This is a genomic window from Neptunicoccus sediminis (assembly GCF_001719615.1).
In the GTDB taxonomy this organism is placed as follows: Bacteria; Pseudomonadota; Alphaproteobacteria; order Rhodobacterales; family Rhodobacteraceae; genus Amylibacter; species Amylibacter sediminis.
This window is the reverse complement of the sequence record NZ_MDVX01000020.1, coordinates 1-44,692: the sequence shown is the minus strand read 5'-3', so window position 1 is coordinate 44,692 and position 44,692 is coordinate 1. Positions and strand designations below refer to the sequence as shown.

The window sequence follows — 44,692 nt, the reverse complement described above, 5'->3', positions numbered from 1 at the left end:
AGTCCGTCCGTCGAAACGAAACCTGACCGCCCACATATCTCTTCAGATACTATCAATTTCAAAGAGCCAGAGACAATAAACAACCGATGCGCCCATAACTTTAGGCGCGCCCGCCACTCGATGCCTCTATTTTGGAACCTTAGCTTCTAGCAAACCCTGCCGTCCGCGTCCAGTCCTTGTTACCGTCAGTTCCGAGTGTTTGTCCCTCGTTGCCTCCGGTGAAGCGGTGTTTAGGCCGACTGCCCGAGACCCGCAACCCCTTTTTACAGAAATGTTGGTTTTTTTTGACAAAACCGTAAAATTCCCGGATTCCGCAGATGTCGGGGTTATAAAATTTGCCAAATCCGGAAAATTCGTGCCAAAAATTACCGGGATATTAACCTCTACTCTGCTGTTTTCGCTAAAAAACCTTTCAGCGGGGGGTGAATCACCTGATTAACCTTGGGGCAAGCGCTGCGACTCGTCCCAATGGGCGGAATCACCGGCTCTGAGTCGGGAATCGCGCACTTTAGGTGCGTCTGAGGGCTTTCCAGCCGCGATAGCCCACCAGCACACAGAATATCGCGAGATAGGTGAGCGGTTCGACCTGCCACGTCTTCTTCATCAGAACGAAATGCACCGCCCCGAGGATCACCGCCGGATACACACCCCAGTGCAGCCTGCGCCAGACTAAAGGGCCGAGTTTGCGGATGGATGCGTTGTTAGAGGTGAGCGCCAGAGGGATGAGGATCAGAAAGGAGAGAACGCCGACGATGATGTAGGGGCGTTTGGTGATGTCCCTAAAGATCGCGCCCCAGTTTAACTGCTGGTCCAGAAACAGATAGACCACCAGATGGGCCGCTACATAGAAGAAGGCCATCAAACCGATCGCGCGGCGGTATTTGACGAGGTTGATGCGAAGCAGATCCCGCAGCGGGGTGATCAGCAGGCCAAGGATCAGCGCTTTGAGCGCATATTCCCCGAGTCCGTGTTCCAGTGTCTCCACCGGATTGGGGCCGGGGTTTTGCAGAACCGACCAGAACAACCATAGCCCCGGCAGCAGCAAGAGCGGATAAAGCGGCCATGCAGGAATCCCCCGCACCGCCGCGTTTACTGATTGGGCAACAGACATGCGCTGCCCTGTATTGGATGTGTCCGACATAAGATCAAAAGTGCTTTGACAGATCCATGCCGTCATAAAGTCCGGCAACCGCGTCGCCGTACCCGTTGAACATCTCGGTCGGTTCCTTGCCGGCAAACAGCCCTGCCCCGATCACGCGATGAGAGGCTTGGGACCAGCGCGGATGATCCACATTAGGGTTCACGTTGCTGTAAAAGCCGTACTCCTGTGCGCTGATCAGGTTCCACGTGGTGGGCGGTTGCTTTTCGGTCAGGGTGATCTTCACAATAGATTTGATGGATTTGAATCCGTATTTCCAAGGCACCACCAAACGCAGCGGTGCGCCGTTCTGGTTTGGCAGCGGCTCGTCATAGAGGCCCGTGGCCATCAGGGTCAGCGGGTGCATGGCTTCGTCCAGCCGAAGACCCTCTACGTAGGGCCAAGGGAAAGAGCCGTTTTTCTGACCATGCATTTCCTCGGGGCGCATCAGGGTTTCAAAAGCAACGTACTTCGCATTGCCTTGCGGGTCGGCTTTGGCGAGGAGATCGGACAGTTGGAAACCAACCCAAGGGATCACCATCGACCACGCCTCGACACAGCGGAGGCGGTAGATCCGTTCCTCCAGTGTCATATCCTTGAGAATATCCTCAAGTGCGTAATTGCCCGGATTGTTCACCAGCCCGCCGATTTCAACCGACCACGGGTCCGTAGTCAGCGCGTGGGCGTATTGGGCGGGATCGCCCTTGCCGGTGCCAAATTCGTAAAAGTTGTTATAGCTGGTGATGTCTTCGTAAGAGGTCGGCTCTTGCGTTGTGGACCATTTGCTTTTAGCCACATCCAGCGCCGCGGCTGGCGTTGTCAGCCCGCCTGCAATTCCGCCCGCAAGGGTCAAGCCTGCAGCCCCTGTCATCAATTGGCGGCGGTTGAGAAAATCAGCCTTTGGCGTCACGTCGGAATATTTCAGCGCGGTCTTAAAGCGGCCCATAAAGACCCTCCCTCTACAATGTCTGTATTCAGATTGGTTTAGACCTAGCGCAAATCCAAATCAAAACACGCGGGTTCACGACCTTGTTGGAAAGGTTACAGAAAAGGGTACAGAATTGCGGGCTTACAACGTTGTAAGCCGCCTATCGGGACAGACCCTGCATCGGCACCGGACGGGGCCAGATTTGCGACATGGGAACCGAGTTTCCGTTGTCCTGCACGATCCGCACATGATGTCGCCGGATCGCGCGGGGTTCGGTAACGCCCACGGAATGGGCGATGATCTCGACTTCCTTAGTGATCATCTTTGCATAAGCCGCGACTTTTTCGAATTTATCCTCCGGCACCAGCCCTTTCTGGAAACGCGGGTCATGGGTGGTGATCCCTGTCGGGCAGGTGTTGCGGTTGCATTTCAGCGCCTGAATACAGCCCAGACTGAACATAAAGCCCCGCGCCGACGTGACGAAATCCGCACCCGCCGCAATCGCCCAGGCCACATCGCCCGGATTCGTCAGCTTGCCGCTGGCAATCAGGCGAATCCGCTCGCGCAGGCCGGTTTCCACCAACAGGTCCGACACCAGCGGCAGGCTTTCGCGGATGGTGATCCCCACCAGATCCATCAGCGGCATAGGGCTGGCACCCGTGCCCCCGTCGCCGCTGTCCACCGTGATAAAGTCCGGCGCAGTTTCGACACCGCGCCTGTGGACTTCGGCAAACAGTTCCCGCAGGGCAGACTCGTCGCTCACCACGGTTTTGATACCCACCGGCTTACCGGTCACCTCGCGGATGTGGTGGATCGCGTCGAGCAGCTCTGACATGCTGCCGATCTCGGGGTGGCGGTTCGGCGAAATAGAGGGCTTACCCACCGGAATGCCACGGATCTCTGCGATTTCCGGTGTCACCTTGGCCGCGGGAAGAATTCCGCCTTTGCCGGGCTTTGCCCCCTGCGCCAGTTTGATTTCAAACATGCGCACCTGTTCATGGGCGGCAATGGCGCGCAGGCGATCATCCGACAGGCTGCCGTCGGCATCCCGCACGCCGTATTTTGCCGTGCCGATCTGAAACACCAAATCACAGCCGCCTTCCAGATGGAACGGCGACAGACCGCCCTCCCCCGTGTTCAGCCAGATCCCCGCCTTTTTCGCCCCACGGGACAAGGCCCGCACCGCAGGACGGGACAGGGCACCAAAGCTCATGCCGGAAATGTTGAACAGGGACGGTGCGTCATAGGGCTGGCGGGCGTATGGACCGATTTGCAACGGTTCGGTCCGCGCCGCTTGTGATTCCAGCGGCGGAAAGGCGGCGTTTACGAAAATCGGCGTGCCCGGCAGCGTGAGGTTGCGGGTAGAGCCGAACGCCACCGTATTGCCCTTACCGGATGCAGCCCGTTTCACCCAATTGCGTTGGGCGCGGTTGAACGGCAGTTCCTCGCGGTCCATTGCAAAGAAATACTGGCGAAAGAATTCACCCAACTCGGTGAACAGGCTGCGAAACCGTCCCACCACCGGATAGTTCCGCCGCACCGCATCGCTGGTCTGGCTGCGGTCGATGATGAACATCACCACCACGGCGGCAAAACCGATGCCGACCGCACAGATAAAGGCGATCGCAAAGTAAAAGAAGATGGTGGAGACAAGGTTCATCAGGAACATGGGACGGGAAACTCCGTAGGGTTATGCGTGCAAGCGGGCGCTTTTATCTGTGCTGACAGAAATGTAGCGGCCGCAGGGCAAAAGACCAAGCGGGGTCCGGGGGCTCAAAAATACTTGAGATAGACAAAAACCGCCACGGCCAGCGTAAAGGGCCAGACGACAAAAGCCAGCCGCACCGACAGGAACAGGATGATCCGTATAAATCTGGCCAACATAACGCGCCCCTTGCTGTTTGTGCCTGATTGCAAACCGCCCCGCAGATGCGAAACCTGCGGGGCGGTAGAGTGGGTTTACACCTGAACCAAGGTGCTTAATGGACCGGTGCATCGGCAGGCGGCTTGGCCGCCTGCGCGACGCCGTTGATCACCAGCCCATTGTCATCGGCACTAACTGTAACGGTGGACCCGTCCAGCACTTCGCCCGACAACAGCAGTTCTGCCAGCGGGTCCTGAACCGCTTTCTGGATCACCCGTTTCAACGGACGTGCACCATAGACCGGATCATAGCCCTGATTGGCCAGCCAGGTCCGCGCAGCTTCGTCCATTTCCAGCGCAATTTTGCGCCCCGAAAGACGGCGTTCCAGAATATCCAGTTGGATGTCCACAATCCCGTCCATGTTTTCACGGCTCAGCCGGTCAAACAGCACGATTTCGTCCAGACGGTTGATAAACTCGGGCCGGAAATGGGCCTGAACCGCCTGCATCACATCTGCCTTGGCTTTGTTGCTGTCTGCCCCTTCGGGCAACTGGCTAAGCGCCTGCGACCCGAGGTTACTGGTCAGGATGATCAGCGTCTGTTTGAAATCCACAGTCCGCCCCTGCCCGTCGGTCAGAACACCATCGTCCAGCACCTGCAACAGCACGTTGAACACATCAGGATGCGCCTTTTCAACTTCGTCGAACAACACAACCTGATAGGGCCGGCGCCGCACGGCTTCGGTCAGCACACCGCCTTCGTCATAGCCGACATAGCCCGGAGGCGCACCGATCAGACGGGACACAGCGTGTTTTTCCATGAACTCGGACATATCAATGCGCACCATCGCCTGATCGTCGTCAAACAGGAACTCTGCCAATGCCTTGGTCAGCTCGGTTTTACCGACACCTGTCGGGCCGAGAAACAGGAAAGACCCCTGCGGACGGTTCTCATCGGACAGGCCCGCACGGGACCGGCGCACCGCATTCGATACAGCCGTAACCGCCTCGCGCTGGCCGATCACCCGTTTGCCAAGCTCGTCTTCCATGCGCAGCAGTTTCTCGCGGGTGCCTTCCAGCATCTTGTCCACGGGAATACCGGTCCAGCGCTCAACCACGCTTGCGATATGTTCGGGGCGCACGGCCTCGTCCACCATCACATCGTCCTCACGGCCTTCGGCTTCCGACAGCTTTTTCTCCAGATCGGGGATCACGCCGTATTGCAGCTCGCCCATCTTAGCGAGATCACCGGCACGCCGCGCAGTTTCAAATTGCACCCGCGCGTGGTCCAGTTCTTCCTTGATGTCACGCGCACTCGCCAACTTGTCCCGCTCCGCCTGCCAGTGGGCCGTCATCTCGGATGATTTCTCCTGCAGTTCGGACACCTCTTTCTGCAAAGTCTCCAGACGGTCCTTAGAGGCCGCATCGCTCTCGGTTTTCAGCGCCTCGACCTCGATCTGCTTTTGCAACAACTCGCGGTCAATCGCATCAAGCGCTTCGGGCTTGCTGTCCACTTCCATGCGCAACCGGCTGGCCGCTTCGTCCATCAGGTCAATCGCCTTATCCGGCAGGAACCGGTCGGTGATATAGCGGTTGGACAGGTTGGCCGCAGCCACCAGCGCACTGTCGGAAATACGAATACCGTGGTGCAGTTCGTATTTCTCCTTGATGCCGCGCAGAATAGAGATCGTGTCCGTGACCGTCGGCTCCTGTACCATGACAGGCTGGAACCGCCGTGCAAGGGCTGCGTCTTTTTCCACATGCTTGCGGTATTCATCAAGCGTGGTCGCGCCAACACAGTGCAATTCCCCCCGCGCCAGCGCAGGTTTCAGCAGGTTGGACGCATCCATCGCGCCTTCGGATTTACCGGCCCCGACCAGCGTGTGCATCTCGTCGATGAACAGGATAATCTCGCCAGCAGCCTCGGTGACTTCGGTCAGAATAGACTTCAGACGTTCCTCAAACTCGCCGCGATATTTCGCGCCAGCAATCAAAGCGCCCATATCCAACGCCATCAGCGTTTTATTCTGAAGGCTTTCAGGCACGTCGCCGTTCACGATGCGCAGGGCAAGCCCTTCGGCAATCGCGGTTTTACCCACACCCGGTTCCCCGATCAGCACAGGGTTGTTCTTGGTGCGGCGGGACAGAACCTGCATGGCACGACGGATTTCTTCGTCACGGCCAATAATCGGGTCAATCTTGCCGTCCCGTGCCGCTTCGGTCAGGTCGCGGGCGTATTTCTTCAGCGCGTCATAACCGTCCTCGGCACTGGCGCTATCGGCTGTCCGCCCCTTGCGCACATCATTAATAGCTGCGTTCAGCCCCTGAGCCGTCACACCGCCGTCTTTCAGAATGGTCGCCGCATCGGATTTCACGATCGCCAGCGCAGTCAGCATCCGCTCTACCGGCACGAAAGAATCGCCGGCTTTTTGCGCCAGCTTCTCGGCCTCGGCAAAAATCTTGGCGGTTTGCCCGTCCATGTAAATCTGACCGTTGTCGCCGGACACTTTGGGCATTTTCGCAAGGTTCACGTCCAGATCCTGCAGGACACGGGACGGATTGCCCCCCGCTGCCTTGATCAGATTGGCCGCAAGCCCCTGTTCGTCGTCCAGAAGGGCCTTCAACAGGTGTTGTGGTGTAAAGCGCTGGTGATCCTCGCGCATTGCAATGGTCTGGGCCGATTGAATCATCCCCCGAGACCGTTCTGTGAACTTCTCTAAGTTCATGGGTCGTCTCCTTTTTCAAGCGCCTGCAAAAAATTATGACGCCCGAAATCGGCACGTCAGGGTGCAAGCCTTGACAACAAGATAGGAACCCGCCGCGCAGCCGACAAGAGCCACAGCGAAAAACCCGTTGTGTTTCAGAACCGCTTCAATGTTCCGGAAATACTCGTCCTACGCCCGCACATTCCGACCATCGCGGCTGAAGGCATAGGCGATACACCCCGCCAGCAGACACAGGGCGAAAAACCCGAACAGCCATTGATAGGCGACGATTGCCGTATTGTCCGGCGCGACCGTGCCGTAAAGTCGCCCCGACAAGGATTGCAACAGCCCCGTCCCGCCCATGCCAAACAGGTTCAGCAGGGTCACACCCCGCCCTGTCAGATGCTCCGGAAAGAAGGTTTTCGCATGGGCAATAATCACCACAAAGGTCGCCCCCGTCAGACCGATCATTGCCAGCAGCACAGTTGCAACCACAACAGAGTGTCCCGCAAACAGGATCAGCAGTACCACGCAGCAAAGATTGATCAGGTTGCCGCCCAAAACAATCGTCTTACGGGACGGGATAAGACGGTCCATCGGCCCGTAGACAAAATTCCCCGCCACCATCGCAAAGCTCATCACAAGGGTCACAACCCCGATGACCTCGGGCGTGGCGGCAAAGACCTCATCCAGATAAGGACCAACCCAAAGCCCCCGCAACCCGGCAACAGAGATATAGTTCACCCCCATCATCGCAAGGATCGGCCAGAGCACGGGCATCCGCAGCAAATCCAGCACAGAGCCCTTCTGCTGCACCTCCACACGCGCAGGATCACGCACGAAAATCCCCGCCATCAGCGCGATGGCCAAGGTTACAGCCGCCAGCACCCACATGGTTCCCCGCCATCCGAACCACTCTACCGCCAGCGTCAGCGGCAGGGCGCTGCCGATATTGCCGAACGTCCCGATTCCAAGCGTCACCCCCGCAAGGGTGGCAAAAACGGCCGGCGCATAGGAGCGGGCGAAGATGTAATAAGACGCCATAAGCACTGGCGAACACCCGACACCGATCAGCATCATGGCAATCGTGATGTGCAGCGGACTGGTTGCCAGTGCAAAAACCGCCGCCCCGCCCCCGCCGCCAAGGGCAAAGAGAATACTGGCGGTCCGTCTCGGTCCGATCCGGTCCAGCGCCTCGCCCACGGGTATCTGCATCGCTGCAAAAACCAGAAACCACATGCCGCTCGCAAAGGCGAGATCCTCGGGCCCTGCCCCTATATCCGCCCCGAGCGCAGGTGCCATAACCGCAAGAAAAGCCCTGTAAAACTGGCTCATGACATAGGCCAGTACAAGAAAGACGATGCCAGCATTCATGGCAGTATTCCACTTCTTAAAAATTGCTGACCCAACTGGTAGGGGAATTTTCAGCCCTTGCCAATTCGCAAATCCGGCAACCCTGCGTTGGTATAACCGCCTGCGTCAGCGTCGTGTGGTGGTGCGCACATCATAGGCCGCCACCAGCCCGAGGATCGTCACCCCGAACAGGATCGACATCAGCACAAAAACGCCAGAGGTTTCGTTCAGGACCGCGCCGGTCACAGAGGTCAGGATGGCACCGCTCCCCACCACCACCGCGCCAGACAGTCCAGATGCACTGCCCGCCAGATCGGGACGCACTGACAACGCACCCGAATTGCTCGCCGGTAGAGTAAGCCCGTTGCCAAGACCGACAAACACCACCGACCCGAATAACACCAGCGGATGCATAATCCCCGCCACCAAAAGAACGAAACCGCCGCCCAATCCTGTCAGCGCCACAATCCGTCCCGCTATCATCAGCGTAGAAAGCGCATAGCGTTTGGCGTAGCGGCCCGACAGGTAATTGCCAAAAACAAACCCCATCGTAATCGCCCCCATACCAAGCCCGAGCTTGGCCGGTGTCAGGCCGAACTGGGCCTCCCCGACCAGCGGCGCTCCGGCGAGAAAGACATAAAACGCCCCCACCGAGCAGGCCTGACAGGCCACATGCCCCCAGAACTCCCGCGCGCGCAGCAGCGCCGGATAGGTTTTGAACTGGGCCAGTAATGTATCCGATCTCTTGGTGTTGGTTTCCCCGAGATCCCGCCAGCACAAGGCAAAAATACCCGCACCAAGCACTGCAAACAACAGGAATGTCACCCGCCAGCCGAACATCTGGTCCAGCAGCCCGCCAACAACCGGCCCCACCATCGGTGCCAGCGCCATGACCATCGCCACATAGCCCATCATGCTCGCCGCTTCCTGTGGCGGGGCCATATCGCGGATCACCGCGCGGCTTAGGGCCATCCCTGCAATCACCGCCCCTTGAAGCAGACGAAACCCCAGAAACACCCAGACATTCGGCGCCAGCCAGCACCCGATCGACGCCACCGTAAAGATCGCCATAGCCGCCAGCAGCACCGGTCTGCGGCCCCAGCGGTCCGACAACGGCCCCATAACGATCTGCAAAACCGCGCTCACCCCGAGGTATCCTGCAATCGACAGGTTGATCACCGCGTAATCCACCTCAAAGTCCCGCGCCATATTCGACAGGGATGGCAGAAACATATTCAGCGAGAGCACCGAAATCGCAGTCAGCAGTACAAGCGTCACGAAACGCGGCGGAGAGGTAGGAGTGAACACGGGGAAAGCTCTTTGTTCGGATAGCCTGCAAATACCACGCCCCCCGATCAGGCGCAAACACCCCCTGTTGCCTTGACTTTCACGCGCCACCGTCCCAAACCCCGAAAAACCAGCCAACGGAGCCCTGATATGCCTGCTGATGACCGTCTGATCGTTGCCCTTGATGTTCCCAATGTTCTGGATGGCCTCGCCATCACCGAACAGCTCGGGGATACTGTATCGTTTTACAAGATCGGCTTGGGGATGCTGACAGGGGGCGGACTCGCGCTCGCGAATGAGCTGAAAGAACAGGGCAAACGCATCTTTCTGGATATGAAATTCTTTGACATCGGGGCCACTGTGGAACGGGCCGTGGGCGGGATTGCGCAGTATGATCTCGACTTTCTGACCGTCCACGGCGACCCCCATGTGGTGCGTGCAGCGGTGGCCGGACGGGGCGACAGCGGCCTCAAGATCCTTGCCGTTACAATCCTGACTTCCCTCGACCGGAGCGATCTGGACGATTGCCTGATCCAGTCCGGCGATCTGCAAGACCTTGTGTTAGAGCGGGCCCGCGCCGCGTTTCTGGCCGGTGCCGACGGGGTCATCGCCTCCCCGCAGGAGGCCGCTTTGATCCGCGCCCTGCCCGAAGCCGCTGGCAGATTGATCGTGACACCGGGTGTGCGCCCGTCCGGGGCGGCCTCGGGCGATCAGAAACGCATTGCAACACCGGCCAGCGCGATTGGGGACGGGGCGGATCACATCGTGGTGGGGCGTCCGATCATTCAGGCCGACGATCCCGCAGCCGCAGCGCAAGCGATCCTTACGGAACTGACCGCGCTGTGATGGCAAACGCCTAAAATACCAGAAACTTCAATTTTATCTTTAACGCACTGTTAAGGTTTGGGCGCGATCCAGAAGACCGAACCTTAACGGAGCCTCTTATGGATATCTTCTCGAAAATCGGACTCACCGCATTGATCGCTACCGGCCTGCTGGCCACCCACGTCAAAGCGCTGCCCCTTGACGCAACCCTGATGGCCGCCCCTGCCATCCATGCCGGAAATTCCCAAGCTGACATCACGTCCTGACTGGTATTGGCAGGAGAACTGCGGGATAAGACCCTATGCCAAAACCCGCCTTCTGCCGAGATTGCCTGAAACGCTGCGCGCTCAAACCGCGCTGCGAACATTGTGCCTCACCGCGCGTGCTGGCCCATGAGGAATTGTTCTCGCTTTCTATCGCCCATATGGATTGCGACGCATTTTATGCATCCGTGGAGAAACGGGACAATCCGGAAATCCGCGACAAGCCGGTAATTATCGGCGGTGGCAAACGGGGCGTGGTTTCCACCGCCTGCTATATCGCGCGGATCAACGGGGTGCATTCCGCCATGCCCATGTTCAAGGCGCTGAAACTCTGTCCCGAAGCGGTGGTGGTGAAACCCCGTATGGACGCCTACGTAGAGGTCTCCCGCGCCATCCGCACAATGATGCAAGACCTGACCCCCGTGGTGGAACCGCTGTCACTGGATGAGGCGTTCATCGACCTAAGCGGAACAGAAAAACTGCACGGCGCCCCGCCTGCGGTCATGCTTGCACGGCTGGTGAAACGGATGGAGGACGAGTTGGGGATTTCCGGTTCCATCGGCCTGTCCCACAACAAGTTCCTTGCCAAACTTGCCTCTGATCTGGACAAACCGCGGGGGTTTTCCGTGGTTGGAAAGGCGGAAACACTGGACCTTCTCGCGCCGCTCCCCATCAAAAAAATCTGGGGCGCCGGACCCGTGTTGCAACGCAAATTGCAAAGTGACGGCATCCAGACCTTCGCAGACCTGCGCCGCCGCGACCGCAAGGCGCTGGGTGAACGCTACGGCTCTATGGGCGACCGGCTCTGGCATCTGGCGCAGGGTCTCGATCACCGCCGGATTTCGGGGCGCGATCCGGTGAAAAGCATCTCCAAGGAAACCACTTTTTTTGAAGACACTGGCGATGCCGACCTGCTGGACGGACATCTCTGGCGGCTGGCCGAACAGGTGTCAGATCGCGCCAAAGCCAAGGAATACGCCGGAAAAACCGTGACGCTGAAAGTCAAGAAAGCGGATTTCAAAACCCTGAACCGCTCTGTTACCCTGCCCGAGCCGACCCAGATGGCGGACCGGATTTATTCCCACGGACGCCAGATGCTTGACGGGGTGATCGACAAGGCCCCCTTCCGCCTGATCGGTATCGGCATCAGCCAGTTGACCCGCCCCGAAGAGGCCGATCACTATATGGACTTGCTGGAACAGGACGCCGCAAAACGGGCCAAGGCAGAACGGGCCACAGACGCAATCCGCCAAAGATTCGGCAAGGACGCCATCCTAAAGGGACGTGCCCTGCGCTAACCGGCTTCAATGTTCCGCAAATACTCCCCGCGCGGAGCGCAAAAACCTATTTCTCGGTAAACTTTAATTCAATCCGACGGTTCTGCGCCAGCGCCGCAGGACTGTCCCCTTCGGCAATCGGCTGGTACTCCCCGAACCCGTTGGCCGCCAACCGGTTTGCCGGCACCCCGAGTTCCGTGTTGAGATACCGCACCACCGATAGCGCCCGCGCCTGACTCAGTTCCCAGTTGTCGCGGAACTCTCCGAAACCGGACAGGGGGGTTTTATCGGTATGCCCGTCCACCCGCAAAATCCAGTCGATTTCGGCAGGGATCTGGTCCGCAACATCCAGAATGATGCTGGCCACATTTGCGATCTCTGCCTTGCCCTGCTCCCCGAGCGTGGCGGAACCGGCGCCAAACAGGATTTCAGAGGAAAACACGAACCGGTCCCCGACAATCCGCACGCCTTCCTGTGTCCCGAGCACATCGCGCAGGCGGCCAAAAAACTCGGAGCGGAATTTCTTCAGATCGTTGGCTTCCTCCTCCAGCCGTTTGCGCTCTGCCTCTTCCAGTTCCATGCGCTTCTCGGTCTCTGCCAGACGCTTTTTCTGCTCGGCAGCGACACGGGCCAGCGCGGTATTCAGGTTTGCGCCCAGTGCTTCGATCTGGACCTGACTGGCCGCATCCGCCGCCTTAGAGGCATCAAGAAGGCCCTGCAAACGGTCCAATTGCTTGCGCAGTTCCACCGTCTGTTCATTCAGCAGGGCCAGTTTGCGCGTGGCTTCGCGGCTGGCGGTTTTCTCTGCGGCCAGTTCCTGCCGTGCCACGGACAAAAGTGCTGCCTGCCGGTCGCCTTCGCTCATGTTTTGTGCCGCTTCGCGCTCTGCCTCGGTCAGTTCGGCGCGGGTCGCGGCCAGCAGGGTCAACGTGTCTTCGGCTTCCTTGCGCTTGGCCTCCAGCAACAGGGTCATGGCGGTCAGCTCGTCCTCGGCCCCTTTCAGCTTCTCCCGAAGCGCAGCGGCGGCGGCGGCTTCGGCCAGTTTCGCCTTTTCCTCTTCGGACAGGCTGTTGACCAGCGCATCAATCCGCGCGCGCAATTCTTCTTCGGTCAGGCCACGGGCGGTCAGTTCGGACTGCGCCTCTTCCAATGCCTGCGCCTGATCGCTTGCATCCTGTTCTGCTTGCGCCAACGCTGCGCGCTCCCGCTCCAGTGCGGTGCGGGTCTGTCCCAGTGCACTGCGGCTTTCGGCCAGTTCTGCACGGGTGGTGCTGACCTGCGCCAAGGCATCGCTGAGCGAGCCACGGGTGTCGGACAGGTCGTCCTGCGTTGCCGCCAAGAGGGCCAGCGCCTCTGCAAGGGAGCCTTCCTTGTTGCTGACATCTGCCCGCAAATCGGCAATCAACCCTTCCAATGCCTCCCGTTTCGCCGCGGCCAGACGGGCCGCCTCGGTGCTTTCGTCGATTTCGTCCCGCGCCTGTGCCAGTGCCAGTTGCAGCGCCTCTTTTTCGGAAATGACTGTCAGATTGGCCCGTTCCAGCGCCTCTTTATCCGCCAGCAGCAGGCGTTTTTCGTCCTCTAGTGCAGCTTCGCGGCTTTCCGCATCGGCCACATCGCCCTGAAGGTCTTCGACCTGCCCGCTTAACACGGACACGCGAGACTGGCTGTCAGACAGGCGGGAATCCAGATCGGTATTGCGTGCCAGCAGCGACGCCACCTGTTCTTCAAATCCCGCAATCTGTGCCGCCTGATCGGAGGTTTGCGCATTCAGAGCCGCAATCAGAGAGTCCTGCCGGTTTGCACGGGCCTGCGCCTCGGCCAGAGATTCGTTCAACCGACCGACATCCTGTTCCAGCCCGCTGGCACGGTTCCGCGCCAGACCCAGCGCATCGGACAGGCCGATGATCTCGTCCGAGAGCGCATCCAATTCCTTGTCCTGACCGGAAATCCGTTCGTTCAGGGTGAATTGCACCACCATGAAAATGGTCAGCACGAACATAAGGATCAGCAAAAGCGCGGTCATGGCATCCACGAAACCGGGCCAGATATTGGCTGAAAACCGGTTCGCAGAGCGGCGGTTCAGGGCCATGGATTACCCCCTGTCACCGGACTCGTCAGGGACAGAGATCGCGGCACGCAGGGTAGATGTCAGCCCCAGCAGATCGCTGCGCAATTCGCTGATCGCCCCCTGCCGTCCGGCGGTCATCTCTTCGAGGATGCGCAACATCTGGGTGTCGATATTGCGCAGGCGCATCTTTGCCTCTGCATCCCAGACCTCATCCCCTTGGGGGTGAGCCATCTGTTCGGGCAGGGCCTGCACCGCCTCTACCAGTTGTTTCTGGCCATAGGCGATTTGCTCGGCCATACGGTCCCGATCCCCCTGCCCTGTGGCGGCGACATCGGCGAGGCGTTCCACCACCTGCGAGAGCCGCTCGACCCGCTGGTCGGTTTCGGCACGGCGTTCCTGACTCTGGCGCAGCAGGTCATGCAGGTTTTCAATCTGGTAGGTGGTATGCTCCAGCATGTCGGCAAGCGCGAAATTCTCCACGCCGCCCATATCCCCCTCACCGGCAGCCACGCCGATTCTCGTGATCGAGGACAGCCATTCCTCCAACTCGCGGTAAAAGCGGTTCTGCCCCCGTCCGGCCATAAGATCGAGCAGCCCTACCACCAGCGATCCCGCCAGCCCCAACAGGGATGACCCGAATGCTGTGCCCATGCCACCAAGCTGACGTTCCAGACCGGACATCAGATTGTCAAAGACATCGACCGAACTGCCGTCATCCTGCGGCGCAAGGGAGCGGATCGTGTCCACAACAGCCGGAACCGTTGTGGCCAACCCGTAGAACGTCCCCAAAAGACCGAGAAAGATCAGCAGGTTGATCACATAACGGGTGATCTCGCGCCCCTCATCAAGCCGGGTTGCCACACTGTCCTGAATGCTTTGTGTGCTGGTCGACGTCAGCGATGCCCGCGCAGAGCGTTTGCGCAACAGATGCGCCAATGGCGCCAGCAGACCGGGAGGCTGCACAAATTCATGTCCGGGCCGGTCCAGCGCCAGCCCTTCGATCCAGCTGACCGAACTGACAAGCGTAAAGACCTGCCAGAAACAGGCGATGATCCCGAAGATGAAAACCAGCCCGATAAAGCCGTTCAGGTAGATGTTGGCCATGAAAATCGGCAGCAGGGACTGATACGACAGAAAACCCCCGATGGCGACGATCACGACGAACATCAGCATCATAAGGATTTGCCGCACAGGTTGGGTAAAGTGCGGGTCGATCTTCGCGTCTGCCTTCAACATTCTCTGGGGCCTGCTCCCTGCTTGAGTGCACCCTAACCTGTCCGACTTGGGATGCCAAATGGTATGTTCGCCGGTCCTGAAAGCTGTTTTCCCAACTAAACCATTGTAAAAAAGCCGTGAACTGCCCAAATATAAATATGAAAACCTGATTTGCCGGAGTGGTTGTTTTGAACGAAATACTTGGATTTGAATCCGTGGGCCTGACAGCGGTTGCGTTGTTTGTGTTTGCGCTCATCCTGATCTTCATGATGGTTCGTTCCATCCCGCAGGGTGAGGAATGGACGGTAGAGCGGTTTGGCCGCTACACCCGCACGTTGAAACCCGGCCTGCGCTTTCTGATCCCCTTCATGGATAAGGTGGGCGCCAAGATCAACATGATGGAAACGGTTCTGGACATCGACAGTCAGGAAGTCATCACCCGTGACAACGCGATGGTGGTGACGGATGCGGTGACGTTCTATCAGGTGGTCGATGCTGCCGCCGCCGCTTATGAGGTCCGCGACCTCTACCGTGCGCTGTCCAATCTGACGCAAACCAATATCCGTTCGGTTATCGGCTCTATGGATCTGGACGAAAGCCTGTCCAACCGCGAGATTATAAACGCCAAGCTGCTGACGGTGATCGACGAAGCCGCCAATCCGTGGGGCGTCAAAGTCACCCGCGTCGAAATCAAGGATCTGGCCCCGCCGCCGGACATTAACGAGGCGATGGCCCGCCAGATGAAGGCGGAACGGGACAAGCGCGCCTCGGTCCTGCAGGCCGAAGGTATGAAACAGGCTGCCATTCTGAAAGCCGAAGGTGAGCGGGAAGCCCAAATTCGTGAAGCCGAGGGCCGCAAGGAAGCCGCTTTCCTTGACGCGGAAGCCCGCGAACGCATGGCACAGGCCGAAGCCAAGGCAACGCAGATGGTTTCCGAGGCTATTGCCGCCGGTGACATACAGGCCGTGAACTATTTTGTAGCGCAAAAATACACCGAAGCCCTGCGGGATGTTGCCGCCAGCCCCTCGGCCAAGACCATTATGATTCCGCTGGAGGCATCCTCTCTGATCGGGTCGATCAGCGGGATTGCCGACATCGCCAAAGCCGTCACCTCCGCCGATAAATCGTAAAGGATATACGAATGCCTTTTCTCGATTTCCTCGTTGATCTGTCGCCGTGGTGGTGGGTTGCTGCGGCCTTTGTCATTGGTGCTGTAGAGATGGTCACGGGCACCGCTGTCTTGATCTGGATCGCCCTTGCCGCATTGATCATGGCTGTTGTGCATGCGCTGATGCCGGGCCTGTCGGGAGAGATGCAGATCACGATATTTGCGGCTTTGTCTGTTGGCCTGACCTTTGCAGGGCGCTGGGTGGTTCAACGCTTTGGCGACGGGGCAGCGGCCCATGATACGTTGAACCAGCGCTCCAACCATCTGATCGGGCGCACGGCCACGGTTATCGACTTTCATCCGGCCAGCCATAGCGGTGCCGTCACAATCGAGGGCATGCGCTGGCGGGCGGAATGGGCTGTTGGTGCCACTGCGGAAATCGGCAGCACCGTCAGGGTCAGCGCCGCCGAAGGGATGGTTCTGAAGGTGGAGCCGGTATAACGGCTCAGGCGGTTACACTCAGTTCCAGCACCCGCTGGGTCAGCCATTCCAGATCGGGGTCGGGCAGTCCCAGCTCCCCGAGATGGCGATTCACTTCTACCAAATATTCTGTGTTCGGACCGCGCCCGCCGACCGCTTTGGCAATCACCTCGGCCTGACGTTCCAGCGACAGGCCGCCGCAATACTGCACGTGATCGCGGTCCACCACATAAGACACACAGTCTACAACGCGACCGTCCCGCAGTTTCGCCGGATGGACCTGCTCCAGATATGCCGCTGAAACCAGTTCGCGATCTCGCAGGTAATCAATCGTTTGTTGCGCGGTTTCAGGCGGCACGAAAAAGGCGACCCCGTCACAACAGGACCCGGGCGCAGCATCAAGGGCCAGCACCAGTCCCGGATCGGCTTCTGTGCCGCGGTGGTGGATCGACCACATACAAAAGCTGCGGGAAAACCCGTCCATCCGCGCAATTTCCCGTTCGGCAAAGTCAAATCCCGGTTGCCACACCAAAGAGCCGTAGCCGAACACCCAAAAACCGTTATCAATATTTGTCACTGGTTCACCCCTTTCAGGGTGCTATAACCCGCGCGAAACGGAAAAGAAAAGGGGCTGCCCGTGGTTCGTGCTTTATTTGGAATCCTGATTGTCGTGTCGCTGGCATGGTTTGGCTATTGGTGGGTCGGCTCCAACGCGCAGCAAACGGCGCTGTCTGCCTGGCTGGAGGATCGCCGTTCTGCCGGATGGGTGGCGGATTATGAAACGCTGGATGTGCAGGGCTTCCCAAGCCGCTTTGACACCCGTGTCACCGACCTCAATCTTGCAGATCCTACAACCGGATGGGCGTGGCAGGCGCCGGAGTTTGAGGTTCTGATGCTCAGCTATAAACCGAACCACGCCATTGCCGTCTGGCCGGACACACAGACCATCGCCACACCGCAGGAACGGATCGACGTAAATTCGCAGGACATGAAGGCCAGCATCAAATTTGACGCCAACACCGATCTTTCGCTCAACGCGGCCACAGCCGAAGTGAAGGACCTGACCCTGACCTCTAATGCCGGTTGGGTGACGGAAATGGATGCTGCCATGCTATCCACGCGCCAGACTGCGGGTCAGGATAATTCCCATGATGTGTTTTTTCAGACCACAAATCTGAAACCGGCACGGATTTTCAAGGATATTATCGACCCTGACAACCTGCTGCCCGACCTGTTTGAAACCGTGCGGCTGGACGCCACCGCCGGATTTGACGCACCTTGGGACCGGCACGCGGTTGAGGGGCGCAAACCGGAACTGACCTCGCTCAACATCAAGGATTTTAACGCCACTTGGGGGGAATTGAACTTTCAGGCCAAAGGCACGCTTGATCTGGACGCGGAGGGCTATCCCACCGGCAAGGTTTCGGTGCGGGCGAAGAACTGGCAGGACATGCTGGATCTTGGGGTCAGTGCTGGGCTGATTCCTGCGGAGCTTCAGTCCACGTTGGAAGGCGGACTTGGGTTGCTGGCGAAACTTTCGGGCAATCCCGACACGATTGATGCGCCGCTGTCGTTCCAGAACCGCGTGATGTCACTCGGTCCGATTCCTATTGGCCGCGCGCCGCAATTCCGCATCAATCCCTAACCGCAACACACGGCGCAGGGTCTAGCGGCAATAGGCCCCGCCGCCACGATGCTTGGCCACGTCAAAGTGGAAATGGTCAAGGTGGAAGCGGTTCGCCTTGGGGCCAAGTACGGTTCGAAACGGACCACAGGCCGTTTTGTGCAGGCGTTTCAGGGTTGGCCCGTCCTCTCCGGAACGCCAGCCGCGCAGCACGCTCATGCTGGTGCCGTTCTTTAGCACGAAACCCGCAATATCCACCGCATTGCCCTTGGCATGTTCGGACAGCTTTCCCCGTTTGGCACTGTTGCGGTTGCGGCAGGCGTAGCTGGCAACAACCTGTATCTGGGCCAGCCCGCCGCCTTTGTTGCCCACGGTCGGCTTCGCGGAATCATGCACCCAGCGATAAAGCGCACGGGCCGCATCACAACCGATCAATGCCTCGCGGGACAGTTTAACGCCGTCGATCTCGGAAACCTTCACAGGTTTCGCAATGCCGCAAGCGCCCTTGCCGCGCACCCGTTTCACAGAATAGCCCCGAATGCCGCGCAAACCGCAAACAGAGCCCTTCTTGCTGTATTTTGCACCGCGATCCTTGCGCACCGACATGGCCAGTTGCAAATCTTTCGGTCGGGTCTGCGGACGCGGGGACTTGGCCAGACCGTCCGCTACGATCTGACGGGAAGACAGGGTCACGGTCTGCCCGATCCCGTCCCCCGCATCCATTCCGGTGGTCACAACCGCGGCTTTGGTCAGTTTCTGCATCACCACGTCTTCGGTGATCGTCTGTTCCAGAACCACCTTTTGCACCGCAATGCTGGAGGCTGTCCGTCCCGTATCAAAGCGGCGCAATTGCGGGCGGGGTGCAACAAGGGGCGCACCGCTGCGATTGAATTTCTGCGCTAGCGACAGGGGACGCAACTGCGGGCGGTCTTGTGAAGTTTGCGCGACAGCGGCCCCTGCGATTGCGATTGCACAGGCCATCAAGGGTATCCGCCATCGCGTCATGTTCAGTCTCCCAGTTTCGGGCCGCGCCCGAAGTCCGGCGCATCCGTGTCCTGCCCCGCATCAATGATGCTGCGGCGGATCGCACGGGTGCGCGTGAAATGGTCGAACAACTGCTCTCCGTCACCGCGCCGGATGGCCCGTTGTAGATCGAACAGTTCTTCGGTGAAACGCCCGAGAATTTCCAAAGTTGCTTCTTTGTTATTGAGGAACACATCCCGCCACATGGTCGGATCAGAGGCCGCGATCCGCGTGAAATCGCGAAAACCCGCAGCAGAGAAATCAATGACTTCCTTATTGGCCACCCGTTGCAGATCATCGGCCACACCCACCATGGTATAGGCGATCAGATGCGGCGTATGACTTGTGACAGCCAGCACAAGGTCATGGTGTTCTGCATCCATTTGCTCAACATTCGCGCCCATCAAGGACCAAAGTTTTTGCAACCGTTCCACATAGGCGGGATCGGTATCCGGCAGCGGGGTGAAAAGGCACCAGCGGTTCTTGAACAAATCGGCAAAGCCAGCGTGGGGGCCGGAGTGTTCCGTCCCTGCAAGCGGATGTGCCGGAATGAAATGGACATGATCGGGCATATGGGGCTGCACCGCATCAATGATGGCTTTCTTGACCGACCCCACATCCGAAACCGTGGCATCCTGCGCCAGATGTGGGGCGATTTCCTGCGCGACTGCACCCATCACCCCGACCGGCACACAGAGCACCACCAGATCCGCGCCCTGTACAGCCTCCGCGGCGGTGTCAAACACGTCATCCACCAACCCGATGTCGAGCGCAGTCGCCCGTGTTTCTGCAGATCGGGCGTGGCCGACGATCTGACCGGCCAGACCTGCTCGGCGCATGGCCCGCGCCATCGACCCCGCGATCAGCCCCAGCCCGATCAGGGCGACTTTGTTGTAAAGCTGCGTCATTCTTCCCAGCCTTCCTTAAAGACGGAAAGAACAGCGATCACACGTTTGCAATCGGCCCCCTTGCCCACGGTAATCCGCAGACACTCTGGCAGGCCGTAACTTTTCACCGCCCGCACGATCAGCCCTTCAGCCCCGAGCGCGCGGTCCGCCGCATCGGCCTCGGCCTCTGATCCGAAACGGGCAAGCACGAAATTCCCCAGAGACGGATCACAAGCTATGCCCAGCGCGGTCAGCTCTGTTTGCAGATAATCGCGCCACTGGCTGTTCAGATCCTGACATTTGGCCGTGTAGTCCACATCCAGCATGGCGGCTTCAGCTGCGGCAAGCGCACCGGCGTTGACGTTGAACGGACCGCGCACCCGTTGCAGCGTGTTCACGATCTCTGCCGGACCATAGCCCCAGCCCATCCGCACACCGCCCAGCCCGTAGATCTTGGAAAAGGTGCGGGTCATGAAGATGTTGTCGCGCTGCTCCACCAGTGCCGCGTGCCCGTCAAACCCTTCGACAAACTCTGCATAGGCCCCGTCCAGCACCAAAAGCGCCTGTTCGGGCAGCCCGTCTGCCAGCCGCGCGACCTCTGCTTCGGAGATCATCGTGCCGGTGGGATTGTTGGGATTGGCGATGAACACCAGCTTGGTATTCTCGTTCGCCGCGTCCAGCAGGGCATCCACATCCGTGGTCCGTTCTGTTTCACGCACGGAAACAGGCGTTGCGCCTGCCGCTTGCGCACAGAGTTTATACATCAGAAAGCCGTGTTCGGTGAACAGAACTTCGTCCCCTGTCCCCGCATAAGCCTGACACAGAAAGGAAATCAGCTCGTCCGAGCCGTTACAGCAGATGATCCGCTCTGCATCCAGATCATGCACCTTGGCGATGGCCGCACGCAACGCGCTGTGATCGGAGGACGGATAGACATGCAAATTGCCCGCAACGGAACGATAGGCTTGCTTGGCCTTCTCGCTTGCGCCCCACGGGTTTTCGTTACTGCTGAGCTTTACCGTATTGGACACACCATCCACATGGGCCTTGCCACCCACGTAAAGTTCGATGTCCATAATGCCCGGTTGTGGCTGAATGCGCGCCGTCATCTCACGTTATCCTTTTGGTATTCTGCGCCCGTGTTTAGCGGCGCAGCCCCCCCTGATAAAGCATTAATAGGCTTTAATAGAAGGTCTGGGGGTCGATATCTATGCTGATGCGCAGATTATTGGGCGGCTTTATGCTGGCATACCAGGCGGCCAGCGCGGGTTGCAGCACGGTGCCTTTATCCGCCTTGACCAGAATACGCACGCGGTGGCGGCCCCGCACACGGGCAATGGGTGCCGGCGCAGGTCCGAAGATTTCCGCATTGATCCGGCGCAGCGGATCAGCGTTGCGCACCATATATTGCGCCACGTCAAACACCTGCGCCAGATCCGGCCCTGACAGCACGATCCCCGCCATCCGCCCGAAAGGTGGCACGCCAGCCTGTTCGCGCTGGGCAGCTTCGGCGGCCCAGAAATCCTCTTCGTCGCCGGTCAGAATCGCCTGTATCACCGGATGCTCCGGTTGCAGGGTCTGGATATAGGCCGTGCCTTTCTTATCAGCGCGCCCCGCCCGACCTGCCACCTGCCGGATCAACTGAAACGTCCGCTCCGCCGCACGCAGATCACTGCCTTGCAGCCCCAGATCCGCATCAATCACACCCACGCAGGTCAGCAGCGGAAAGTTATGCCCTTTGGCCACAAGCTGTGTTCCGATGATAATATCCGCCTCGCCCTCTGCAATGGATTTGATCCGCTCCTTCAGGTTCCGCGCGGTCATGGACATATCCGAGGACAGCACCGCAATCCGCGCATCGGGAAAGCGTTCGACCGCTTCTTCGGCCAGACGCTCCACCCCCGGACCGACCGCTGCCAGCTTGCCTTCCACCTGACAGGAGGGACATACCTCGGGCATCGGTTTTGTCTCACCGCACTGGTGGCACATCAGCCGACCCTGAAAGCGGTGTTCCACCATCCGCGCATCGCAATCGTCACAGCCGATCTGGTGGCCACAGGCCCGACACACCGTCACCGGCGCATAGCCACGACGGTTCAGAAACAGCAGCGACTGTTCCTTGCGCTCCAGCCGCGAAAACACCTCCCGCGCCAGACTGTCGGAAATCCAGCGACCACTCGGCAGTTCTTCCTTGCGCAGGTCAATTGCCTTCATTTCAGGCAGTTCTGCCGCGCCGAACCGTTGCGCCAGATCAAAGCGTTCGTATTTCCCCGCCCGTGCATTGGCCCAGCTTTCAAGCGACGGCGTCGCGCTGGCCAGCACCACCGAAGCCCCGCAGATCGAAGCCCGCAGCACCGACATATCCCGCGCATTATAAAGCACGCCGTCTTCCTGCTTGTAGGACTGGTCGTGTTCCTCGTCCACGACGATCAGCCCCAGATTCTGGAACGGCAGGTAAAGCGCCGAACGCGCCCCCACCACAAGCTGCGCCTTGCCTTCGCCCACCATGCGCCAGCAGCGCCGCCGCTCTGTCACGGTGACGCCCGAATGCCATTCCGCAGGGCGTGCGCCAAAGCGTTGCTCTACGCGGTCCAGAAACTCCACCGTCAGGGCAATCTCCGGCAGAAGCACCAAAGCCTGCCGCCCCTGCGCAAGACATTCGGCCACCGCCTCAAGGTACACTTCCGTCTTGCCCGATCCCGTCACCCCCTTGAGCAGGCTGGTGCCATAGCGCTGTGAGGCCACTTTATTCCGCAGCAACGCCGATACCCGCGCCTGATCGCCGGTCAATTCCTTACCGGCGTGACGGGCGTCCAGATGCGGATAGGGCAGATCGCGCGGGGTTTCGTATTCGACGAGTACCCCCTGCTTCATCAGACCCTTCACCACCGAGGACGTCACCCCCGCCAATGTGGACAGCTCCCCCGCGGTGAAGCGCACACCGCCGTGGTCTTCCAGAACGCCGATCACCTTTTCCCGCGCAGGGGTCATCCGGTCCGGTTCCTTATCGCCAAGCCCGTAAATCTTGCGCATTCCGGGCGGATCGGTCAGTCCGGGCGCACGGGTCGCCAGCCGCAGCATGGCCGACAGCGGCGTCAGCGTGTAATCCCCGACGCGGGCCAGAAACTTTTGCATTTCTTCCCGCATGGGGGGCACGTCTATCACCCCGATGACAGAGCGGACTTTCTTCGGGTCATACCCGCCCTGCCCTGCGCCCCAGACAACGCCGATCACCTTGCGCGGACCAAGGGGCACCTCCACATAGGCGCCCAGAAAACAGCCCCCCGCAGGAGCCTTGTAATCCAGCAGCCGGTCAAGCGGTTGCGTGGTCAGGACAGCCACAAGCTGACCCGCTTCAAAATAGCTTTGATCGGTGTATTCGGGCACGATAAGCGGGGTTCTCATTCACGGCGTGTTGCGATAAACCCCAACATGACACCTGCGCAAGCCACGCGCAAGAAACCAACCGGACACAAGGAACCCCAAAGATGAAATTTTTTGTTGATACCGCTGATGTGGATGCAATCGCTGAACTGAATGATCTGGGCTTTGTGGATGGCGTTACAACCAACCCTTCGCTGATCATGAAATCGGGTCGTGACATTCTGGAAGTGACCAAGGAAATCTGTGGCATGATTGACGGTCCGGTCAGCGCCGAGGTTGTGGCTCTGAACTATGACGACATGATCAAGGAAGGCCGCAAGCTGGCCAAAATCGCGGAAAATATCGCCGTGAAAGTACCGCTGACTTGGGACGGTTTGAAGACCTGTAAAACCCTGTCCGAAGAAGGCACTATGGTAAATGTCACCCTGTGTTTCTCGGCAAATCAGGCGCTGCTGGCGGCCAAAGCGGGTGCTTCCTTCATCTCTCCGTTCATCGGGCGGCTGGACGACATCAACACCGACGGGCTGCAACTGATTGAGGATATTCGCGTGATTTACGACAATTACGCCTATGAAACAGAGATCCTGGCAGCGTCGATCCGCACGGTTAACCACGTATCCGATTGTGCCAAAATTGGCGCAGATGTGGTGACTGCCCCGCCAAATGTGCTGCAAAACCTTGCAAAACATCCTCTGACAGATCAAGGTCTTGAGGCATTTATGAAGGATTGGGCAAAGACAGGACAAAAGATCCTGTAACACCCGCAGTAGTTACGAGGCGTAGCGAATGGCAGAGCAAGCGAAACCGCAAGACGCGGTGCGTGAACATATCCTATCCGACCCTATTCAGGTTCTCGAAGACCGTGACATCATGCGCGCGCTTATCTCGGCAGACGAGGTGGCGCGCGGCAAGAATGTCATCGACCTGCGCGCTATCGCGCTGGAGCGGCTCGAGGCCCGTCTGAACCGGCTGGAAGACACCCACCGCCATGTGATCGCTGCGGCCTATGACAATCTGGCCAGCACAAACCAGATTCATCGGGCCACGCTCGCCATTCTCGAACCCAAAACTTTCGCGGATTTTCTGGTTCTCCTTCAGGACGAACTGGGCCGCATCCTGAATGTGGCTTCGGCCCGTCTGGTGCTGGAAAGTCCGGCAGCAACGCCCGATATGGAAGACCAGCTTCAGGCGGAATTTGGCAGCGGTGTGTGTTTCTGCGCCCCGGGTGCCGTCAACGATTACATTTCGCGCGGGCGCAGCACATCGGTGCGCCCCGTGACCCTGCGCACCATACATGATCCCGATCCGGTGCTCTTTGGGGATGCCGCCGAAAAAGTGACATCCGAAGCCCTGCTACGGCTTGATCTGGGCAAGGGCAATCTTCCGGCGATGCTGGTGCTCGGCTCTGCCAGCAACGACCAGTTCACCCCGCAAAAAGGCGCGGACCTTCTGGTCTTTTTCGCCAGCGCCTTTGAACGTGTGCTGCGCCGCTGGCTAAACTGATGTCGGCGCAAAGCGGCGCCTTTGATCTTTTGGGCCGCTGGCTGGCCAGTATCACTGCGTTGCAAGGCGCCTCTGCCAAAACTGTTGAAGCCTATCAGCGGGACGTGTCGGGGTTTCTCGGATTTCTGGCCAACCATTTGGGCGGCGATCTGGGGAAAGCCAAACTCGGCGCGGTTAAAATCACCGACATGCGGGCATGGATGGCCCATGAGCGGCGGCGCGGTGTGGGTCCGCGTTCCCTCGCGCGGGAGCTTTCGGCCGTGAAATCCTTTTATCGCTGGCTCGGAGAGGCAGAGGGCGTTGAAGTCACCGCACCGCTGGCGACCCGTGCCCCGAAATTCAAAGCCCAACTGCCCCGCCCCGTTGCTAAAGATCAGGCAAAGGCCATGATCGAAACGGTAGAGTTGCAAACACTGGACGGCTGGACCGGCGCGCGGGATACGGCGGTAATCACACTGCTTTACGGGTGCGGGCTGCGAATCTCCGAAGCGCTGGGCCTGACATTCGCTGCGGTGCCTCTGGGGGAAACCCTGCGCATTCGCGGTAAGGGGGACAAGGACCGCATCGTGCCGGTACTGCCGACAGCCCGCAAGGCGGTCGACAGCTATCTTGCGCTGTGCCCCTTTAGCCATACCCCCGACACGCCGCTGTTTCTGGGCAAAAAGGGCAAGGTTCTGAACCCGCGCCACATCCAGAAAGTGATGGAACAGACGCGCATGCAGCTTGGTCTGCCAGCCACGGCAACCCCCCACGCCATGCGTCATTCCTTTGCCACACACCTTCTGGAAGCCGGCGGAGATTTGCGTGCAATACAGGAATTGCTGGGCCATGCCTCGCTTTCGACGACCCAAGCCTATACCGCTTTGGATCAGGCCCATTTGATGGCCGTCTACAGAAAAGCCCACCCGAAAGGCGGATAATCGTCGCCTTATTGACAAAAATCTATATGAAGCCGCCCATGACACATCAGATCAAAGCTCTTTCCGTTCATCTTTTTACTGCCACCGGCGCGGTGTTTGCCATGCTCGCCATGCTTGCCGCCGCAGAAGCCAAATGGGACATGATGTTCCTCTGGCTGGTGGTGGCCTTTATTGTGGACGGGATCGACGGGCCTCTGGCGCGGAAATATGATGTGAAAACCCACTCTCCACAATATGACGGCGTGGTGCTCGATCTGATCATTGATTATCTGACCTATATCTTCATCCCCGCTTTTGCCCTGTTCCAGAGCGGGCTGCTGCCCGACTGGACCGGCTGGCTGTGCATTCTTGTCATCACCTTCACCTCTGCGCTGTATATGGTGGATACGCGGATGAAGACCAAAGACAACAGTTTTTCAGGCTTTCCGGCCACGTGGAACATGCTGATTTTGGTAATCTTTGCCACCGAGCCGAATTTCTGGGTGACGCTGTTTCTGGTGGTCGCCTGCGCGATCACCATGTTTACGCCGCTGAAATTCATCCATCCGGTGCGCACCGAACGCTGGCGCTGGTTGAGCCTGCCTGTGGCGCTGGTCTGGACTGCTGCTGCGGGCATCGCGGCTTGGGTGGACTTCCACCCCGGCCCGCTGGTGACAGTGGTTCTGGCCGGCACCAGCATCTATCTGCTGCTGGCCGGTATCCTGCAACAGATCTTTCCGCAAAAAGCCTGATGTAGACCGCGGTTCAAATCCGGATCGCGATCACACCAAGGACGATGACGACGGCGGCAAGCAACTTGCCGGCGTCTGCCCTGTCTTTAAAAAAGAATATCCCGATCAGCACCGCAAACAGCACCGAGACCTCTCTGAGCGCCGTGACAACCGCGATGGGGGCGACCGTCATGGCCCAAACAGCAATCCAGTACGCAACGACCGAGGCCAGCCCCGCAACCATCCCGAGCGCCCAGACCCGCCCCGATCGGGGCAGCACCGCACGCCCGCGCAGGGCAAGCCCGCCAAGGGTAAACAGGAAGGCGTCAAGAAAGAACAGCCAAGCGACAAAGCCCGAGGCATGACCGGACGCGCGCGCGCCCATCCCGTCAAACAGCGAATACCCCGCCGTACCAATCGCGGCCATCAACGCATAAGGAATAAGGGCCCGTTCCTCGCCGTGGGTGAACACCCCTTTCGCCATCAGAACGATCCCAAGCCCCACCAGTAAAATCCCCCCGACCTGTGTGCCGGTGACGACATCGGGCAGAATCAACAGGCTGACCCCCAGCACAATCATCGGCGCTGTGCCTCGGGCGATGGGATAAACACGGCTGAGATCGCCGCGCATATATGCGATGGTCAGGAAGGATTTGTAGATCAGATGACACAGCACCGATCCCGCAAGCAGCCACCACGACTCCCGTGCCGGCGCGGGAAAGACTGCAATCATCACCAAACCGATCAGACCGTGGGAAATGGACAAAAGGACCATGCCCTGAAACTTGTCCTCTCCGAACTTGACTATGGCGTTCCAACTGGCATGAAGCAGGGCCGCGAACAAAACGGCGGCAAAGACGGCGACGGACATAGGCGAACTTTCAGATCAGCAGGGAATAGGCACCTTCGCCTTGCAGCAGTTTAACTTTGGTTTCCACCCCGCCTGCGCCGGAAAATCCACCCAGATGGCCGGTGCCAACCACGCGGTGACAGGGGATGATCACGGGAATGGGGTTGGAGCCACAGGCTTGCCCCACGGGTTGCGGTGACACGCCAAGGGCTGTTGCAATATCGCCATAGCTTAGGGTCTCCCCACGGGGAATCGCGGACATGGCGGTGTAGACCTGCTGTTGGAACTCTGTGCCCGCAGGCGCGAGGGGCAGGTCAAACTGCGCAAGCCGCCCGTCAAAATAGGCGGAAAGCTGGTCAAGCCCCTCCTGCAACAGTGGCGTGCAGGGACCGTCCTGTCTGCGGTCCCACACAAGTCCGGTAATCGCGTCATCTTGTGCGATCAGCGTCAGGGTGCCGACGGGCGTGTTCAGATAGGCTGCGTTCATGGCGGCAGTGTTCCCCGCTTTGCAGGGGTTTGGCAAGCGGGATGTGGGCGGACTCCGGTTTTGCCAAAAACGTTTCCGCCAAGTGCAGTTCGCCGCCGGATCCTGCCCAATCACCCTGCTGTCACGAAGCTTCATTTATGAAGCGTCATACATCACGCGTCTTATATGAAGCTTCATATAAGACGCTTCATATTTGCAGGGTCATCACTTTTCTCCAGCAATACCAATGTGTTGAAATATTCAGAAATTAAAACCGTTCAGGCACCGCGACACCCACAGCACCGCCGCCCTATTCCCGCAGGCCATCCTCATCCAGCAGATGCCGTCCGGCGCGGTCTTCGACCTCTATTACCCAAATATCAGGATCAAAGGAGCGTTGGCGGCGCACGGCGTCATCCACGTCCTGCTCTGCCCCTTCGGACAATGTGACCCAGACACGGTTGCCATCCAGATCATAAGAGCGTTGATACAGCGTTGCCGTGCCGTCCAGCGGCGTCTGTTTGATCAGAACCGCCCCCGCTGTGGCATCGCCGCGGGCGGTGACGAACGCCGCAATATCCGCCAGCGCAAGACGCCGCAGATAAGCTTTGACCCAGAACTCTGCGGTCACACGGACCACGGTTCACTCCCGCGTGTCTTTGAAATCCAGACCCATTTCGGTAAACCGCTCTGCTTCGGTTTCCCAGCGCGGACGCACCTTGACCTGAAGGAACAGATGCACCTCGGCGCCAACCAGTTCCTTCAGCTCCTGCCGCGAGGCCATTGAAACCGCCTTGATGGTCTCTCCTTTCGGCCCGACAGCGATCCCCTTGTGGCCTTCTCGGGTCACATAGATCACCTGATCAATCCGCACAGAGCCGTCTTTCTTCTGCTCCCAATTCTCGGTTTCCACCGTCAGAAAATAGGGCAGTTCCTGATGCAGACGCAGCATCAGCTTTTCGCGGGTGGTTTCTGCTGCGATCATGCGCAGGGGCACATCCGCGATCTGGTCTTCGGGGTAGAGCCATGGGCCCTCTGGCAGGTTTTCCGCCAGATACTTTGTCAGATCCTTAACACCGTGGCCCTTTTCAGCCGAGATCATGAAGACCTCTTCAAAAGGATAGGCGTTGGACAATTCTTGCGTCAAAGCCAACAGCCGCGCAGATTCCACCTTGTCGATCTTGTTGATCGCAAGCGCAACCTTGGTGTTCTTGCCAACCTTATTGCCCAGCTCTTCCAGAATCATCCGAACACCCGGCGACATGCCGCGATGGGCCTCAACCAGAAGAACGGTAATATCCGCATCCCCTGCCCCGGCCCAGGCTGCGGCCACCATCGCACGGTCCAGATTGCGCCGTGTGCGGAACAAACCCGGTGTATCGACAAAGACGATCTGGCTCTGGCCTTCGATGGCGATGCCACGAATACGCGCCCGTGTGGTTTGCACCTTATGGGTCACAATAGAGACTTTCGCCCCCACAATCCGGTTCATCAGCGTGGATTTCCCCGCGTTCGGCTCTCCGATCAGCGCCACGAATCCGGCCCGTGTTTCAGTCATTCTGTTTCTCCAACTGCGCCAGAACCGCCTTTGCGGCGGCCTGTTGCGCATTGCGTTTACTTTCTGCGGCACCCCGGCCGCGCAGCCCGTTGTCCAACTGGGCCTCGATCTCGAATTTGGGCGCGTGATCGGGTCCGGTGCGACCCACTTCTACGTATTGCGGCGGCTTCATGCCACGGGCCTGCGCCCATTCCTGCAAGGTTGTCTTGGCGTCCCGCGCGTCTTCCTTGGCCGCGTCTATCCGGCTGTCCCACAGGCGCAGGATCAGGGCGCGGGCCACCTCAAAACCGGCATCACGATAGACAGCGGCAAGAATTGCCTCCATCGCATCCGCCAGAATAGCCTGTTTGCGCCGCCCCCCCGAGATCATCTCGGAGCGCCCCATTTTCAGCGCCGACCCCAGATCCAGTTCGCGGGCAATATCCGCGCAGGTCTCCTTACGCACCAAGGCATTGAAACGCGGCGCCATTTGCCCCTCAGACGCCGTAGGATCACGGTCCGACAGCGCCTCTGCGATCACAAGACCCAGCACACGGTCCCCGAGAAATTCCAGCCGCTGGTTGTCCGGCCGCGTGGCCGAGGACAACGAGGAATGGGTCACAGCCTGAACCAAAAGTTCGATGTCTGCGAAATCATGCCCCAAACGGGCACTAAAGTCACGAAGTTCGGCTGCCAGCTTCACTGGAGCGCCTTGAAGAAACGATCACCACGCCATGTCCAGAAGGCCAGAATGGAGCTGCCCGCCGATGAGAACATCACCCGGTCGGCGCGGCCGATCAGATAAGACGCCGGCACAAAGCCAACGCCATTGGGCTGGCGAAAGCGGCTGTCGGTGGAATTGTCACGGTTGTCGCCCATAAAGAAATAATGCCCTTCGGGTACGGTATAAACCGGCGTGTTATCCCCGCCGCGATCCCCGATGTTCAGGGTCAGATGGGACACGCCATTGGGCAGGGTTTCCACAAACTGTTCTTTCACACATTCCGCCCCGATTCCCACAGCGCCGTTGCCACAGGCGGGCAGATTGCCCATTGGCCCTTGGGAATCATAGGTCTCTACGAAAGTCCCCGCTGGCTCCATTGGAACCGGCTCACCGTTGAGGACCACCTGACCGTTCACCACTTGCACCTTGTCACCGGGCAGGCCGATCAGACGCTTGATGTAATCCGCTTCGCTGGCGGGGTGTTTGAATACGATAATATCGCCCTGCTCCGGCTCTCCACCGAACAGCCGTCCGTCCCAATCCTTTGCAAAACCACAGAAATTGAAACCGCGGATACTGGGACAGGACGCCCAGCTATAGCCGTAAGTGAATTTGTTCACGAAGAGAAAATCCCCGATCAGCAGGGTAGACTTCATGGAGCCTGACGGAATCCAGAACGGTTGGAACAGAATGGTGCGGATTATGCCTGCCAGAAACAAAGCCCAGAATATGGTCTTGAAAGTCTCTGCGATTCCGCCTGATTTTTCGCTTTTATCTGCCATTGCTGCCGCCTGTGTTCAAATATGCTGGCTACATGGCCTGTCAAAGGGGTTTAGTCAACTGGTGTAGCCTCTATCACCACAAAGGCTTGGGCCCACGGATGGTCATCCGTCAGCGAAACATGCACCACTGCGCGGTGGCCGGGCGGTGTCAGTTCATCCAGCCGTTTCGCCGCCCATCCGGTCAGTTCCATCACCGGCTGTCCGGTCCGCATGTTGCGCACCGACATATCCTTCCACGCGATGCCCATCCGCAATCCGGTGCCAAGCGCCTTGGAACAGGCCTCTTTTGCGGCCCAGCGCTTGGCGTAGGTGCCAACGGTGTCGCGGCGCCGCTCTGCCTTCATCTGTTCGACTTCGGTAAAGACGCGGTTGCGAAACCGGTCCCCGAAACGCTCCAGCGTTCCGGCAATCCGGTCGATGTTGGCCAGATCGGTTCCGATGCCGAGGATCATAAGCCCGAACGTGCCTCGTCCATCAGGACGCGCATCCGCAGAATGGCGGTTTCCAGTCCGGTAAAAATCGCCTCTCCGATCAGGAAGTGACCGATGTTGAGTTCCTGCACTTCCGGCAGGGCGGCAATGGGTTTCACCGTGTCATAGGTCAGCCCGTGGCCCGCATGAACCTCCAGCCCGAGATCGGCAGCAAAAGCTGCCATGTCCCGCAGGCGTGCAAATTCCGCGTCCCGTTCGTCAAACCGCCCCTCGGCATGGGCATCGCAATAGGCCCCGGTGTGCAATTCGATGACCGGCGCACCGATCCGCGCCGCCGCTTCGATCTGGGGCCTGTCGGCAGCGATAAAGATAGAGACCCGACAACCCGCTTCCCGCAGGGGCGCGATGAAATGGGCAAGCTTGTTTTCTTCCCGCGCCACTTCCAGTCCGCCCTCGGTGGTGCGTTCCTCGCGCTTTTCGGGAACGATGCACACCGCATGGGGTTTGTGGCGCAAGGCAATCGTCTGCATTTCATCGGTCGCGGCCATCTCAAAGTTCAACGGCACAGTCAGCCCCTCCACAAGCGCCTCAATGTCGGGATCTGTTATATGGCGGCGGTCTTCGCGCAGATGGGCGGTGATCCCGTCCGCACCGGCCTGTTCCGCCAAAAGGGCCGCGCGCAGCGGATCAGGCGTATCGCCCCCCCGCGCATTCCGAACCGTTGCCACGTGATCTATGTTCACACCCAGTCGCAATTTGCCCGTCGCCATCCGCCATTCCTTCCAGTCTGCTTAATCCGCCTTCTGCTGGCGCTTGGCCCGCAGTTCGTGAAATTTCTTCAACAACGCACCTTTGCGTCGGTGCTGATAGGCCGAGATCATCGGCTTGGACACAAAATACAGAACCAAAGCGCAGATCAACCCCGGAACAATCCCGCCCACCAGATAGGGCCAGAACACATCGTAAAAGAACGAAGTTACCCCGTGCCACGGGCTTGGCGGATACCCGAACAGGGCTTTGGCGTTATCAAGAATTGTGCTCCACGTTTCAACAACGCCGTGTTTCACCCGATGCCAGACGCGACCTTCATGGCCCTCCCCCAGCATCCACAACCCCAGCCGGTAACTGGTGGCCGCAATAAACGGAAAGGTGATCGGGTTGCCAACGAATGTCCCGAGCAATGCCGCCAGCACATTCCCCCGCAGCACAAAGGCCAGTCCGGCTGCCAGAAAGAAATGCAGTCCGAAAAACGGGGTGAAGGTGACAAAGGCGCCGCAGGCTATTCCGAGCGCGATTTTATGGGGCGTGTCGGGCAGCCGCTTGATCCGGTGTTTTACGTAACCAAAAGCGCGCTTCCAACCCGACTTGGGGTAGAAGAACTCTGCAATAGTTTGCAGCCACGTCCTTTGATTTCTGCGTTTGAACACCCGGGATGCCTTTTGGTAACAATGAACTGCACTTAGCGCCCTTGGCGCTATGGCACCAGAACCCGCAGATCACTCTGTCTGGTGATTTCGGTTTTTGCGCAACACTTGCGCCACGTCCGAATCAGCTTCCACGGCTGTGAGGACGTGGATCAAATGTTCCACATCACGCACCTCTATATCAATCGTCATTCGGTAAAAATCCTGTTTACGATCAGTGAATTCCAGATTTGAGATGTTGGAGTTATGCTCTCCGATCAGGGTACAAATACGGCCCAGAACCCCCGCATCATTGGCCATTGTGACCTCGATGGTGGCTTTCTGATCGGCCATTCGTTTACCGTCCAGCCAGCGCAGGTCGATCCAGCGCTCCGGTGCGTCCTCGTACTCCACAAGCCGTTCGCAATCAATACGGTGCACCAGCACGCCGCTGCCCCGTGTGGCAATGCCGACGATCCGCTCCCCCGGCAGGGGTTGGCAGCAAGCGCTGGTCTGGGCGAACTGGTCAGGTTCAAGCCCGATGATCCGTTCTGCAGGTTCTTCCTGTGCGGGATCATCCACACGCACCAGTTCGGGATAAAGCACGCCGACCAGATCGGTTCCGGTCATCTCGGCGCTGCCGATCTTGGCCAGCAGTTCTTCCGCCGACCCGAGGCCCATATGCGCCGCTGCAGTGCCCAGCGCCTTATCTGTGGCTTTCTTGCCAACCCGTTCCAGCGCAACCCGCGCCAGTTCCCGTCCAAGCCGCACAAAACCGTCGCGATGTTCTTCGCGCAGGGCTTTGCGAATCGCGGATTTGGCCCGCCCCGTTACGGCAATATCCATCCAGGTGGATTGCGGGCGCTGCCCCTCGGCCGTGGTGATTTCTACAGATTGTCCGTTGCGCAACCGCGTCCAGAGCGGCACCCGCCGCCCGTCCACCTTGGCCCCCACACAGGCAGAGCCGATGCGGGTATGGATCGCATAAGCAAAGTCAATCGGTGTCGCGCCGCGGGGCAGTTTGATCACATCCCCTTTGGGCGTGAAACAGAACACCTGATCCGCAAACATATCCAGCTTTACATGTTCAAGGAATTCCTCGTTCATGTCGTTGTTGGCTACATGCTCGGTCAGTTCTTCCAGCCATTTGAACGGATCAACGGCAAAGGGGTTCTCGGCCCGCTCGCCGTTGCGATAGGACCAATGGGCCGCGACGCCGGACTCGGCCACTTCGTGCATCTGCTGGGTGCGAATCTGAATTTCCACCCGCTTGCCATCGCGTCCCGACACGGTGGTATGAATACTGCGATAGCCGTTTGATTTCGGCTGGCTGACGTAATCCTTGAAGCGCCCCGGAACAGCCCGCCAGCGGCGATGTACCAGCCCCAGCGCGGCATAAATATCGTCTTCTGTCTTGGTGATGATCCGAAAGCCGAAGATGTCGGACAGCCGCGAGAAACCCTCTTTCTTCTCCTCCATCTTGCGCCAGATGGAATAGGGTTTCTTTTCGCGCCCCAGAACCGTGGCCTCGACCCCTGCCTTTTTCAACAGATCGCGAATGTCCTGCGTGATCTGCGGTGTGACATCACCCGTTTCCTTGCGCAGGGTCAGGAAGCGGCGCATGATCGAATTGCGTGCCTCGGGGTTTAGAACGCGGAAGGACAGGTCTTCCAGTTCCTCTCGCATCCACTGCATCCCCATACGTCCCGCTAACGGCGCATAGATCTCCATTGTTTCGCGGGCTTTGCGTTCCTGCTTGGGGCCGACCATATGGCGGATGGTGCGCATGTTGTGCAGACGGTCGCTCAGCTTTACAAGGATCACCCGCACATCCTTGGACATGGCGAGCAGCAGCTTGCGAAAGTTCTCGGCCTGTTTGTTGTCTTTCGACGACAGTTCCAGATTGGTCAGCTTGGTCACGCCGTCCACCAGTTGGGCAACCTCGGTGCCAAAGCGTTTCTCAACAGCCTGATAGGTGGATTTTGTGTCTTCTACCGTGTCATGCAACAGGGCGGTGATGATCGTGTCATCATCCAGCCGTTGTTCGGCCAGAATCATCGCAACGGCAATCGGGTGGGTGAAATAGGGCTCGCCGGAATGACGCATTTGCCCGGTGTGCATCAGCTTGCCATATTCATAGGCCGCCTCGATGCGCTCCACGTTGCAGTTCGGATTATACGTCCTGACCAGATCCACAAGAACCTGGGCAGGGACCATTTCAGAATTGGTATGAACAGAAGGCCCCATTCAGCCTTATTTCATTTCTTGCGCTTCCATAAGCGCACGCAGCAGGTTTTCTTCGGACATATCATCATCCGGCTTGTCCTGTTCTGTCCCCATCAACAGCGCCATTTGATCTTCTTCCGGCTCGTCCACCTCGATCTGGGTCTGGTAGCTTTCGATGGCCGCTTCGCGCAGTTGCTCGGAGGTTAGTGTTTCCTCAGCGATTTCGCGCAGGGCAACCACAGGGTTTTTGTCGTTGTCGCGCGGCACGGTGATTTCCGCACCAGTTGAAATCTCACGCGCCCGATGTGCAGCCAGCATAACCAGCTCGAAACGGTTCGGTACTTTATCTACGCAATCTTCAACTGTAACACGTGCCATATTGGAAAACTCCGGCGGTTTGGGGATATCAAGAGTGCGCAAATAGCCGCTTTCAGGCAGGAATGCAAGGGCCATGCGGCAGGAGTTTACCCCACCCCTGCACCGCTGATGTCGCCGTAAGGCACGATTTCCGCCTGTTCCTCTGGATCAAATGCCCCGATCATCTGATCCAGCGTGGCCCCTGACACCGGATGCCGCCAGTTTGGCACCACATCGCGCAAGGGAATCAGTACGAAGAGTCGGTCCTGAATTCGGGGATGTGGCAGGATAATTTGCTCCGGAGCGCGCTCCATCTGAATTTTTTTCGGTAAATCGCGCCATTGTGAAAAGGTCGCAATATCGGGCAGAATCTGCCCGTCAAAGTCGATCAAATCCAGATCAATGACCCGCGCTTCCCAGCGTTTTTCACGGGTACGGCCCAAGCGCTTCTCAACCTTATGTAGTCCCTCCAGTACCGTGCTGGCAGAGAGCGCAGTCTCGCAATAAACAACCGCATTTACAAAATCCGGACCTGCGCCGGCGGGGAAAGCCGGCGTGCGAAAAAATCTGCTGGTTTCAACCGGAAATAGCCCGATACTTGACAAGTCACCAATTGCGGCTTCTACTATTTTCACTGAAGCGCCAATTTCGTTTGACAGGTTCGAACCCAAAGCAATTAAGCACTTTGAAAGATCTTCTCGGGCATTTTGTTGTTGCAGTACCAAATTTAGAACCTATTTTCTGCGGAGTTTCAGCCGGATCACAACACGCCAATAACCGACACCGCGCCGGCTGAATAGACATTTTGGAAGGATCAATTATGTTCTATCGCGACGAGCGTCTGGCATTGTTCATTGACGGCTCAAATCTCTATGCAGCGGCCAAAGCCCTCGGCTTTGACATCGACTACAAACTTCTCAGATCGGAGTTTATGCGTCGGGGCAAGCTTCTGCGTGCATTCTACTATACAGCCCTTTTGGAAAGTGACGAATACTCTCCGATCCGCCCGCTGGTGGACTGGCTGAACTATAACGGTTTCAACATGGTGACGAAACCGGCCAAGGAATATACCGACAGCATGGGACGCCGCAAGGTGAAAGGCAACATGGACATCGAGCTTTGCGTCGATGCGATGGAGCTGGCTCCGCATGTGGATCACATTGTGTTGTTTTCCGGCGACGGCGATTACCGTCCGATGATTGAATCCCTGCAGCGCAACGGTGTCCGGGTTTCTGTCGTTTCCACCATTCGCAGCCAGCCGCCGATGATCTCGGACGATCTGCGCCGTCAGGCCGATAACTTTATCGAACTGGACGAACTGCGGGACGTGATCGGCAGACCACCGCGCCCCGAAGGGGAAGACCAGCGCAGCGAGCCGGAATACGAAGTCGAAAACTGATAGAAAAAGGCGCCTGCGGGCGCCTTTTTTTTCGGGCGGTCGCAATCCTTTGATTGTCAGCAGGCCATAGCCGATATTACAGTGGCAGGATGAACCGGGACGAGTTTAACGCCTTTTGCGCCGCCCTGCCCCAAACGACCCATGTGGTGCAATGGGGCAATTCCGATGTCTGGAAAGTGGGCGGCAAGGTCTTTGCCCTGTGTGGCTGGGAGGAGGGCGAGGATGCGTTCACCTTCAAGGCCCAGCCCATCGCCTTTGAGGTTCTTTCCGACCAGCCCGGCATCCGCCCCGCCCCCTATCTTGCGTCCCGCGGGTTAAAATGGTTGCAGCATTACGGCAAACCGGGCCTGTCGGACGAGGAACTGAAGGCGCACCTGCGGGAAAGCTACGATATGGTGGTGGCCAAACTGACCAAAAAGAAGCGGGCGGAACTGGGCCTGTAGATGGATTGTGTTCGGTTTGCATCCGCTTTGAAGCGAAGCAAGGTTGCTTAAGACAACCCCGTAGCCTACACCCCTGCACAACTCATAACGATCAGGCAAGGAATCCCTCCTTCATGGACACCCCAAAACGGGCGGATGCACAACAACCCTCCGACAAATCCGCGCGCGATTGGGCCCAAAGCCTTGCGCAATACCGCAAACCCAACACCCCGCGCGCCATCTACGAGCTGGCTGCCAGCCTGCTTCCGTTTATCGGTCTTTGGGCGCTGGCATGGTGGATGATCCCCCACAGCGCTGTGCTTGCGGTGTTGATTGCCATTATCAACGGCGGTTTTTTGGTCCGGCTGTTTGCGATCCAGCATGATTGCGGCCACGGTGCTTTTGTCAAAAACGCGAAAGCCTCCAACTGGATCGGGCGTTGTCTGGGCGTGCTGACGCTGACCCCCTATGCGGTCTGGCGCAAAAGCCATTCCCACCACCACAGCACATCGGGTAATCTGGACCATCGCGGCATGGGCGATGTCCACACAAAAACCGTTGCCGAATATGCCGAACTGAACCGTTGGCAGAAACTCGGCTACCGGCTCTACCGCTCTCCTTTTGTGTTGTTCGGCCTTGGTCCGGTCTATCTGTTTGTTTTGCAGAACCGCTTGCCCATCGGCCTGATGACGGCAGGGCGCGTCTACTGGATTTCCGCTATGGGCACCAATGCCGTGCTTGCGCTGCTGCTGGGTCTGATCGCCTATTTCGGGGGCATCTGGCCGCTGCTGCTGGTGTTTGCGCCAACGGTGATGACGGCTGCGGCTGCGGGCGTCTGGCTGTTTTATGTGCAGCACCAGTTTGAAGAAACCCATTGGGACAGGGACGATGCCTGGAACATTCAGGACGCCGCTTTCCACGGCAGTTCCTATTACAAACTGCCTGCCTTGCTGAACTGGCTCACCGCCTATATCGGCGTGCATCACGTGCATCACCTGAACTGTCGCATCCCGTTTTATCGCCTGCCCGAAGTGCTAAGCGACCATACCAGACTGGCCCATATCCAGATCATCACTCTGGCCGAGAGCTTTCACTGCGCAAGGTTGCATCTCTGGGACGAAGACCAGCGCCGCCTGTTGTCTTTTGCCCATGCCAACAAACTGATCGCCGCCCAGCGTCCGACCTGACCGACTGTCAGCAGCAGGCCGCAGCCCCTATGCGGCCTGCGCTTGTGACAGAGCTGTTTCCAACATCTGCACCGGCTGGAACGCCTCTGGCGGGCATTCGTGGCTGGAGTGGCCAAAAGCGATCCGGCTTTTGACGTAATCCACCGAGATGAACGCCTCATCCATCCGCGCCATAGCCTTGCTGAACCTGTCACAGAGCAAAGCCACCTGCGCGGGTGTGGAACTGGTGTTTTGCACCAGAAACGCGCCATCGCCGTGATAGGTAAACAGAAACCCTTCCTGTTCTACCGTCTTTGCCAGCACACGGATCATCTGGCTCAGATAATAGCGAAAGCCCTCCGCGCTCAGCCGCATATGCAAGCTTGGCAGGTTCTTCACCTTCAGCGCCAGAATATTAAGCCGTTCGGGATGGTTCTGCTTTAACTGGAACAGAAAATTCTCAAACGCGTCTTTCGGGATTAAACTGCTGCTGCCCGTATTGGCCCGCCCCGCCTTTTCAACCGCAGCCACCAGCGCCCGTTCCATTTCCGGCAAGCCTGCGGCGGGATCATTGCGCAGGTTGCGCAAGCTCGCCAAGCGGGTTTCCGCCGCGTGCAGGCGGGTTTCGACCTCAAAGAACTCAAACGGTTTGGTAATGTAATCCAGCGCACCTGCCGCAAAAGCCCCCTGTATATTTCGGGCATCCCCCATCGCCGTCAGTTTCAGCACGGGTGCGTTCTGGTAATCGGGCATCTCGCGCAGCTTTCGCAGCAATTCCGTGCCGCTCATCACTGGCATCTGAATATCGAGAATGAAGCAGTCGAACGGAACCGCAGCCGCGTCTAACAGCGCGAGAGCTTGGGCACCGGACCCGGCCGACACCACATTCTGATAACCCGCATGTGCGAGAAACGCCTCCAGAATTTCGATGATCTCCGGATCATCATCCACAATTAGTATTTTCATCAGCCCACCTTGATGTAACAGCGCCGCGCATCCGGCGCGATTGCTCCGGAACCGGCGAACCAAAAACAGTTTACTGAAAGACCCCTTATTATTTCAGGATACATCTGATCGGCAAATACACGCAAAGGTTAAAATCCTTTAACACTTTTCGCGTTGCCATGACACAAAATTGCCACAGTTGCCCGTAGCCACAGCCCGAATCTGTCCCCCACTACGGCAACATCCCACCGGCGCTACATTTATTAACGAAGTCAGGCTCGACCAGAGGCGCGGTTTCACCTAGATAGGGGGCGCATCCAAACACAAGCCAGAGCCATGACAAAACCACCCCTGAACCTCTATCTCGCCGCACCACGGGGCTTTTGCGCCGGTGTGGACCGCGCCATCAAGATCGTTGAAATGGCGATCGAGAAGTGGGGCGCGCCTGTCTACGTGCGCCACGAAATTGTGCACAACAAATATGTGGTGGACGGGCTGCGCGAGAAAGGCGCGGTTTTTGTCGAGGAACTGTCCGAATGCCCTGACGACCGGCCGGTGATCTTCTCGGCGCATGGTGTGCCAAAATCCGTCCCCGCCGCCGCACAAGCCCGCGAGATGGTCTTTGTCGATGCCACCTGCCCGCTGGTCAGCAAGGTCCATATAGAGGCAGAACGCCACCACCAGAACGGTCTGCAAATGGTGATGATCGGTCACGACGGCCATCCCGAAACCATCGGCACAATGGGCCAACTGCCCGAAGGCGAGGTGCTGCTGGTGGAAACCCCTGCGGATGTGGCGAAACTGGCGCCCCGCGATCCCGAACAACTGGCCTATATCACCCAGACAACCCTGTCGGTGGACGATACGATTGAAATCGTTGATGCGCTGAAAGCCCGCTTTCCGGCCATCGTCGGCCCCCATAAGGAAGACATCTGCTACGCCACCACCAACCGTCAGGAAGCGGTCAAGGCGGTCGCACCCAAGATCGACGCCCTGCTGGTGATCGGCGCGCCGAATTCGTCCAACTCCAAACGGCTGGTCGAAGTGGGCAAAACCGCCGGCTGCAGCTATTCCCAACTGGTGCAACGGGCGACGGACATCGACTGGCGTGCCCTCGACGGGATCAGCGCCATCGGCATCACCGCCGGCGCCTCCGCCCCCGAAGTTTTGATTAACGAGGTCATCGACGCCTTCAAGGATCGCTATGACGTAACCAGCGAAGTGGTGGAAACCGCCGTCGAAAACGTCAGCTTCAAAGTCCCCCGCGTCCTGCGCGACTCTGCCGCCTGATGGCGCTGGCGCTACCGCCGCGCACGCCGCTGGCACTGGCAACCCTTGGAACCGCCCCTTTTGTTATTGCAGCAATCGGGGCGGCGACCGACACGGTGTTCACGCCCTTCCCCTACAGCAGCGTTGAGACGATCATCCATTTCGGCATCATCGTGCTGTCCTTCCTGACCGGCATCCTCTGGGGCTTTGCCTCCCATTCGCCAAAAGGCCAGTCCTCTTACGCCTATATCACCGGCGCGATCCCTGTGCTGTATGTGTTTTTCGCCGTGGTCGGAACCGACGCCGATAAACTGGAGGCACTTATGTTCGGCTTTCCGGCCCTGTTAACCATCGACACATCCTTCCAGCATTCGCGCCTCGCCCCGCGCTGGTGGCTGACCCTGCGCATCCCTACAACACTGGTGATCATAGCCTGCCTGAGCGTCACACGGCTGAGCATCTGACAATCGCCCACCGGCACCGATTGATTTCCAGACGGATTCCATGACACAAAAGCTTGACCGCTAGAGGACCGCAAATGGATCGCAAAACCATAGACATCTATGACGAGAAAGCCGGCGAATACGCCAGACTCGTGACACGCGACGAACCCTCACGCCACTTGCGCGCCTTTATAGACTCCCTGCCCCAAGGTGGAACAGTGCTCGATCTTGGCTGTGGACCGGGCAATGCCGCCGCCACATTGCGCGATGCCGGTTTCACGGTGACAGCCCTTGATGCCAGCCCGAAAATGGTAGAACTCGGCGCCGCGCGATACGGTCTGGACATTACCCTTGGCACCTTTGACGATGTGGCCTTTGACGGTGTCTGGGCCAGTTTCTCGCTGCTGCACGCAGCGCGGCAGGATATGCCCCGACACCTGAAGGCCATTCATACGGCGCTGAAATCCGGCGGGGTTTTCGTGATCGGCGTAAAAACCGGAACCGGCACCAGCAGGGATGCAATCGGACGCCGGTATACCTACTATGAACCGGACGAACTGGACCGGCTTTTGCGCGACGCGGGCTTTCGCCCTGTTGCCTCTGACAGCGGCTCTGATACAGGGTTGTCCGGTGAAACCTCCCCGTGGATAATTGTGACCGCCCATGCCTGAACTCTTCGCTTATACAGACGGTGCCTGCTCTGGAAACCCCGGTCCCGGAGGCTGGGGCGCAATGCTGATCGCCCGCGAGGGCGACACCGTCCTGAAAACCCGCGAGCTGAATGGCGGCGAACCTGAAACCACCAACAACCGGATGGAACTTCTGGCCGCGATCAACGCACTCGAAGCGCTGGAAAAGCCCAGCACCATCACGCTTGTAACCGACAGCAACTACGTCAAAGACGGGATCACCAAATGGATTTTCGGCTGGAAAAAGAACGGTTGGAAAACCGCCGCTAAAAAGCCGGTGAAGAACGAGGAATTGTGGAAGGCGCTGGATGCCGCCACCAAACGGCACAACATCACGTGGAAATGGATCAAGGGTCACGCCGGACACGCGGAAAACGAACGGGCGGATGAACTGGCGCGGCAGGGAATGGAACCTTTCAAACCGGCCAAGAAATCTGCCAAACCGAAATGACCCCGCTCGACGCCATTGATTACGCTGCTGTTTTCGTCTTCGCCCTGACCGGCGCACTGACCGCCAGCCGCGCCCAGCTCGACATTATCGGATTTGCTTTTCTGGCAAGCCTCACAGCCGTTGGCGGTGGCACCATCCGCGACCTGTTACTTTACGAGAATCCGATTTTCTGGATCGAAGACCCCCGCTATATCCTGATCGCCTGCGCAGCCGCTGCACTTGTCTTTGTGACAGCCCACAGGTTTGAAAGCCGCATGCGCCTGATTCTCTGGCTCGATGCGCTGGCCCTCTCCGTGGCGGTCGCCGCCGGCGCGGGTGTGGCGCTTGCCACCGGCCAATCCCCGATTATCGTCGCCCTGATGGGCGCTGTCACCGGAACCATGGGCGGCCTGATGCGCGATGTGGTCGCAAACCAAGTGCCTCTGGCGCTCAAACAAGGGGAACTCTACGTCACCGCCGCTTTCGCCGGCGCAGTGGCCGCCTTGCTGACGGCCGGAGTGACCGACCACATACTCGCCCCCCTCGCTGCCTGCACAGCCGTAACCCTGATCCTGCGCGCCGGCTCCATAGCCTTCGGCTGGCGCCTGCCCGTCTACAAAAGCCGCCCCCCCAAACCCTAAGCGCCAATCCACTGCCACTTCAATGTTCCGTAAAATACTCCTGCCGGAGGGGTATATCCTTCGTATCAAGCGCTTTCACAAACGCTCTGAGATTTAAATCGTGCTTTAATAAGAGTGCGGTAGCGTCTCAGCGCGGTCCGGTAATTCCCGGGCAGTGCCATCTGCGTTTGTAGATATTTCGGAGGTACACATATGGCAAAATCCAATTTCTTCACAGTTGCACAATTAAAGTCTCTGCCGCCTGGCAAACATTGCGACGGACAGGGCTTATGGTTGTTTAAGAGGAAAGACGGCGGGGCACAATGGACCTTCCGGTTTTCCCTGTTCGGACGGCAGCGCGAAATGGGGCTTGGCTCCTATCCCCTCCTGTCTCTCGCAGAGGCCCGAAAAGCAGCTCATGATGTGCGGCGGATTGTGGCGAACGGGGATGATCCAATCAAAATCAAGCGGCGGCAGAGAAACCATGCAAGCGCCCAGGAAGGTCGGTTCCATGTTTTGGCCTATGCTGCTTTTGAAGCCCATCGCTCCACGCTGAAGCATGAAGGGTCGGACGGGATGTGGTTCAGCCCGATCAAGAACCATCTTCTGCCCCATCTGGGAATGATGCCCGTTGTCAAGATTGACCAGCATGACATTAAACAGGCACTGTCCCGTGGCTGGGAGACCTCTCCCGTCACAGCAAAGAAGGCCTTGTCCCGACTAAAGGTGATCCTGAGCTATGCAATCGCAGAGGGCTTTGACGTGAACCTCGGCATCATTGACCAGGCACGCATCCTGCTCGGTGCTCCAAGACACACCGTCACCCACATTGCCGCGCTCGACTGGGCTGAGGCGCCAGTCTTTTACCAATCGCTTGGAGAGTTCGCGCCCGCAGAACTTGCGCTCCGCATGCTAATGTTGACAGGTGTGCGTTCGGACGCGGTTAACAATATGCGGCTTGATCAGATCACCGGGGACATCTGGACGGTGCCTGTAGAGCATGTCAAAGGCCGCAAGGGCTTTACCAAACCCTTCCGTGTGCCTCTGTCCGGTGAAGCCCTGCGGGTGATTGACCTCGCCCGCGCGATTGAGCAAAACGGCTATCTCTTTCCCAACAGTCGTGGCGGCCCGCTGAATAAGATGTCCATGCGCAACTACATGGTAGAGCGCCGCCTGGAAGCCCGTCCCCACGGTTTCCGCGCTACATTGCGCACATGGCTGTCCGAACGCACAGAATGCGCCCGGGAGGTGGCTGAGGCCTGCCTCGGGCACTTCGCGGTCAATGATGTGGAAGATGCCTACAACCGCGCTGTTTATCTGGAACGCCGCAAACCATATTTGGCGGATTGGGCTGGTTACTTGATTGGTGGGGACTGATATTAGAGTTGGATCGCGGGAAATCTACCTGTGTCAAAGCTAAAATCGGTCACGTTCGGTGTGGGGGCACACCGGACGCCCAATCAAATCAAGCTTCAATAAAATACCTTCCCTATACCCTCTAATAACTTTGAGACCGGTCCGTTCGTTACTGACAACAAGTGTAGTTCGCAATCAACTATTACCGGCTCCCTGAATTTTCAGCTAAGCATCTCTAAATAAACGCTTCTTTCTTCTGCCAAAAACTTTCTAACAACTGACCAATATCCTCTAGTTCAAATGGTTTTAGTATAACACCAGCTGCACCAAGAGTGAAGAGATGGTCAATAATACTGCGTTCAGTTTTCGCCGTCATAAAGACTGCTGGGACATCTGATAAGCCTTCAATCGAGCACAACCCCTTCCAAGTTTCTTCCCCATTCATTTCAGGCATCATAAAATCAAGTAAAAAAAGTTGCGGATTGAAATCCAACGCTTACTTGATAGCTTCGGAGCCTCTAGCGCAAGATAAGACCTCATAACCGTTATTTACCTCAAGTGTCACTTGAACGATAAAACGGATATCTTCCTCATCGTCTACGTGAAGAATTCTCTC

46 protein-coding genes are annotated in these 44,692 nt (G+C 58.3%); 19 read left to right on the top strand and 27 right to left on the bottom strand.

The window, feature by feature from the left end; genetic code table 11:
- Positions 1 to 508: 508 nt before the first annotated feature.
- The 6 genes from msrQ to BFV97_RS16765 all read right to left on the bottom strand — a co-directional run bounded on the left by msrQ (position 509) and on the right by BFV97_RS16765 (position 9,295).
- Positions 509 to 1,111, bottom strand: a complete 603-nt coding sequence (gene msrQ / locus BFV97_RS16790) for a protein-methionine-sulfoxide reductase heme-binding subunit MsrQ (protein ID WP_069301553.1) — start codon at positions 1,109 to 1,111, stop codon at positions 509 to 511.
- Positions 1,112 to 1,145: 34 nt separating this feature from the next.
- On the bottom strand, positions 1,146 to 2,084 hold the full coding sequence (gene msrP / locus BFV97_RS16785; protein WP_069301552.1) for a protein-methionine-sulfoxide reductase catalytic subunit MsrP: 939 nt from the start codon (positions 2,082 to 2,084) through the stop codon (positions 1,146 to 1,148).
- Positions 2,085 to 2,226: 142 nt separating this feature from the next.
- Positions 2,227 to 3,726, bottom strand: coding sequence for an FMN-binding glutamate synthase family protein (locus BFV97_RS16780; protein ID WP_069301560.1), 1,500 nt, complete (start codon positions 3,724 to 3,726; stop codon positions 2,227 to 2,229).
- A gap of 319 nt (positions 3,727 to 4,045) precedes the next feature.
- Complete coding sequence (gene clpB, locus BFV97_RS16775) at positions 4,046 to 6,655, bottom strand: ATP-dependent chaperone ClpB (RefSeq protein WP_069301551.1); 2,610 nt, start codon at positions 6,653 to 6,655, stop codon at positions 4,046 to 4,048.
- Positions 6,656 to 6,823: 168 nt separating this feature from the next.
- Positions 6,824 to 8,008: an MFS transporter gene (locus BFV97_RS16770; RefSeq protein WP_069301550.1), complete on the bottom strand. Its 1,185-nt coding sequence runs from the start codon at positions 8,006 to 8,008 to the stop codon at positions 6,824 to 6,826.
- 105 nt (positions 8,009 to 8,113) lie between these two features.
- The gene (locus tag BFV97_RS16765) at positions 8,114 to 9,295 is read right to left on the bottom strand and encodes a multidrug effflux MFS transporter (RefSeq protein ID WP_069301549.1); all 1,182 of its coding nucleotides are present in this window, start codon (positions 9,293 to 9,295) and stop codon (positions 8,114 to 8,116) included.
- A gap of 129 nt (positions 9,296 to 9,424) precedes the next feature.
- On the opposite strand from BFV97_RS16765, the gene pyrF reads away from it, so the two are divergent.
- The 3 genes from pyrF to BFV97_RS16755 all read left to right on the top strand — a co-directional run bounded on the left by pyrF (position 9,425) and on the right by BFV97_RS16755 (position 11,660).
- Positions 9,425 to 10,120: an orotidine-5'-phosphate decarboxylase gene (gene pyrF, locus BFV97_RS16760; protein WP_069301548.1), complete on the top strand. Its 696-nt coding sequence runs from the start codon at positions 9,425 to 9,427 to the stop codon at positions 10,118 to 10,120.
- A gap of 98 nt (positions 10,121 to 10,218) precedes the next feature.
- A complete protein-coding gene (locus BFV97_RS18820) occupies positions 10,219 to 10,365 on the top strand; it encodes a hypothetical protein (RefSeq protein ID WP_157888356.1) in 147 nt (48 codons plus the stop codon).
- A gap of 35 nt (positions 10,366 to 10,400) precedes the next feature.
- Positions 10,401 to 11,660 (top strand): DNA polymerase IV, encoded by a 1,260-nt coding sequence (locus tag BFV97_RS16755; protein WP_069301547.1) that lies wholly within the window; start codon positions 10,401 to 10,403, stop codon positions 11,658 to 11,660.
- A gap of 46 nt (positions 11,661 to 11,706) precedes the next feature.
- Here BFV97_RS16755 and BFV97_RS16750 read toward each other — a convergent pair whose 3' ends face one another.
- On the bottom strand, positions 11,707 to 13,728 hold the full coding sequence (locus tag BFV97_RS16750) for a peptidoglycan -binding protein (RefSeq protein WP_069301546.1): 2,022 nt from the start codon (positions 13,726 to 13,728) through the stop codon (positions 11,707 to 11,709).
- Positions 13,729 to 13,731: 3 nt separating this feature from the next.
- A complete protein-coding gene (locus BFV97_RS16745) occupies positions 13,732 to 14,943 on the bottom strand; it encodes a biopolymer transporter ExbB (RefSeq protein ID WP_069301545.1) in 1,212 nt (403 codons plus the stop codon).
- Positions 14,944 to 15,110: 167 nt separating this feature from the next.
- Between BFV97_RS16745 and BFV97_RS16740 the strand changes: the two genes are divergently transcribed.
- The gene (locus tag BFV97_RS16740) at positions 15,111 to 16,052 is read left to right on the top strand and encodes an SPFH domain-containing protein (protein ID WP_245667784.1); all 942 of its coding nucleotides are present in this window, start codon (positions 15,111 to 15,113) and stop codon (positions 16,050 to 16,052) included.
- Between the two features lie 11 nt (positions 16,053 to 16,063).
- Positions 16,064 to 16,531, top strand: coding sequence for an NfeD family protein (locus BFV97_RS16735; RefSeq protein WP_069301544.1), 468 nt, complete (start codon positions 16,064 to 16,066; stop codon positions 16,529 to 16,531).
- 4 nt (positions 16,532 to 16,535) lie between these two features.
- On the opposite strand, the gene BFV97_RS16730 is transcribed toward BFV97_RS16735, so the two are convergent.
- Positions 16,536 to 17,087 (bottom strand): gamma-glutamylcyclotransferase, encoded by a 552-nt coding sequence (locus BFV97_RS16730; protein ID WP_425412284.1) that lies wholly within the window; start codon positions 17,085 to 17,087, stop codon positions 16,536 to 16,538.
- A 60-nt stretch (positions 17,088 to 17,147) separates the two neighbouring features.
- On the opposite strand from BFV97_RS16730, the gene BFV97_RS16725 reads away from it, so the two are divergent.
- Positions 17,148 to 18,155: a DUF2125 domain-containing protein gene (locus tag BFV97_RS16725; protein ID WP_069301543.1), complete on the top strand. Its 1,008-nt coding sequence runs from the start codon at positions 17,148 to 17,150 to the stop codon at positions 18,153 to 18,155.
- 21 nt (positions 18,156 to 18,176) lie between these two features.
- Here the strand turns inward: BFV97_RS16725 and BFV97_RS19060 are convergent, their stop codons facing one another.
- The 4 genes from BFV97_RS19060 to BFV97_RS16705 form a co-directional block, all read right to left on the bottom strand.
- Complete coding sequence (locus BFV97_RS19060; protein ID WP_245667782.1) at positions 18,177 to 19,139, bottom strand: extensin-like domain-containing protein; 963 nt, start codon at positions 19,137 to 19,139, stop codon at positions 18,177 to 18,179.
- 2 nt (positions 19,140 to 19,141) lie between these two features.
- Complete coding sequence (locus tag BFV97_RS16715) at positions 19,142 to 20,065, bottom strand: prephenate/arogenate dehydrogenase family protein (protein ID WP_069301542.1); 924 nt, start codon at positions 20,063 to 20,065, stop codon at positions 19,142 to 19,144.
- Entirely contained in the window at positions 20,062 to 21,153 is a 1,092-nt protein-coding gene (gene hisC / locus BFV97_RS16710; protein ID WP_069301541.1) for a histidinol-phosphate transaminase, read from the bottom strand. Before hisC ends, BFV97_RS16715 begins: the two co-directional genes overlap by 4 nt.
- A 73-nt stretch (positions 21,154 to 21,226) precedes the next feature.
- Positions 21,227 to 23,449, bottom strand: a complete 2,223-nt coding sequence (locus BFV97_RS16705) for a primosomal protein N' (protein ID WP_069301540.1) — start codon at positions 23,447 to 23,449, stop codon at positions 21,227 to 21,229.
- Between the two features lie 83 nt (positions 23,450 to 23,532).
- On the opposite strand from BFV97_RS16705, the gene fsa reads away from it, so the two are divergent.
- From fsa to BFV97_RS16685, 4 genes are read left to right on the top strand one after another with little or no spacing between them, the layout of a single operon-like run.
- Positions 23,533 to 24,186 carry a fructose-6-phosphate aldolase gene (fsa, locus tag BFV97_RS16700; RefSeq protein ID WP_069301539.1) on the top strand — a complete coding sequence of 218 codons (654 nt, stop codon included), beginning with the start codon at positions 23,533 to 23,535 and terminating at the stop codon, positions 24,184 to 24,186.
- A gap of 28 nt (positions 24,187 to 24,214) precedes the next feature.
- On the top strand, positions 24,215 to 24,931 hold the full coding sequence (locus BFV97_RS16695; RefSeq protein ID WP_069301538.1) for a DUF484 family protein: 717 nt from the start codon (positions 24,215 to 24,217) through the stop codon (positions 24,929 to 24,931).
- On the top strand, positions 24,931 to 25,851 hold the full coding sequence (locus BFV97_RS16690) for a tyrosine recombinase XerC (RefSeq protein ID WP_069301537.1): 921 nt from the start codon (positions 24,931 to 24,933) through the stop codon (positions 25,849 to 25,851). Before BFV97_RS16695 ends, BFV97_RS16690 begins: the two co-directional genes overlap by 1 nt.
- Before the next feature lie 38 nt (positions 25,852 to 25,889).
- Positions 25,890 to 26,582 (top strand): CDP-alcohol phosphatidyltransferase family protein, encoded by a 693-nt coding sequence (locus tag BFV97_RS16685; RefSeq protein ID WP_069301556.1) that lies wholly within the window; start codon positions 25,890 to 25,892, stop codon positions 26,580 to 26,582.
- Between the two features lie 13 nt (positions 26,583 to 26,595).
- On the opposite strand, the gene BFV97_RS16680 is transcribed toward BFV97_RS16685, so the two are convergent.
- The 12 genes from BFV97_RS16680 to folK all read right to left on the bottom strand — a co-directional run bounded on the left by BFV97_RS16680 (position 26,596) and on the right by folK (position 36,062).
- Positions 26,596 to 27,432 (bottom strand): EamA family transporter, encoded by an 837-nt coding sequence (locus tag BFV97_RS16680; protein ID WP_069301536.1) that lies wholly within the window; start codon positions 27,430 to 27,432, stop codon positions 26,596 to 26,598.
- A 10-nt stretch (positions 27,433 to 27,442) separates the two neighbouring features.
- Positions 27,443 to 27,898, bottom strand: a complete 456-nt coding sequence (locus tag BFV97_RS16675; protein WP_069301535.1) for a methylated-DNA--[protein]-cysteine S-methyltransferase — start codon at positions 27,896 to 27,898, stop codon at positions 27,443 to 27,445.
- A 289-nt stretch (positions 27,899 to 28,187) separates the two neighbouring features.
- Complete coding sequence (locus tag BFV97_RS16670) at positions 28,188 to 28,517, bottom strand: DUF1491 family protein (protein ID WP_069301534.1); 330 nt, start codon at positions 28,515 to 28,517, stop codon at positions 28,188 to 28,190.
- A 3-nt stretch (positions 28,518 to 28,520) separates the two neighbouring features.
- Positions 28,521 to 29,435: a GTPase Era gene (gene era / locus BFV97_RS16665; RefSeq protein ID WP_069301533.1), complete on the bottom strand. Its 915-nt coding sequence runs from the start codon at positions 29,433 to 29,435 to the stop codon at positions 28,521 to 28,523.
- Positions 29,428 to 30,117: a ribonuclease III gene (gene rnc / locus BFV97_RS16660; protein ID WP_069301532.1), complete on the bottom strand. Its 690-nt coding sequence runs from the start codon at positions 30,115 to 30,117 to the stop codon at positions 29,428 to 29,430. Before rnc ends, era begins: the two co-directional genes overlap by 8 nt.
- Positions 30,114 to 30,920 carry a signal peptidase I gene (gene lepB, locus BFV97_RS16655; protein WP_069301531.1) on the bottom strand — a complete coding sequence of 269 codons (807 nt, stop codon included), beginning with the start codon at positions 30,918 to 30,920 and terminating at the stop codon, positions 30,114 to 30,116. The genes rnc and lepB overlap by 4 nt, the downstream gene beginning before the upstream one ends.
- 50 nt (positions 30,921 to 30,970) lie before the next feature.
- Positions 30,971 to 31,372 (bottom strand): holo-ACP synthase, encoded by a 402-nt coding sequence (gene acpS, locus BFV97_RS16650; RefSeq protein ID WP_069301530.1) that lies wholly within the window; start codon positions 31,370 to 31,372, stop codon positions 30,971 to 30,973.
- Positions 31,369 to 32,121: a pyridoxine 5'-phosphate synthase gene (locus BFV97_RS16645; RefSeq protein WP_069301529.1), complete on the bottom strand. Its 753-nt coding sequence runs from the start codon at positions 32,119 to 32,121 to the stop codon at positions 31,369 to 31,371. Before BFV97_RS16645 ends, acpS begins: the two co-directional genes overlap by 4 nt.
- 21 nt (positions 32,122 to 32,142) lie before the next feature.
- On the bottom strand, positions 32,143 to 32,778 hold the full coding sequence (locus tag BFV97_RS16640) for a DUF2062 domain-containing protein (RefSeq protein WP_069301528.1): 636 nt from the start codon (positions 32,776 to 32,778) through the stop codon (positions 32,143 to 32,145).
- 69 nt (positions 32,779 to 32,847) lie between these two features.
- Positions 32,848 to 34,971, bottom strand: a complete 2,124-nt coding sequence (locus tag BFV97_RS16635) for a RelA/SpoT family protein (protein ID WP_069301555.1) — start codon at positions 34,969 to 34,971, stop codon at positions 32,848 to 32,850.
- Positions 34,972 to 35,007: 36 nt separating this feature from the next.
- Positions 35,008 to 35,358, bottom strand: a complete 351-nt coding sequence (gene rpoZ, locus BFV97_RS16630; protein ID WP_069301554.1) for a DNA-directed RNA polymerase subunit omega — start codon at positions 35,356 to 35,358, stop codon at positions 35,008 to 35,010.
- A gap of 86 nt (positions 35,359 to 35,444) precedes the next feature.
- Positions 35,445 to 36,062: a 2-amino-4-hydroxy-6-hydroxymethyldihydropteridine diphosphokinase gene (gene folK, locus BFV97_RS16625; RefSeq protein WP_069301527.1), complete on the bottom strand. Its 618-nt coding sequence runs from the start codon at positions 36,060 to 36,062 to the stop codon at positions 35,445 to 35,447.
- A gap of 95 nt (positions 36,063 to 36,157) precedes the next feature.
- Between folK and BFV97_RS16620 the strand changes: the two genes are divergently transcribed.
- From BFV97_RS16620 to BFV97_RS16610, 3 genes are all read left to right on the top strand, one after another.
- Positions 36,158 to 36,736 carry a LabA-like NYN domain-containing protein gene (locus BFV97_RS16620; protein ID WP_069301526.1) on the top strand — a complete coding sequence of 193 codons (579 nt, stop codon included), beginning with the start codon at positions 36,158 to 36,160 and terminating at the stop codon, positions 36,734 to 36,736.
- A gap of 89 nt (positions 36,737 to 36,825) precedes the next feature.
- On the top strand, positions 36,826 to 37,179 hold the full coding sequence (locus BFV97_RS16615; protein WP_069301525.1) for an MmcQ/YjbR family DNA-binding protein: 354 nt from the start codon (positions 36,826 to 36,828) through the stop codon (positions 37,177 to 37,179).
- 113 nt (positions 37,180 to 37,292) lie between these two features.
- Positions 37,293 to 38,345 carry a fatty acid desaturase gene (locus BFV97_RS16610; protein WP_069301524.1) on the top strand — a complete coding sequence of 351 codons (1,053 nt, stop codon included), beginning with the start codon at positions 37,293 to 37,295 and terminating at the stop codon, positions 38,343 to 38,345.
- Positions 38,346 to 38,372: 27 nt separating this feature from the next.
- Here the strand turns inward: BFV97_RS16610 and BFV97_RS16605 are convergent, their stop codons facing one another.
- Entirely contained in the window at positions 38,373 to 39,290 is a 918-nt protein-coding gene (locus BFV97_RS16605) for a response regulator transcription factor (RefSeq protein ID WP_069301523.1), read from the bottom strand.
- Positions 39,291 to 39,605: 315 nt separating this feature from the next.
- Here BFV97_RS16605 and ispH point away from each other — a divergent pair, with 315 nt between their 5' ends.
- The 6 genes from ispH to BFV97_RS16575 all read left to right on the top strand — a co-directional run bounded on the left by ispH (position 39,606) and on the right by BFV97_RS16575 (position 44,097).
- Positions 39,606 to 40,559 carry a 4-hydroxy-3-methylbut-2-enyl diphosphate reductase gene (ispH, locus tag BFV97_RS16600; protein ID WP_069301522.1) on the top strand — a complete coding sequence of 318 codons (954 nt, stop codon included), beginning with the start codon at positions 39,606 to 39,608 and terminating at the stop codon, positions 40,557 to 40,559.
- Positions 40,559 to 41,002 carry a DUF3429 domain-containing protein gene (locus BFV97_RS16595; RefSeq protein WP_069301521.1) on the top strand — a complete coding sequence of 148 codons (444 nt, stop codon included), beginning with the start codon at positions 40,559 to 40,561 and terminating at the stop codon, positions 41,000 to 41,002. The genes ispH and BFV97_RS16595 overlap by 1 nt, the downstream gene beginning before the upstream one ends.
- Positions 41,003 to 41,076: 74 nt before the next feature.
- The gene (locus tag BFV97_RS16590; protein WP_069301520.1) at positions 41,077 to 41,652 is read left to right on the top strand and encodes a class I SAM-dependent DNA methyltransferase; all 576 of its coding nucleotides are present in this window, start codon (positions 41,077 to 41,079) and stop codon (positions 41,650 to 41,652) included.
- The gene (gene rnhA, locus BFV97_RS16585) at positions 41,645 to 42,121 is read left to right on the top strand and encodes a ribonuclease HI (RefSeq protein WP_069301519.1); all 477 of its coding nucleotides are present in this window, start codon (positions 41,645 to 41,647) and stop codon (positions 42,119 to 42,121) included. Before BFV97_RS16590 ends, rnhA begins: the two co-directional genes overlap by 8 nt.
- The gene (locus BFV97_RS16580) at positions 42,118 to 42,741 is read left to right on the top strand and encodes a trimeric intracellular cation channel family protein (protein ID WP_069301518.1); all 624 of its coding nucleotides are present in this window, start codon (positions 42,118 to 42,120) and stop codon (positions 42,739 to 42,741) included. Before rnhA ends, BFV97_RS16580 begins: the two co-directional genes overlap by 4 nt.
- A gap of 192 nt (positions 42,742 to 42,933) precedes the next feature.
- The gene (locus BFV97_RS16575) at positions 42,934 to 44,097 is read left to right on the top strand and encodes a tyrosine-type recombinase/integrase (RefSeq protein WP_069301517.1); all 1,164 of its coding nucleotides are present in this window, start codon (positions 42,934 to 42,936) and stop codon (positions 44,095 to 44,097) included.
- A gap of 214 nt (positions 44,098 to 44,311) precedes the next feature.
- Here the strand turns inward: BFV97_RS16575 and BFV97_RS16570 are convergent, their stop codons facing one another.
- A complete protein-coding gene (locus BFV97_RS16570; protein WP_083225701.1) occupies positions 44,312 to 44,569 on the bottom strand; it encodes a response regulator in 258 nt (85 codons plus the stop codon).
- Between the last annotated feature and the right edge of the window lie 123 nt (positions 44,570 to 44,692).

Coding starts and splice junctions, on each gene's coding strand:
- BFV97_RS16680 (WP_069301536.1), bottom strand. CDS start 27,432: ATGTCCGTCGCCGTCTTTGCCGCCGTTTTGTTCGCGGCCCTGCTTCAT.
- fsa (WP_069301539.1), top strand. CDS start 23,533: ATGAAATTTTTTGTTGATACCGCTGATGTGGATGCAATCGCTGAACTG.
- rpoZ (WP_069301554.1), bottom strand. CDS start 35,358: ATGGCACGTGTTACAGTTGAAGATTGCGTAGATAAAGTACCGAACCGT.
- era (WP_069301533.1), bottom strand. CDS start 29,435: ATGACTGAAACACGGGCCGGATTCGTGGCGCTGATCGGAGAGCCGAAC.
- lepB (WP_069301531.1), bottom strand. CDS start 30,920: ATGGCAGATAAAAGCGAAAAATCAGGCGGAATCGCAGAGACTTTCAAG.
- rnhA (WP_069301519.1), top strand. CDS start 41,645: ATGCCTGAACTCTTCGCTTATACAGACGGTGCCTGCTCTGGAAACCCC.
- BFV97_RS16695 (WP_069301538.1), top strand. CDS start 24,215: ATGGCAGAGCAAGCGAAACCGCAAGACGCGGTGCGTGAACATATCCTA.
- BFV97_RS16605 (WP_069301523.1), bottom strand. CDS start 39,290: ATGAAAATACTAATTGTGGATGATGATCCGGAGATCATCGAAATTCTG.
- BFV97_RS18820 (WP_157888356.1), top strand. CDS start 10,219: ATGGATATCTTCTCGAAAATCGGACTCACCGCATTGATCGCTACCGGC.
- BFV97_RS16620 (WP_069301526.1), top strand. CDS start 36,158: ATGTTCTATCGCGACGAGCGTCTGGCATTGTTCATTGACGGCTCAAAT.
- BFV97_RS16580 (WP_069301518.1), top strand. CDS start 42,118: ATGACCCCGCTCGACGCCATTGATTACGCTGCTGTTTTCGTCTTCGCC.
- BFV97_RS16735 (WP_069301544.1), top strand. CDS start 16,064: ATGCCTTTTCTCGATTTCCTCGTTGATCTGTCGCCGTGGTGGTGGGTT.
- msrP (WP_069301552.1), bottom strand. CDS start 2,084: ATGGGCCGCTTTAAGACCGCGCTGAAATATTCCGACGTGACGCCAAAG.
- BFV97_RS16780 (WP_069301560.1), bottom strand. CDS start 3,726: ATGAACCTTGTCTCCACCATCTTCTTTTACTTTGCGATCGCCTTTATC.
- BFV97_RS16745 (WP_069301545.1), bottom strand. CDS start 14,943: ATGTTGAAGGCAGACGCGAAGATCGACCCGCACTTTACCCAACCTGTG.
- BFV97_RS16610 (WP_069301524.1), top strand. CDS start 37,293: ATGGACACCCCAAAACGGGCGGATGCACAACAACCCTCCGACAAATCC.
- BFV97_RS16755 (WP_069301547.1), top strand. CDS start 10,401: ATGCCAAAACCCGCCTTCTGCCGAGATTGCCTGAAACGCTGCGCGCTC.
- BFV97_RS16685 (WP_069301556.1), top strand. CDS start 25,890: ATGACACATCAGATCAAAGCTCTTTCCGTTCATCTTTTTACTGCCACC.
- BFV97_RS16590 (WP_069301520.1), top strand. CDS start 41,077: ATGGATCGCAAAACCATAGACATCTATGACGAGAAAGCCGGCGAATAC.
- acpS (WP_069301530.1), bottom strand. CDS start 31,372: ATGATCCTCGGCATCGGAACCGATCTGGCCAACATCGACCGGATTGCC.
- BFV97_RS16770 (WP_069301550.1), bottom strand. CDS start 8,008: ATGAATGCTGGCATCGTCTTTCTTGTACTGGCCTATGTCATGAGCCAG.
- BFV97_RS16705 (WP_069301540.1), bottom strand. CDS start 23,449: ATGAGAACCCCGCTTATCGTGCCCGAATACACCGATCAAAGCTATTTT.
- msrQ (WP_069301553.1), bottom strand. CDS start 1,111: ATGTCTGTTGCCCAATCAGTAAACGCGGCGGTGCGGGGGATTCCTGCA.
- BFV97_RS16595 (WP_069301521.1), top strand. CDS start 40,559: ATGGCGCTGGCGCTACCGCCGCGCACGCCGCTGGCACTGGCAACCCTT.
- BFV97_RS16690 (WP_069301537.1), top strand. CDS start 24,931: ATGTCGGCGCAAAGCGGCGCCTTTGATCTTTTGGGCCGCTGGCTGGCC.
- BFV97_RS16675 (WP_069301535.1), bottom strand. CDS start 27,898: ATGAACGCAGCCTATCTGAACACGCCCGTCGGCACCCTGACGCTGATC.
- BFV97_RS16635 (WP_069301555.1), bottom strand. CDS start 34,971: ATGGTCCCTGCCCAGGTTCTTGTGGATCTGGTCAGGACGTATAATCCG.
- BFV97_RS16575 (WP_069301517.1), top strand. CDS start 42,934: ATGGCAAAATCCAATTTCTTCACAGTTGCACAATTAAAGTCTCTGCCG.
- BFV97_RS16615 (WP_069301525.1), top strand. CDS start 36,826: ATGAACCGGGACGAGTTTAACGCCTTTTGCGCCGCCCTGCCCCAAACG.
- BFV97_RS19060 (WP_245667782.1), bottom strand. CDS start 19,139: ATGACGCGATGGCGGATACCCTTGATGGCCTGTGCAATCGCAATCGCA.
- hisC (WP_069301541.1), bottom strand. CDS start 21,153: ATGACGGCGCGCATTCAGCCACAACCGGGCATTATGGACATCGAACTT.
- ispH (WP_069301522.1), top strand. CDS start 39,606: ATGACAAAACCACCCCTGAACCTCTATCTCGCCGCACCACGGGGCTTT.
- BFV97_RS16750 (WP_069301546.1), bottom strand. CDS start 13,728: ATGGCCCTGAACCGCCGCTCTGCGAACCGGTTTTCAGCCAATATCTGG.
- pyrF (WP_069301548.1), top strand. CDS start 9,425: ATGCCTGCTGATGACCGTCTGATCGTTGCCCTTGATGTTCCCAATGTT.
- BFV97_RS16715 (WP_069301542.1), bottom strand. CDS start 20,065: ATGACGCAGCTTTACAACAAAGTCGCCCTGATCGGGCTGGGGCTGATC.
- clpB (WP_069301551.1), bottom strand. CDS start 6,655: ATGAACTTAGAGAAGTTCACAGAACGGTCTCGGGGGATGATTCAATCG.
- BFV97_RS16645 (WP_069301529.1), bottom strand. CDS start 32,121: ATGGCGACGGGCAAATTGCGACTGGGTGTGAACATAGATCACGTGGCA.